Origin of the sequence: Pseudomonas paraveronii (assembly GCF_963681955.1) — a bacterium.
GTDB classification, from domain to species: Bacteria; Pseudomonadota; Gammaproteobacteria; order Pseudomonadales; family Pseudomonadaceae; genus Aquipseudomonas; species Aquipseudomonas paraveronii.
The window spans coordinates 6,369,729-6,412,151 of sequence record NZ_OY817130.1 but is presented as its reverse complement, the minus strand read 5'-3'; the positions used below and the strand labels follow the sequence as shown (position 1 = coordinate 6,412,151).

General features: G+C 59.3%; 37 protein-coding genes (1 of these 37 cut by a window edge). 28 read left to right on the top strand and 9 right to left on the bottom strand.

What is annotated here, in order from left to right; all coding sequences use genetic code 11:
• Positions 1-585 precede the first annotated feature (585 nt).
• The 21 genes from rpmH to glmS all read left to right on the top strand — a co-directional run bounded on the left by rpmH (position 586) and on the right by glmS (position 20,865).
• A complete protein-coding gene (gene rpmH / locus U5A08_RS29750; protein ID WP_003213577.1) occupies positions 586-720 on the top strand; it encodes a 50S ribosomal protein L34 in 135 nt (44 codons plus the stop codon).
• A 13-nt stretch (positions 721-733) separates the two neighbouring features.
• Entirely contained in the window at positions 734-1,141 is a 408-nt protein-coding gene (gene rnpA / locus U5A08_RS29745; protein ID WP_373423788.1) for a ribonuclease P protein component, read from the top strand.
• The gene (gene yidD, locus U5A08_RS29740; protein WP_003213574.1) at positions 1,134-1,379 is read left to right on the top strand and encodes a membrane protein insertion efficiency factor YidD; all 246 of its coding nucleotides are present in this window, start codon (positions 1,134-1,136) and stop codon (positions 1,377-1,379) included. Before rnpA ends, yidD begins: the two co-directional genes overlap by 8 nt.
• Positions 1,380-1,381: 2 nt before the next feature.
• A complete protein-coding gene (yidC, locus tag U5A08_RS29735) occupies positions 1,382-3,064 on the top strand; it encodes a membrane protein insertase YidC (protein WP_253400233.1) in 1,683 nt (560 codons plus the stop codon).
• A gap of 79 nt (positions 3,065-3,143) precedes the next feature.
• Positions 3,144-4,514 carry a tRNA uridine-5-carboxymethylaminomethyl(34) synthesis GTPase MnmE gene (gene mnmE / locus U5A08_RS29730; protein ID WP_321849676.1) on the top strand — a complete coding sequence of 457 codons (1,371 nt, stop codon included), beginning with the start codon at positions 3,144-3,146 and terminating at the stop codon, positions 4,512-4,514.
• A 540-nt stretch (positions 4,515-5,054) separates the two neighbouring features.
• Positions 5,055-6,947 carry a tRNA uridine-5-carboxymethylaminomethyl(34) synthesis enzyme MnmG gene (gene mnmG, locus U5A08_RS29725; protein WP_321849674.1) on the top strand — a complete coding sequence of 631 codons (1,893 nt, stop codon included), beginning with the start codon at positions 5,055-5,057 and terminating at the stop codon, positions 6,945-6,947.
• Positions 6,944-7,588: a 16S rRNA (guanine(527)-N(7))-methyltransferase RsmG gene (gene rsmG / locus U5A08_RS29720; RefSeq protein ID WP_253400232.1), complete on the top strand. Its 645-nt coding sequence runs from the start codon at positions 6,944-6,946 to the stop codon at positions 7,586-7,588. Before mnmG ends, rsmG begins: the two co-directional genes overlap by 4 nt.
• Positions 7,589-7,606: 18 nt before the next feature.
• Positions 7,607-8,404: a ParA family protein gene (locus U5A08_RS29715; RefSeq protein ID WP_247396734.1), complete on the top strand. Its 798-nt coding sequence runs from the start codon at positions 7,607-7,609 to the stop codon at positions 8,402-8,404.
• Positions 8,405-8,413: 9 nt separating this feature from the next.
• Entirely contained in the window at positions 8,414-9,286 is an 873-nt protein-coding gene (locus tag U5A08_RS29710) for a ParB/RepB/Spo0J family partition protein (RefSeq protein WP_253400231.1), read from the top strand.
• A 148-nt stretch (positions 9,287-9,434) separates the two neighbouring features.
• Positions 9,435-9,842 (top strand): F0F1 ATP synthase subunit I, encoded by a 408-nt coding sequence (locus U5A08_RS29705; RefSeq protein WP_321849672.1) that lies wholly within the window; start codon positions 9,435-9,437, stop codon positions 9,840-9,842.
• 16 nt (positions 9,843-9,858) lie between these two features.
• Positions 9,859-10,728 carry a F0F1 ATP synthase subunit A gene (gene atpB / locus U5A08_RS29700; RefSeq protein WP_053258795.1) on the top strand — a complete coding sequence of 290 codons (870 nt, stop codon included), beginning with the start codon at positions 9,859-9,861 and terminating at the stop codon, positions 10,726-10,728.
• 133 nt (positions 10,729-10,861) lie between these two features.
• Complete coding sequence (gene atpE, locus U5A08_RS29695) at positions 10,862-11,119, top strand: F0F1 ATP synthase subunit C (RefSeq protein WP_002555987.1); 258 nt, start codon at positions 10,862-10,864, stop codon at positions 11,117-11,119.
• A gap of 57 nt (positions 11,120-11,176) precedes the next feature.
• Positions 11,177-11,647 (top strand): F0F1 ATP synthase subunit B, encoded by a 471-nt coding sequence (locus U5A08_RS29690; RefSeq protein WP_015886647.1) that lies wholly within the window; start codon positions 11,177-11,179, stop codon positions 11,645-11,647.
• 12 nt (positions 11,648-11,659) lie between these two features.
• Positions 11,660-12,196 carry a F0F1 ATP synthase subunit delta gene (locus U5A08_RS29685; protein ID WP_247396723.1) on the top strand — a complete coding sequence of 179 codons (537 nt, stop codon included), beginning with the start codon at positions 11,660-11,662 and terminating at the stop codon, positions 12,194-12,196.
• Positions 12,197-12,217: 21 nt separating this feature from the next.
• Positions 12,218-13,762 carry a F0F1 ATP synthase subunit alpha gene (gene atpA, locus U5A08_RS29680; RefSeq protein WP_010565869.1) on the top strand — a complete coding sequence of 515 codons (1,545 nt, stop codon included), beginning with the start codon at positions 12,218-12,220 and terminating at the stop codon, positions 13,760-13,762.
• 50 nt (positions 13,763-13,812) lie between these two features.
• Entirely contained in the window at positions 13,813-14,673 is an 861-nt protein-coding gene (gene atpG / locus U5A08_RS29675; RefSeq protein WP_253400230.1) for a F0F1 ATP synthase subunit gamma, read from the top strand.
• A 27-nt stretch (positions 14,674-14,700) separates the two neighbouring features.
• Positions 14,701-16,080 carry a F0F1 ATP synthase subunit beta gene (gene atpD, locus U5A08_RS29670; protein ID WP_010565871.1) on the top strand — a complete coding sequence of 460 codons (1,380 nt, stop codon included), beginning with the start codon at positions 14,701-14,703 and terminating at the stop codon, positions 16,078-16,080.
• Positions 16,081-16,124: 44 nt separating this feature from the next.
• Positions 16,125-16,550 carry a F0F1 ATP synthase subunit epsilon gene (locus tag U5A08_RS29665; RefSeq protein ID WP_017848931.1) on the top strand — a complete coding sequence of 142 codons (426 nt, stop codon included), beginning with the start codon at positions 16,125-16,127 and terminating at the stop codon, positions 16,548-16,550.
• 115 nt (positions 16,551-16,665) lie between these two features.
• A complete protein-coding gene (gene glmU / locus U5A08_RS29660) occupies positions 16,666-18,033 on the top strand; it encodes a bifunctional UDP-N-acetylglucosamine diphosphorylase/glucosamine-1-phosphate N-acetyltransferase GlmU (protein ID WP_253400229.1) in 1,368 nt (455 codons plus the stop codon).
• Positions 18,034-18,254: 221 nt separating this feature from the next.
• Positions 18,255-19,022, top strand: a complete 768-nt coding sequence (locus tag U5A08_RS29655) for a DeoR/GlpR family DNA-binding transcription regulator (protein ID WP_253400228.1) — start codon at positions 18,255-18,257, stop codon at positions 19,020-19,022.
• Positions 19,023-19,032: 10 nt separating this feature from the next.
• Complete coding sequence (glmS, locus tag U5A08_RS29650) at positions 19,033-20,865, top strand: glutamine--fructose-6-phosphate transaminase (isomerizing) (protein ID WP_247408019.1); 1,833 nt, start codon at positions 19,033-19,035, stop codon at positions 20,863-20,865.
• Between the two features lie 414 nt (positions 20,866-21,279).
• On the opposite strand, the gene U5A08_RS29645 is transcribed toward glmS, so the two are convergent.
• The gene (locus U5A08_RS29645) at positions 21,280-21,777 is read right to left on the bottom strand and encodes a MarR family winged helix-turn-helix transcriptional regulator (RefSeq protein WP_253400227.1); all 498 of its coding nucleotides are present in this window, start codon (positions 21,775-21,777) and stop codon (positions 21,280-21,282) included.
• A gap of 196 nt (positions 21,778-21,973) precedes the next feature.
• Here U5A08_RS29645 and arsQ point away from each other — a divergent pair, with 196 nt between their 5' ends.
• The 7 genes from arsQ to U5A08_RS29610 all read left to right on the top strand — a co-directional run bounded on the left by arsQ (position 21,974) and on the right by U5A08_RS29610 (position 28,609).
• On the top strand, positions 21,974-23,179 hold the full coding sequence (arsQ, locus tag U5A08_RS29640; protein WP_321849667.1) for an arsinothricin export permease ArsQ: 1,206 nt from the start codon (positions 21,974-21,976) through the stop codon (positions 23,177-23,179).
• Positions 23,180-23,251: 72 nt separating this feature from the next.
• Positions 23,252-24,526, top strand: a complete 1,275-nt coding sequence (gene arsL, locus U5A08_RS29635; RefSeq protein ID WP_017129314.1) for an arsinothricin biosynthesis radical SAM protein ArsL — start codon at positions 23,252-23,254, stop codon at positions 24,524-24,526.
• Positions 24,527-24,537: 11 nt separating this feature from the next.
• Positions 24,538-25,413, top strand: a complete 876-nt coding sequence (locus U5A08_RS29630) for a DUF8838 domain-containing protein (protein WP_253400224.1) — start codon at positions 24,538-24,540, stop codon at positions 25,411-25,413.
• A 16-nt stretch (positions 25,414-25,429) separates the two neighbouring features.
• Positions 25,430-26,479, top strand: coding sequence for an arsinothricin biosynthesis methyltransferase ArsM (arsM, locus tag U5A08_RS29625; protein WP_321849665.1), 1,050 nt, complete (start codon positions 25,430-25,432; stop codon positions 26,477-26,479).
• A gap of 68 nt (positions 26,480-26,547) precedes the next feature.
• Entirely contained in the window at positions 26,548-27,258 is a 711-nt protein-coding gene (locus U5A08_RS29620; protein ID WP_321849663.1) for an aquaporin, read from the top strand.
• A 138-nt stretch (positions 27,259-27,396) separates the two neighbouring features.
• On the top strand, positions 27,397-27,942 hold the full coding sequence (locus U5A08_RS29615; RefSeq protein WP_321849662.1) for an arsinothricin resistance N-acetyltransferase ArsN1 family B: 546 nt from the start codon (positions 27,397-27,399) through the stop codon (positions 27,940-27,942).
• Positions 27,943-28,243: 301 nt separating this feature from the next.
• Positions 28,244-28,609, top strand: a complete 366-nt coding sequence (locus U5A08_RS29610; RefSeq protein ID WP_321849660.1) for an avidin-fold protein — start codon at positions 28,244-28,246, stop codon at positions 28,607-28,609.
• 21 nt (positions 28,610-28,630) lie between these two features.
• Here the strand turns inward: U5A08_RS29610 and pbpC are convergent, their stop codons facing one another.
• From pbpC to U5A08_RS29570, 8 genes are all read right to left on the bottom strand, one after another.
• A complete protein-coding gene (pbpC, locus tag U5A08_RS29605) occupies positions 28,631-30,928 on the bottom strand; it encodes a penicillin-binding protein 1C (RefSeq protein ID WP_321849659.1) in 2,298 nt (765 codons plus the stop codon).
• On the bottom strand, positions 30,909-36,710 hold the full coding sequence (locus tag U5A08_RS29600; RefSeq protein WP_321849658.1) for an MG2 domain-containing protein: 5,802 nt from the start codon (positions 36,708-36,710) through the stop codon (positions 30,909-30,911). Before U5A08_RS29600 ends, pbpC begins: the two co-directional genes overlap by 20 nt.
• Before the next feature lie 144 nt (positions 36,711-36,854).
• Complete coding sequence (locus tag U5A08_RS29595) at positions 36,855-37,787, bottom strand: phosphatidate cytidylyltransferase (protein ID WP_247408497.1); 933 nt, start codon at positions 37,785-37,787, stop codon at positions 36,855-36,857.
• A 1-nt stretch (position 37,788) separates the two neighbouring features.
• Positions 37,789-38,409, bottom strand: a complete 621-nt coding sequence (locus tag U5A08_RS29590; protein WP_253400217.1) for a lysophospholipid acyltransferase family protein — start codon at positions 38,407-38,409, stop codon at positions 37,789-37,791.
• Positions 38,410-38,418: 9 nt separating this feature from the next.
• Complete coding sequence (locus U5A08_RS29585) at positions 38,419-38,862, bottom strand: hypothetical protein (protein WP_276195550.1); 444 nt, start codon at positions 38,860-38,862, stop codon at positions 38,419-38,421.
• Positions 38,852-40,150 carry a phosphatase PAP2/dual specificity phosphatase family protein gene (locus tag U5A08_RS29580; protein WP_253400215.1) on the bottom strand — a complete coding sequence of 433 codons (1,299 nt, stop codon included), beginning with the start codon at positions 40,148-40,150 and terminating at the stop codon, positions 38,852-38,854. Before U5A08_RS29580 ends, U5A08_RS29585 begins: the two co-directional genes overlap by 11 nt.
• 2 nt (positions 40,151-40,152) lie before the next feature.
• Positions 40,153-41,907: a bifunctional alpha/beta hydrolase/class I SAM-dependent methyltransferase gene (locus tag U5A08_RS29575; protein WP_321849657.1), complete on the bottom strand. Its 1,755-nt coding sequence runs from the start codon at positions 41,905-41,907 to the stop codon at positions 40,153-40,155.
• A 10-nt stretch (positions 41,908-41,917) separates the two neighbouring features.
• Positions 41,918-42,423: the 3' portion of a CDP-alcohol phosphatidyltransferase family protein gene (locus tag U5A08_RS29570; protein ID WP_253400213.1), read on the bottom strand. Its footprint extends 118 nt past the window's final position; 506 of the gene's 624 nt are visible here — the last part of the coding sequence; its start codon lies beyond the right edge, outside the window; its stop codon occupies positions 41,918-41,920.

Sequence of the window (42,423 nt, the reverse complement as noted above, 5' to 3'; positions counted from 1 at the left end):
GGATATCCCCTAAGTTGAAAGCCGGTGAGGCAAAAACAGCCGCCATTGTAGCGGTCAGCCGTCCACTTATCCACATGTAGGTTGCGCACAGGCCAGCCAAAATCAACGCCTTAACGTGAATAAAGGCGACCAATGGTCTGTGCATAAGCTCTGTGGATAAGCGCCCCTGAGCTCGTTGTACAAGTGGGGTCGAAAGTCTGTGGGTAACTGGCCTGTGGATAACAACCCATTCCACCCACAGCTTATCCGACAGCGCAGCACAGGCAGAGCACCGTTTCTCCCCCGTGTTGTCATTCTCTGTACATCACGTAGAATATGGCCTTGAGGTAGTTATCCACAGAAGATTGCCTGCCTAGCTTTTATAAGCTTTACAGAAAAGCTTTAAATAACTTCCTTCTTTATTTTTATATCTATGCCATTGCCTCTGGACGGCGATCGGACAGAAAAGCGCTGATGCCCTGCAAAGAACTAATTCAAGGAAAAGCTGGTTGGAAATTGACCTAGAGGCTTGCTTTCTCTAGAATCGCCGGTCTCTTAAAACGGGGGCCATTCCGGCCCGTTGTGGACGAACCAGGTAACAACGCCATGAAACGTACTTTCCAACCAAGCACCATCAAACGCGCCCGTACTCACGGCTTCCGTGCTCGCATGGCTACCAAGAACGGCCGTGCAGTCCTGTCGCGTCGCCGCGCCAAAGGTCGTGCGCGTCTGGCAGTTTGATAATCCGGTACTGGTGGTGAGTCAGGACTTCAGTCGGGAAAAGCGTCTGCTAACCCCCCGGCACTTCAAGGCAGTCTTTGACTCCCCCACCGGCAAGGTTCCGGGGAAAAATCTCCTGCTCCTTGCGCGTAACAACGATCTGGATCACCCCCGTCTCGGGCTGGTGATCGGCAAGAAGAGCGTAAAGCTCTCCGTTGAGCGCAATCGCCTCAAGCGTCTGATGCGCGAATCGTTTCGCCTCCACCAGGACACTCTGGTTGGTTGGGATATTGTTATCGTCGCGCGCAAAGGCTTGGGGGACGTAGAAAACCCCGAATTGATTCAGCATTTCGGCAAGCTCTGGAAACGTTTGGCGCGTACCCACACGCCAGCACCAGTAGTCAGCACCGAAACTGTAGGGGTAGACAGCACCGATGCGTAAACTGGCCCTCGTTCCGATCCAGTTTTACCGCTATGCCATTAGTCCTCTGATGGCCAACCACTGTCGTTTCTACCCCAGTTGTTCCTGCTACGCGTTAGAGGCCATAGAAAATCATGGTCTTCTGCGCGGTGGCTGGCTGACCTTTCGTCGTTTAGGTCGCTGTCATCCGTGGAATCCCGGTGGTTATGACCCGGTTCCACCTATCCCTACCTCCCGTTCTTCTTCGATGGCCGAGTAATCATGGATATTAAACGCACGATCCTGATCGTCGCCCTGGCAATCGTGTCCTACGTCATGGTTCTTAAGTGGAACCAGGATTATGGCCAAGCTGCCCTGCCGACTCAGAATGTTGCTGCCAATCAGGCTGCGCCGGCTATTCCGGACACCCCGCTGGGTAACAATGCGTCCGCGAGTGCCGATGTTCCCAGCGCGAATGGCGAGACAAGCGCCCCTGTAGAAACGCCAGTTGTCACCAATAAAGACCTCATCCATGTGAAAACGGATGTGCTCGACCTGGCTATCGATCCACAAGGTGGTGATATCGCGCAGCTGAAACTGCCGCTGTATCCACGTCGCCAAGACCATCCGGATGTTCCGTTCCAGCTGTTCGATAACGGCGGCGAACGTGTTTATCTGGCCCAAAGCGGCCTGACCGGCACCAACGGTCCTGATGCACGTGCTACCGGTCGTCCGGTTTATTCGACCGAACAGAAGACTTATCAACTGGCAGACGGCCAGAACCAGTTGAACGTCGACCTGAAATTCAGCCTCGACGGCGTCAATTACATCAAACGCTTCAGTTTCACCCGTGGTTTGTACGACTTGAAGGTCACTTACCTGATCGACAACGAAAGCAACAAACCGTGGAGCGGCAACCTGTTTGCCCAGCTCAAGCGTGATGGCAGCTCGGATCCTTCTTCCAGCACCGCCACCGGCACCGCGACTTACCTGGGCGCCGCCCTGTGGACAAGTAACGAGCCGTACAAAAAAGTGTCGATGAAAGATATCGACAAGGGCGCGCTGAAAGAAACCGTCCAAGGTGGTTGGGTTGCCTGGTTGCAACACTACTTTGTGACCGCCTGGATTCCGAACAGGGGTGAAGCCAATCTGGTTCAAACCCGCAAAGACAGCCAGGGCAACTACATCATTGGCTTTACTGGCCCGGCGTTGACCGTCGCACCAGGTGCCAAGGCTGAAACCAGCGCGACCCTGTACGCCGGCCCGAAAAGCCAGGCTGTGCTCAAAGAGTTATCCCCAGGTCTGGAACTGACTGTGGATTACGGCATCCTGTGGTTCATTGCCCAGCCGATCTTCTGGCTGCTGCAACATATCCACAGCATCGTCGGCAACTGGGGCTTCTCGATCATCTTCCTGACGATGCTGATCAAGGGGATCTTCTTCCCACTGTCGGCCGCCAGCTACAAATCGATGGCGCGCATGCGTGCCGTGGCCCCGAAACTGGCCGCACTGAAAGAACAACATGGCGATGACCGGCAGAAAATGTCGCAGGCCATGATGGAGCTGTACAAGAAAGAGAAGATCAACCCGCTGGGTGGATGCTTGCCGATTCTGGTACAGATGCCGGTGTTCCTGTCGCTGTACTGGGTACTCCTGGAAAGCGTGGAAATGCGCCAGGCGCCGTTCATGCTGTGGATAACTGACCTGTCGATCAAAGACCCGTTCTTTATCCTGCCGATCATCATGGGCGCGACCATGTTCATCCAGCAGCGCCTGAACCCGACGCCGCCGGACCCGATGCAGGCCAAGGTGATGAAAATGATGCCAATCATCTTCACCTTCTTCTTCCTGTGGTTCCCGGCTGGTCTGGTGCTGTACTGGGTGGTCAACAACGTGTTGTCGATCTCTCAACAGTGGTACATCACACGTAAGATCGAAGCGGCTACCAAAAAAGCCGAGGCGTAACTTACTCTGTGGATAACCACTCAAGACGCCCCCTAGTGGGGCGTTTTGCTTTCCGTCACTTTTGTTCTGGAACCTGCTGATGAGCGCTCCTCGTGAAACCATCGCTGCTGTCGCGACCGCACAAGGTCGCGGCGGTGTCGGTATCGTTCGAATTTCCGGGCCGCTCGCCGGCATGGCCGCCAAGGCCATCAGCGGTCGTGAATTGAAGCCGCGCTATGCCCATTACGGCGCGTTTCTGGATGCCGACAACCAGGTGCTGGACGAAGGCCTGGCCCTCTATTTCCCGGGCCCAAATTCCTTTACCGGTGAAGATGTCCTTGAACTGCAGGGCCACGGCGGCCCCGTCGTACTGGATATGTTGCTGCAGCGCTGCCTGCAACTGGGCTGTCGCCTGGCCCGGCCGGGAGAATTCAGCGAGCGTGCATTCCTCAACGACAAACTCGACCTGGCCCAGGCCGAAGCCATTGCCGATTTGATCGAGGCCAGTTCTGCACAGGCGGCGCGCAATGCCTTGCGCTCGCTGCAGGGGGCATTTTCCCTGCGTGTGCATAACCTGACCGAGCAACTGATCAGCCTGCGCATCTATGTGGAAGCGGCGATTGATTTTCCGGAAGAAGAAATCGACTTCCTTGCCGATGGCCATGTGTTGGCGATGCTGGATAAAGTCCGCGACGAGTTATCCACAGTGCTGCGCGAAGCCGGGCAGGGCGCGTTGTTGCGTGACGGCATGACCGTGGTGATTGCCGGGCGCCCCAACGCCGGCAAATCCAGCCTGCTCAATGCCCTCGCGGGCCGTGAGGCGGCGATCGTTACCGAGATTGCCGGCACCACCCGGGATATCCTGCGCGAACATATCCACATCGACGGCATGCCGCTGCACGTCGTCGACACCGCCGGCCTGCGTGACACCGACGACCAAGTGGAAAAGATCGGCGTGGAACGCGCCCTCAAGGCCATCGGCGAAGCCGACCGCGTGCTGCTGGTGGTAGACGCCACCGCGCCCGAGGCGGTGGACCCGTTCGCCCTGTGGCCGGAATTCCTCGAGCAACGGCCCGACCCGGCCAAAGTCACCTTGATCCGCAACAAGGCCGACCTGACCGGCGAAGCCATTGCCATGGAAACCAGCGCGGATGGCCACGTTACTATCAGCCTGAGCGCCAAGTCGGCCGGGGATGGTCTGGAGTTGCTGCGTGAACACCTCAAAGCCTGCATGGGCTATGAGCAGACGTCGGAAAGTAGCTTCAGTGCCCGTCGCAGGCACCTGGAGGCGCTGCGCCATGCCAGCACGGCGCTGGAGCACGGTCGGGCACAGCTGACCTTGGCGGGCGCCGGTGAGCTGCTGGCTGAGGATTTACGCCAGGCGCAGCAACTGTTGGGCGAGATCACCGGTGCGTTCAGCTCGGATGATCTGCTGGGAAGGATCTTTTCCAGCTTCTGTATCGGTAAATAATCCTTCGTTGTCCACAGACAGGCCATTCGTGCCTGTCTGTTTCCGTTATTTCAACCGCTTCCCTCCCATGACCAAGCCATTGGCGGCTTTGCCGTGGGCGCAATTTGCGTTGGTGCGTCTATTTCTGTGGATTAAGCCCTGTGAATAACCGCCCTTGTGCTCGGTTGATAACAGGCCTTGAAACCTGAGCAAAAACCCCTCTGTGGATAACCACCTGTTTAATCCACAGGCTTAGAGCACTTATCCACGCCGCTCATGGGCACATGACCACAGACTTTTGAATCGCTGTACACAACGTAAATTAAGGGCTGTAGAGATCTATCCACAGAAAGTAGGCTCAGTAAAAATAAACATAAAAACAAAGATTTAATATATTTCTCTCTTTTAATTTCTATTGTCTGTGATTCATCCACAGCTGGTTAAATTTTGTGCAAAGGGTTCTTTAGGAAGGGCTAAGTCCCTATACTTGCCGCCAAAGCTCTAAAACCAGCTCAACCAATCAATTCCTAATTACCTACATAAGCAGGCACGAGGTGCGTGGTGGATTTCCCTTCCCGTTTTGAAGTGATCGTCATCGGCGGCGGTCATGCCGGTACCGAGGCAGCACTGGCCTCAGCACGCATGGGCGTAAAAACCCTGTTGCTGACGCACAACGTGGAAACCCTTGGTGCCATGAGTTGCAACCCTGCCATTGGCGGCATCGGCAAAAGCCATCTGGTCAAGGAAATCGACGCCCTTGGCGGTGTCATGGCCATGGCCACCGACAAAGGTGGTATCCAATTTCGTGTGCTGAACAGCCGCAAAGGCCCCGCCGTGCGTGCTACTCGGGCACAAGCCGACCGCATCCTGTACAAGGCGGCGGTACGCGAAACCCTGGAAAACCAGGCGAATCTGTGGATATTTCAACAAGCCGCCGATGACCTGATCGTCGAACAGGACCAGGTACGCGGTGTTGTCACCCAGATGGGCCTGCGTTTCTTCGCAGAATCCGTGGTGTTGACCACCGGTACCTTCCTCGGCGGACTTATCCACATCGGCATGCAGAACTATTCCGGTGGCCGAGCCGGCGATCCGCCGTCGATTGCCCTGGCACAACGTCTGCGCGAACTGCCGCTGCGGGTCGGTCGCCTGAAAACCGGTACGCCGCCGCGAATCGATGGCCGTTCCGTAGATTTCTCGGTGATGACCGAGCAGGCCGGCGATACCCCGATTCCAGTGATGTCGTTCATGGGCTCGAAAGAACAGCACCCGAAACAGGTGAGCTGCTGGATTACCCACACCAACGCCCGTACCCACGAAATCATCGCGGCGAACCTCGACCGTTCGCCGATGTATTCCGGGGTGATCGAAGGTATCGGGCCACGTTATTGCCCGTCGATCGAAGACAAGATCCACCGCTTTGCCGACAAGGAAAGCCACCAGGTCTTCATCGAGCCCGAAGGCTTGACCACTCACGAGCTGTACCCGAACGGGATTTCCACGTCCCTGCCGTTCGACGTGCAAATCCAGATCGTGCAATCGATTCGCGGCATGGAAAACGCGCACATCGTGCGTCCCGGCTACGCCATCGAGTACGACTACTTCGACCCGCGTGACCTGAAATACAGCCTGGAAACCAAGGTGATCGGCGGTCTGTTCTTCGCCGGGCAAATCAACGGCACCACCGGTTACGAAGAAGCCGGCGCCCAAGGTTTGCTGGCCGGGACCAACGCCGCGTTGCGCGCACAGGGCAAAGACAGCTGGTGTCCGCGTCGCGATGAAGCGTACATCGGCGTGTTGGTTGACGACCTGATCACCCTGGGCACCCAGGAACCATACCGAATGTTCACATCGCGGGCGGAATACCGTCTGATCCTGCGTGAAGACAACGCCGACCTGCGCCTGACCGAAAAAGGCCGCGAGTTGGGCTTGGTGGATGACGCGCGTTGGGCGGCTTTCTGCAAAAAACGCGAAAGCATCGACCTGGAAGAGCAACGCCTGAAAAGCACCTGGGTTCGCCCGGGCACCGAGCAAGGCGACGCGATCGCCGAAAAATTCGGCACGCCGCTGACCCACGAGTACAACCTGCTGAACCTGCTGTCCCGTCCGGAAATCGATTACGCCGGCCTGATTGAAGTGACCGGCGGCGGTGCAGACGATCCACAGGTCGCCGAACAGGTCGAAATCAAAACCAAGTACGCCGGTTACATTGATCGCCAGCAGGATGAGATCGCTCGTCTGCGCGCCAGTGAAGACATCAAGCTGCCTGTGGATATCGATTACACCGGGATTTCCGGGCTGTCGAAAGAAATCCAAAGCAAGCTGGGGATAACTCGGCCGGAAACCTTGGGCCAGGCTTCACGTATTCCCGGCGTCACCCCGGCAGCCATTTCGCTGTTGATGATTCATTTGAAAAAACGCGGCGCGGGCCGTCAGTTGGAGCAAAGCGCTTGAGTTCGTTGGTCACCTCGCAACACGCCGAAGAGTTATCCACAGGTGCACGCCAGTTGGGCGTCGACCTGAGCGCCGCGCAGCATGAGTTGCTGCTGGGCTACCTGGCCCTGTTGATCAAATGGAACAAGGCTTACAACCTCACGGCAGTGCGCGATCCCGACGAAATGGTCTCGCGCCACCTGCTCGACAGCCTGAGCGTGATGCCGTTCATCGAAAACGGCCGCTGGCTCGACGTCGGCAGCGGCGGCGGCATGCCCGGCATTCCCCTGGCCATCCTGTTTCCCGAGTCGCAAGTGACGTGCCTGGACAGTAACGGCAAGAAGACCCGCTTCCTGACTCAGGTCAAACTCGAGCTGAAGCTGGACAACCTGCAAGTTATCCACAGTCGCGTTGAAGCCTTCACGCCGCCGCAGCCTTTCAACGGAATTGTTTCCCGGGCTTTCAGCAGCATGGAGAACTTCAGCAACTGGACCCGCCACTTAGGCGACCGTGACACCCGTTGGCTGGCAATGAAGGGCGTTCATCCAAGCGACGAGCTGCTAGCATTGCCGGCAGACTTCCACCTCGATAGCGAACACGCCTTGGCCGTACCCGGTTGCCAAGGCCAACGCCATCTGCTGATACTGCGCCGCACGGCATGATTGGGAACACAAGCAAGAATGGCTAAGGTATTCGCGATAGCGAACCAGAAAGGTGGCGTGGGTAAAACCACCACCTGCATCAACCTCGCAGCATCCCTGGTCGCGACCAAGCGCCGGGTGCTGTTGATTGATCTCGATCCACAGGGCAACGCCACCATGGGTAGCGGTGTGGATAAACACGGCCTGGAAAACTCGGTCTACGACTTGCTGATTGGCGAGTGCGACCTGGCCCAGGCCATGCACTATTCCGAACACGGCGGTTATCAACTGCTGCCGGCCAACCGCGATTTGACGGCGGCGGAAGTGGTTCTGCTGGAAATGCAGATGAAAGAAAGCCGTCTGCGCAGCGCCTTGGCGCCGATTCGCGAGAATTACGATTACATCTTGATCGACTGCCCGCCGTCGTTGTCGATGCTGACGCTCAATGCACTGGTGGCCGCCGATGGCGTGATCATTCCGATGCAGTGCGAGTATTTCGCCCTCGAAGGCTTGAGCGACCTTGTGGATAACATCAAGCGCATTGCCGAACTGCTCAACCCGAACCTGAAAGTCGAAGGGCTGCTGCGGACCATGTATGACCCGCGCCTGAGCCTGATGAACGATGTGTCGGCGCAGCTCAAGGAACACTTCGGCGATCAGCTTTACGACACCGTGATCCCACGCAACATCCGCCTGGCCGAAGCGCCAAGCTATGGCATGCCCGCGCTGGCTTACGACAAGTCCTCTCGTGGTGCCATTGCCTACTTGGCATTGGCCGGCGAGATGGTTCGTCGTCAACGCCGCAACTCCCGTACCACTGCAGCCCAGCCAACTTAAGGAAACCCCATGGCCGTCAAGAAACGAGGTCTCGGACGTGGACTGGATGCACTGCTGAGTGGTCCGACTGTCACGACCCTTGAAGAACAAGCGGTACAGGCCGACGAGCGCGAGCTGCAGCATCTGCCGCTGGACCTGATCCAGCGCGGCAAATACCAGCCCCGCCGGGACATGGACCCCCAGGCGCTGGAAGAACTGGCCAATTCGATCAAGGCCCAGGGTGTGATGCAGCCGATCGTGGTACGCCCGATTGGCGGCGGCCGCTTTGAAATCATCGCCGGCGAACGTCGCTGGCGCGCGAGCCAACAGGCTGGCAAGGAAACCATCCCGGCGATGGTGCGCGATGTGTCGGATGAAACCGCCATCGCCATGGCGTTGATCGAGAACATTCAGCGCGAAGACCTCAATCCGATCGAAGAAGCGATCGCCTTGCAGCGTTTGCAGCAGGAATTCCAGCTGACCCAGCAACAAGTGGCCGATGCGGTGGGTAAATCCCGCGTGACCGTGTCTAACCTGCTGCGCCTGATCGCACTGCCGGAAGTCATCAAGACGATGCTTTCCCATGGCGACCTGGAAATGGGGCATGCGCGTGCTTTGCTCGGTTTACCGGAAAATCAACAGGTTGAAGGGGCGCGACACGTTGTCGCACGAGGCCTCACCGTTCGTCAGACCGAGGCCCTGGTTCGGCAGTGGCTCAGTGGCAAACCTGCACCGGTCGAAACGGCCAAACCTGATCCGGATATCGCCCGTCTCGAACAGCGCCTGGCCGAGCGCCTTGGCTCTGCGGTGCAGATTCGGCATGGTAAGAAAGGCAAAGGCCAATTGGTCATCGGCTATAACTCGCTCGATGAGCTTCAGGGCGTGCTTGCCCACATCCGCTGAAACATTTGCTTATGTAGCGCGTGATCGGAAATCACTACCTACCAGTTGAATAGGGGCAGAACCGCCCCTATACTCTGCGCGCATTTTGTCGGCACAAATTATGCCAAGTTATTGATTTCCGGCAGCCGACCATTGAGGAGCAAGAGTGGTGGAAACCCGCACGCCAAACACGTCGTCGTTCCATCGCTTGGCGGTTTTCCCGGTGTTAATGGCGCAATTTGTCATTTTGCTGATCGCCGCACTGGCGCTTTGGTATTGGCATGGCGTCGTAGCCGGGTACTCTGGACTCTGCGGAGGCCTGATAGCTTTGCTGCCCAATATGTATTTTGCTCATAGGGCCTTTCGGTTTTCCGGCGCCCGAGCAGCCCAGGCTATCGTCCGGTCCTTTTATGCCGGCGAGGCGGGGAAATTGATTTTGACGGCAGTGCTGTTTGCGCTGACCTTTGCAGGTGTGAAGCCATTGGCGCCGCTGGCTGTATTCGGCGTCTTCGTGTTGACCCAACTGGTCAGCTGGTTCGCTCCCCTGCTAATGAAAACAAGACTTTCGAAACCTTAGGGCGTTTGAGGCAACCATGGCAGAAACAACCGCTTCGGGCTATATCCAGCACCACTTGCAGAACCTGACCTTCGGTCAGCTTCCCAACGGCGGCTGGGGCTTCGCCCACACCGCAGCAGAAGCCAAAGAAATGGGCTTCTGGGCTTTCCACCTGGATACTCTGGGCTGGTCGGTCGCATTGGGTCTGATCTTCGTCCTGATTTTCCGCATGGCGGCAAAGAAGGCGACTTCCGGTCAACCAGGTGCCCTGCAGAACTTCGTTGAAGTATTGGTCGAATTCGTCGATGGCAGCGTGAAAGACAGCTTCCATGGCCGTAGCCCGGTGATTGCGCCGCTGGCACTGACCATCTTCGTCTGGGTGTTCCTGATGAACGCCGTCGACCTGATTCCGGTCGACTGGATTCCTCAGTTGGCCATCCTGATCACTGGCGATCACCACATTCCATTCCGTGCGGTGTCCACCACTGACCCTAACGCCACCCTGGGCATGGCCCTGTCGGTGTTCGCGTTGATCATTTTCTACAGCATCAAGGTCAAGGGCATCGGCGGCTTCATCGGCGAACTGACCCTGCACCCGTTCGGCAGCAAGAACATCTTCGTTCAAGCCCTGCTGATCCCGGTGAACTTCCTGCTGGAATTCGTGACCCTGGTTGCCAAGCCGATCTCCCTGGCCTTGCGACTGTTCGGCAACATGTATGCCGGCGAGCTGGTGTTCATTCTGATCGCTGTGATGTTCGGCAGCGGTCTGCTCTGGCTTAGCGGCCTGGGCATTGTTCTGCAGTGGGCGTGGGCTGTGTTCCACATCCTGATCATCACCCTGCAGGCGTTTATCTTCATGATGCTGACCATCGTCTACCTGTCGATGGCGCACGAAGAGAACCATTAAGACCAGTCTCGACTAGTCTGATGTCCTTCCCGGTAAAACGGGAAGGTGGCCTGAAAGGGCTATGAAACGATTTGTTTTACCGCTTTAAAATCTAAAAAACCTAAACCATACGACGTAAAAGTCGGGAGGAAAGATGGAAACTGTAGTTGGTCTAACCGCTATCGCTGTTGCACTGTTGATCGGCCTGGGCGCCCTGGGTACTGCCATTGGTTTCGGCCTGCTTGGCGGCAAATTCCTGGAAGGCGCAGCGCGTCAGCCAGAAATGGTCCCAATGCTGCAAGTTAAAATGTTCATCGTCGCCGGTCTGCTCGACGCCGTGACCATGATCGGCGTTGGTATCGCTCTGTTCTTCACCTTCGCGAACCCCTTCGTTGGTCAACTCGCTGGCTAATCACTCGAATTTTCGAGTTGATTGGGGTGATGGACAACGAATGAGCGAGGTGTTGGCGTGAACATTAATGCAACCCTGATTGGCCAATCCGTTGCGTTCTTCATTTTTGTAGTGTTTTGCATGAAGTTCGTGTGGCCTCCGGTCATCGCGGCTTTGCACGAACGTCAGAAGAAGATCGCGGATGGTTTGGACGCTGCCAGCCGTGCAGCTCGCGACCTGGAGTTGGCCCAAGAGAAAGTGGGTCATCAACTGCGCGATGCTAAAGCACAGGCAGCTGAAATCATTGAGCAAGCCAAGAAGCGCGGCAACCAGATCGTCGAAGAGGCTGTTGAAAAAGCCCGCGTCGAAGCTGACCGTGTGAAGGCTTCGGCTCATGCCGAGATCGAACAGGAACTGAACGGCGTCAAAGACGCGCTGCGTGCCCAATTGGGTGCTCTGGCGGTCGGCGGTGCCGAGAAGATCCTCGGTGCCACAATCGATCAAAACGCGCACGCGGAGCTGGTTAATAAACTGGCTGCTGAAATTTAAGCGAGGGCGATCATGGCAGAACTGACCACGTTGGCCCGACCTTACGCTAAGGCAGCCTTCGAGCACGCCCAGGCCCACCAGCAGCTGGCCTCTTGGTCAGCCATGCTCGGCCTGGCTGCAGCAGTGTCACAAGACGACACCATGCAGCGCGTGCTCAAGGCCCCGCGCCTGACGAGCGCAGACAAGGCCGCCACGTTTATTGACGTGTGCGGCGACAAGTTCGATGTGAAAGTGCAGAACTTCATCCACGTCGTTGCCGAAAACGACCGTCTCCCGCTTCTGCCGGAGATTGCCGCTCTGTTCGACCTGTACAAGGCCGAGCAAGAGAAGTCGGTAGACGTTGAAGTGACCAGTGCTTTTGCATTGAACCAAGAACAGCAAGACAAACTCGCCAAGGTTCTCAGTGCACGACTCGACCGGGAAGTGCGCCTGCAAGTTGCGGAAGACAAATCCCTCATTGGGGGCATTGTCATTCGCGCCGGCGACCTGGTTATCGATGGCTCGGTTCGCGGCAAACTCGCGAGCCTTGCCGAAGCATTGAAATCTTGAGTTTGAAGGGGCAGCAGAGCAATGCAGCAACTCAATCCTTCCGAAATAAGTGAAATTATCAAGGGCCGCATCGACAAGCTCGATGTGACCTCCCAAGCCCGTAACGAAGGCACTGTCGTCAGCGTATCTGACGGCATCGTGCGGATTCACGGTCTGGCCGACGTCATGTACGGCGAGATGATCGAGTTTCCGGGCGGCGTCTACGGTATGGCCCTCAACCTGGAGCAAGACTCCGTAGGTGCCGTTGTATTGGGCGCGTACACCAGTCTGGCTGAAGGCATGAGCGCCAAGTGCACCGGCCGCATCCTGGAGGTTCCGGTTGGTAAGGAACTGCTGGGTCGCGTAGTCGACGCACTGGGTAACCCAGTTGACGGCAAAGGTCCGCTGAACAACACCGAGACCGATGCGGTCGAGAAAGTTGCTCCAGGCGTGATCTGGCGTAAGTCGGTAGACCAGCCTGTACAGACTGGCTACAAGGCTGTCGATGCCATGATCCCAGTCGGCCGTGGCCAGCGTGAGCTGATCATCGGTGACCGTCAGATCGGTAAAACCGCTCTGGCGATCGACGCGATCATCAACCAGAAGAACAGCGGCATTTACTGCGTCTATGTAGCGATCGGTCAGAAACAATCGACCATCGCCAACGTGGTTCGCAAACTGGAAGAAAACGGCGCCCTGGCCAACACGATCATCGTGGCTGCCAGTGCTTCGGAATCTCCTGCGCTGCAATTCCTGGCACCGTACTCCGGTTGCACCATGGGTGAATTCTTCCGCGACCGCGGTGAAGACGCGCTGATCGTTTATGACGATCTGTCCAAGCAAGCAGTGGCTTACCGCCAGATTTCCCTGCTGCTGCGCCGTCCACCAGGCCGTGAAGCCTACCCAGGCGACGTGTTCTATCTCCACTCCCGTCTGCTGGAACGCGCATCCCGCGTTTCGGAAGAATACGTAGAGAAGTTCACCAACGGCGCAGTGACCGGCAAAACCGGTTCCCTGACCGCACTGCCGATCATCGAAACCCAGGCTGGCGACGTTTCCGCGTTCGTTCCGACCAACGTGATTTCCATCACCGACGGTCAGATCTTCCTGGAATCGGCCATGTTCAACTCGGGCATCCGCCCTGCAGTGAACGCCGGTGTTTCGGTATCCCGTGTGGGTGGTGCCGCTCAGACCAAGATCATCAAGAAGCTCTCCGGTGGTATCCGTACCGCTCTGGCTCAGTACCGTGAACTGGCGGCATTCGCCCAGTTCGCTTCTGACCTGGACGAAGCGACCCGTAAGCAACTTGAGCATGGTCAGCGCGTTACCGAGCTGATGAAGCAGAAGCAATACGCCCCAATGTCGATCGCTGACATGGCGTTGTCGCTGTATGCCGCTGAGCGTGGGTTCCTGACCGACGTTGAAATCGCCAAGGTCGGCAGCTTTGAACAAGCGCTGATTGCTTACTTCAACCGCGATCACGCCGAATTGATGGCGAAGATCAACGTGAAGGGTGACTTCAATGACGATATCGACGCTGGCATGAAAGCCGGTATCGAGAAGTTCAAGGCCACCCAAACCTGGTAAGCCGCAGCGGGAGCCGCAAGGCTCCCGCTTGCTAACCTGATAGGTGTTACATGGCAGGCGCAAAAGAGATTCGCAGTAAGATTGCGAGCATCAAAAGCACGCAAAAAATTACCAGCGCCATGGAAAAAGTGGCGGTCAGCAAAATGCGCAAGGCACAAATGCGCATGTCGGCTAGCCGTCCTTATGCGGAGCGTATCCGCCAGGTAATTGGGCATCTGGCCAACGCCAACCCGGAATACCGCCACCCGTTCATGATCGACCGCGAAGTTAAGCGTGTGGGTTATGTGGTTGTGAGCAGTGACCGTGGTTTGTGCGGTGGTTTGAATACCAACCTGTTCAAGGCCCTGGTCAAGGACATGGCGGTAAACCGCGAAAACGGCGTCGAGATCGATCTGTGTGTAGTTGGTAGCAAGGGTGCGGCCTTTTTCCGCAGCTTCGGCGGTAACGTCGTTGCAGCTATCAGCCACCTGGGTGAAGAGCCGTCGATCAATGATTTGATCGGCAGTGTGAAGGTGATGCTGGATGCGTACCTGGAAGGTCGGATTGATCGACTGTCCGTGGTATCCAACAAGTTCATCAACACCATGACCCAGCAGCCAACCGTGGAGCAATTGATTCCACTGGTGGCGACTCCGGATCAGGAACTCAAGCACCACTGGGACTACCTCTACGAACCAGACGCCAAAGAGCTGCTTGACGGCTTGATGGTGCGCTACGTGGAGTCGCAGGTGTACCAGGCGGTGGTCGAGAACAACGCAGCTGAACAAGCGGCGCGGATGATCGCGATGAAAAACGCTACCGATAACGCCGGTGATCTGATCAGCGATTTGCAGCTGATCTACAACAAGGCGCGTCAGGCTGCGATCACCCAAGAGATCTCGGAAATCGTCGGCGGCGCTGCCGCGGTTTAACGGTTCAAATATTCAGAGGATCCAGCTATGAGTAGCGGACGTATCGTTCAAATCATCGGCGCCGTTATCGACGTGGAATTTCCACGCGACAGCGTACCGAGCATCTACAACGCTTTGAAAGTACAAAGCGATGCAGGCACCACTCTGGAAGTTCAGCAGCAGCTGGGCGACGGCGTGGTTCGTACCATTGCAATGGGTTCCACCGAGGGCTTGAAGCGCGGTCTGGGTGTTCTGGACACTGGCGCTGCCATCTCCGTACCGGTCGGTAAAGCGACCCTGGGCCGGATCATGGACGTTCTGGGTAACCCGATTGACGAAGCTGGCCCGATCGACACCGAAGAGCGCTGGGGCATTCACCGTCCAGCACCTTCGTTCGCGGAACAAGCTGGCGGCAACGACCTGCTGGAAACCGGCATCAAGGTTATCGACCTGGTTTGCCCGTTCGCCAAGGGCGGTAAAGTCGGTCTGTTCGGTGGTGCCGGTGTAGGCAAGACCGTAAACATGATGGAACTGATCCGTAACATCGCCATCGAGCACAGCGGTTATTCCGTGTTCGCCGGTGTGGGTGAGCGTACTCGTGAGGGTAACGACTTCTACCACGAGATGAAGGACTCCAACGTTCTGGACAAAGTGGCACTGGTTTACGGTCAGATGAACGAGCCGCCGGGAAACCGTCTGCGCGTAGCTCTGACTGGCCTGACCATGGCCGAGAAGTTCCGTGACGAAGGTAACGACGTTCTGCTGTTCGTCGACAACATCTATCGTTACACCCTGGCCGGTACTGAAGTATCCGCACTGCTGGGCCGTATGCCTTCGGCAGTAGGTTACCAGCCGACCCTGGCTGAAGAGATGGGCGTTCTGCAAGAACGTATCACTTCGACCAAGGAAGGTTCGATCACTTCGATCCAAGCGGTATACGTACCTGCGGATGACTTGACCGACCCGTCGCCAGCGACCACCTTCGCCCACTTGGACGCCACCGTCGTTCTGTCCCGTGACATCGCTTCCCTGGGTATCTACCCAGCGGTCGATCCACTCGACTCGACTTCGCGTCAACTGGACCCGAACGTGATCGGCCAGGAGCACTACGACACCGCTCGCGGCGTTCAGTACGTGCTGCAGCGTTACAAAGAACTGAAGGACATCATTGCGATCCTGGGTATGGACGAGCTGTCGGAAACCGACAAGCAGTTGGTATCCCGCGCTCGTAAGATCCAGCGCTTCTTGTCGCAGCCGTTCTTCGTGGCTGAAGTCTTCACCGGTGCCTCGGGTAAATACGTTTCCCTGAAAGACACCATTGCTGGCTTCAAAGGCATCCTCAACGGTGACTACGACCACCTGCCAGAACAAGCGTTCTACATGGTCGGCGGCATCGAAGAAGCGATCGAGAAAGCCAAGAAACTGTAATCCCGGCGCCCGGCAACGGGCGCTCATCAGGTTGAGGCAATCAGATGGCTATGACAGTCCATTGCGATATCGTCAGCGCGGAAGGGCAAATCTTCTCCGGTCTGGTAGAAATGGTGATTGCACACGGCGAACTCGGTGACCTGGGTATTGCCATGGGCCACGCGCCGTTGATCACCAGTTTGAAGCCAGGTCCGATCACTCTGACCAAGCAAGGCGGGGACCGGGAGGTGTTTTACATCTCCGGTGGTTACCTCGAGGTTCAGCCGAACATGGTCAAGGTACTTGCCGACACCGTGCAACGTGCTGCTGACCTGGATGAAGCCTCCGCTCAGGCAGCCGTCAAGGCCGCCGAGAAGGCCCTGAACGAAAAAGGCGCAGATTTCGACTACGGTTCTGCTGCCGCTCGTCTGGCCGAGGCCGCAGCTCAGCTGCGTACCGTCCAGCAGATCCGCAAGAAGTTTGGCGGCTAAGCCGTTAAGCCTCATGCGTGATTGATTAAAAAGGGTAGCCTCGGCTACCCTTTTTCTTTTTTTGCAAAACACTTCTCTGGTCTGAAGCCGGACCGCCCAGGATTGGTAGCCATTCATGTCTCTAGAAATCGTCATTCTCGCCGCAGGCCAGGGCACCCGCATGCGCTCGGCCTTGCCCAAGGTGCTGCATCCGGTGGCCGGTAACTCTATGCTTGGCCATGTTATCCACAGCGCCCGGCAACTGGCCCCGCAACGCATCCACGTCGTCATCGGCCACGGTGCCGATGTGGTGCGTGAGCGCTTGGCTGCGGAAGACCTGAATTTCGTATTGCAAGACAAGCAACTGGGCACCGGCCACGCAACCGCCCAAGCCGTGCCGTTCATCAAAGCCGACACGGTGCTGATCCTCTACGGCGACGTGCCCCTGATCGAAGTGGAAACCCTGCAACGCCTGCTCAAGCACGTCGTGCCTGGCCAGATGGGCCTGCTCACCGTCGAACTCGATGACCCTACCGGCTACGGCCGCATCGTGCGCGACGCCGACGGCAAGGTCGCGGCCATCGTCGAGCACAAAGATGCCAGCGACGCCCTGCGCGCCATCACCGAAGGCAACACCGGGATTCTTGCGGTACCGGCCAACCGCCTGGCGGACTGGATGAGCCGTCTGTCCAACAACAACGCCCAGGGCGAGTACTACCTGACCGACGTGATCGAAATGGCCGTCAACGATGGCTTGCTGGTCGCCACCGAACAGCCCCACGACCCGATGGAAGTGCAGGGCGCCAACGACCGCAAACAATTGGCCGAACTGGAGCGCCACTACCAATTGCGCGAAGGCCGCCGCCTGATGGCCCAGGGCGTGACCCTGCGCGACCCGGCGCGCTTTGATGTACGTGGTGAAGTCACCGTGGGCCGGGATGTGCTGATCGACATCAACGTGATTCTTGAAGGTCGCGTGATCATTGAAGACGACGTGGTGATTGGCCCGAACTGCGTGATCAAGGACAGCACCTTGCGCAAGGGTGTGGTGATCAAGGCCAACAGCCATCTCGACGGTGCGGTGATGGGTGAGGGCAGCGATGCCGGTCCGTTTGCACGGTTGCGTCCGGGCAGCGTGTTGGAAGCCAAGGCCCATGTGGGTAACTTTGTCGAATTGAAAAATGCCCATCTGGGCGAAGGCGCCAAGGCCGGCCACCTGACGTACCTGGGCGATGCGGTGATCGGCGCGCGGACCAACGTCGGCGCCGGCACCATCACCTGCAACTACGATGGTGCCAACAAATACCAGACCACTATTGGTGAAGACGTATTCATCGGCTCCAACAATTCGCTGATTGCCCCCGTGACTATTGGCGATGGCTCGAACACCGCTGCCGGCTCAACCATCAATCAGGATGTGGATAAGTCCCAACTAGCCGTAGCCCGCGCCCGCCAGCGCAACATCGACGGTTGGAAACGCCCGGTCAAAATCAAAAAGAGCTGAGTTATCCACAGCCTCACTGACAGCAAAACTCCAATGTGGGAGGGGGCTTGCCCCCGATGGCGACGGTCCAGTCAAAGCACTTAATGACTGACACACTGCTATCGGGGGCAAGCCCCCTCCCACATTCGGTGTGCGTTGTTTGAAAAAATGCTGCTTGACGAACTTTCGCCTATAGGTTTCTATTGCCTTCGTTATCTTTCGAAACGAAACTTATAATCACCATGTCGAAACGAAATACACCCCAAAGACGCCACAACATCCTGACCTTGCTCAATGAACGGGGCGAAGTCAGCGTGGACGAATTGGCCAAGCGTTTCGAAACCTCGGAAGTCACCATCCGCAAGGACCTGGCCGCCCTCGAAAGCAACGGCCTGTTGTTACGCCGTTACGGTGGCGCGATCACCATGCCCCAGGAACTCGTCGGCGACCCCGCCCAGCCCATCTCGGCCTACAAGCGCGCCATCGCGCGTGCCGCCGTGATGCGCCTGCGCGAGCACGCCCGCATCATCATCGACAGCGGCAGCACCACCGCCGCCATGATCCCCGAACTGGGCCACCAGCCCGGCCTGGTGGTGATGACCAACTCCCTGCACGTGGCCCGCGCCTTGAGCGAGCTGGAACACGAGCCGGTGCTGCTGATGACCGGTGGCACCTGGGACCCGCATTCGGACTCGTTCCAGGGCCAGGTTGCCGAGCAGGTGCTGCGTTCCTACGACTTTGATCAACTGTTCATCGGCGCCGACGGCATCGATCTGCAGCGCGGCACCACCACGTTCAACGAACTGCTGGGCCTGAGCCGCGTGATGGCCGAGGTCGCCCGTGAAGTGGTGGTGATGGTCGAATCCGACAAGATCGGCCGCAAGATTCCCAACCTGGAACTGCCCTGGAGCAGCGTCCATACCCTGATCACCGATGATCGCCTGCCGCATGAGGCCCGCGACCAGATCCAAGCCCGCGGCATTACGCTGATATGCGCGGCAATCATCTAGGAGAAACACCATGTGTGGCATTGTTGGCGCAGTCGCTGAACGTAACATCACCCCCATCCTGATCGAAGGCCTCAAACGCCTGGAATACCGCGGCTATGACAGCGCCGGTGTGGCGGTCTTCACCAACGCCGGCAAGCTGGAGCGCCTGCGTCGGCCGGGCAAGGTCAGCGAGTTGGACCAAGCCCTGGCCGGCGAACCGCTGGTCGGTCGCCTGGGCATCGCCCACACCCGTTGGGCCACCCACGGTGCGCCGTGCGAACGTAACGCCCACCCGCACTTCTCCGGCGACGTGGCCGTGGTACACAACGGCATCATCGAAAACCACGAAGTGCTGCGTGAACAGTTGAAGGGCCTGGGTTATGTGTTCACCTCGGACACCGACACCGAAGTCATCGCCCACCTGCTCAACCACAAGCTCAAGGACTACAGCGACCTGACCACCGCCCTCAAGGCCACGGTCAAGGAACTGCACGGCGCCTACGGCCTGGCCGTGATCTGCGCGAGCCAACCCGACCGTGTCGTTGCCGCACGCAGTGGCAGCCCGCTGGTGATCGGCCTGGGCCTGGGGGAAAACTTCCTCGCTTCCGACCAACTGGCCCTGCGCCAGGTCACCGACCGCTTCATGTACCTGGAAGAAGGCGATATTGCCGACATCCGCCGTGACAGCGTGGCGATCTGGGACGTAAACGGCAATTCCGTCGAGCGCGAAGCCGTGCAATACCGCGACGGCGCCGAAGCGGCCGACAAGGGCGCGTTCCGCCACTTCATGCTCAAGGAAATCCACGAGCAACCGGCCGTGGTGCAACGCACCCTGGAAGGTCGCCTTGGCGACAAGCAAGTACTGGTCAACGCCTTCGGTCCGCAAGCCGCTGAGCTGTTCGCCAAGGTGCGCAACGTCCAGATCGTGGCCTGCGGCACCAGCTACCACGCCGGGATGGTTGCGCGTTACTGGCTGGAAGAACTGGCCGGTATTCCGTGCCAGGTCGAAGTCGCCAGCGAGTTCCGTTACCGCAAGGTGGTGGTGCAGCCCGACAGCCTATTCGTGACCATCTCCCAGTCCGGTGAAACTGCCGACACCCTGGCCGCCCTGCGCAACGCCAAAGAGCTCGGCTTCCTCGCCAGCCTGGCGATCTGCAACGTCAGCATCAGCTCCCTGGTGCGTGAGTCCGACCTGACCCTGCTGACCCAGGCCGGTCGCGAAATCGGTGTCGCCTCTACCAAAGCCTTCACCACCCAACTGGTCGGCCTGCTGCTGCTGACCCTGTCCCTGGGCCAAGTGCGCGGCACCCTGGCCCCCGGCGTCGAAGCCACCCTGGTGGAAGAACTGCGCCGCCTGCCGACCCGCCTCGGCGAAGCGCTGGCGATGGACAGCACCGTAGAAAAAGTCGCCGAGCTGTTCGCCGACAAGAACCACACCCTGTTCCTCGGCCGTGGCGCGCAATACCCGGTGGCGATGGAAGGCGCCCTCAAGCTCAAGGAAATTTCGTACATCCACGCCGAAGCCTACCCGGCCGGCGAACTGAAACACGGCCCATTGGCCCTGGTGGATGACGACATGCCAGTGGTCACCGTCGCGCCGAACAACGAACTGCTGGAGAAGCTCAAGTCCAACCTGCAGGAAGTGCGCGCCCGTGGCGGCCAATTGATCGTCTTCGCCGACGAGAAAGCCGGCATGGTCAACGGCGAAGGCACCTACGTCATCAACATGCCGCACATCCACGACACCCTGTCGCCGATCCTCTACACCCTCCCGCTGCAATTGCTGTCGTACTACGTCGCCGTGCTCAAAGGCACCGACGTTGACCAGCCGCGCAACCTGGCGAAGTCGGTGACGGTGGAGTAATACGGCAAGCGCCTGGAGGCCCGCTTGGTTTTAGAGAATTAAAGCTGTCGCAGGAGCCGGTGAGACCTCACATAACGGCTCTTGCTAAGCGTTCCATCACCCATAAGCTCCCACGTTTGTTGGCGCTGCCCCTGGATTGACCCAGCTGCCGACGCAAGACTGCACCATCTCCAAACCTGCAAAATCCAGCACAGACAATGATTCACGAGGAGTCAGGCTGGGGCAGTGAAATCTCGGCAACTGGGTCACCTCGGCATCGGCGCCGACACACATGGACCTCTTCACGAGTTTTCGCGATTCTTGCGGTCGCACGCCCGTTGTCTTCCCGTACACAGAAGATCGGTGATTTGGCTCTGAAACGTTTTCGACCGAGAGTCGGTGAAAACGTCAGAGAGAGGAGCACAGCCTACTAATTCAACAGCATTTGCTTGGCAAATACTCGTCACGGCTAGGGTCTTTCAGACCGCAGCGTTGTTCGGTTGCTTTGGCGAAACGACGAAGCATTTCGATCGCCCCGTAACGTGCTTCTTTCGACAAATCGCAGGCCAGGTTGCGAGCTTCACTCACCAAATCCGAGCGAATACTCTCATAGAGGGTCGCGCCTTCTGGCGTCACGGTGATCGCCAAGGCGCGGCCGTCAGTTGCGTCGGGTACACGGCGAACGAGCCCTTGTTTGGCAAGTGAATCAACCAGCCGGCTGGCGTTGCTCTTATCGAGAAAAAGCTCGCTGGCCAGCGATTGAACGCGAACAGGCCCAGCCTTTATCACATGCTCAAGCGCGTAGCATTGAGTGACGGATAGACCTTCGCAGCAGCTGCGATCTCTGTCTCGAAACTGGTACACGCGAACCAAATGACTCAGCGCTTCATAGAGCTGTTCGGCATCCTGGTCGATCTGATCGTTCTTTGGCATAGCACTCGGCTCGCAATTCCGGGAAAACGCTAATACCACCTTAGCAGTCGTAGCGACACATATTTTTGGGCATAACGGCCCGAAAAATTGTTCCAAAATATTGGTTGCGATGCGCAACGTATTTTGCGATTGTGAATTAGAGACAAGGTTCACGGACCTTTCAGAGGCGGTTTCGGTAATGCTTGGAGGTACATGGATGTTGGTAGAAGCGCTTAGGACGAAAACTGGCTCCCGGTTACGGAACCTATGGAGCAGCGTTTCCATTCCTCTCCCTGTCGCGATGCTACTGGGTGCAATACTGATCCCCCTTCTTGCCGGCACAAGCAGCGGTGACGTATTCCAATCGCTGAGCAAAGGATTCGGAAACAATCTCGGCTATTTCGCTATCGTGATCCTGAGCGCGTTTTTCATTGCTGGCTGGATCTCGACGCAGGGAAGCGCTTCCTTCGGAAAATTCGGTATCTCTCTGTCACCCCTGCTGGGTGCTGGGATGGTATGCCCCGATACAGCTTATGCCTCTCTTGCTCCCATTGCGGGGCAACACAGGAAGTACATTGCGATCGGCTGCTACTCGGGGTTCAAGCTTCTGATGCCCGCAGGCCCGCTGATCATTGGGATCGGGTTGGGGGCCAATACTCATGATCCGAAATTTCTGTATTTAGGGCTGCTGCTTACAGTCGTTACCTGGGTGGCCGGGACGATCTGGACTTACTGGACGACACGCTCAGACTTTTCATCCCCAAGCGATTTTACTGACTCAGCCGCGCCTCAGGACTCCGTTATCAGAGTCATTCTCCCTCTGGCTGTATTTTTCGTGCTCCTGATCACCGGCTACGTCATTCCCAAAAACCAGCACTCCGTAATCGAGTTCTTCACTACTCCCGCAGGGGCGCTGATCGCCACATCGCTGTTGATCGCAGTTAGCTGCAAACCTGGTGAGGTTCAAGATCTGCTGTCCAAAGCGATGCGTAGAACCAGCTCGCTATTGTTTACGATCGGCTGTGCGTCTGCGTTGGGCCAAGCCCTCGGTCTGGTGCTTCCCAAGGACCTGATTCAGCAGGCATTCAGCGCATCGGGTAGCACCACACACATTTTGGTTGGGGTATTCCTACTGGCAGCGGTATTCAAAACTCTGAATGGTTCTTCGCTTGCGACCTTTGCTGCCATCCCTCCTGTTCTTTCTCCGATCCTGGCGTCCAGCGGAGTGGATTTGATGAGCGTCACGTTCGCCGTGTGCCTGGGATCCTTCGTCGCCATTCTCCCTAACGACAGCTATTACTGGCTGGTCAAATCGGACGCTTTCCCCGAATACAGTACCGGCAGGTATATGCGCTTGGTGACTGCCGGTTCAGTTCTACAAGCATTGATAGGTCTGGCAGTTCTTCTGCTGATCTCGCTTTAACTTCGAACTCCTACAAAACCATCAGTGACTCCAGTCACCGAATCGTCGTGCCTGAGCTCAAGGAGAAAGAGAATGAAGTACCTGGTCGCAAGTACATTCGAAGGGGGGTATCAACCGCTCAACGCGATATCTGCTACAACAGCTCTACTCGATGCAGATATCGACGCGCAGCTGATCGATATCTACGTTGAGGGGCTTTCCCTAGAGAGATTCAGCGATGCAGATTTGGTCTTCATCTGCGTACCGCTTTTTGACTCTCTGACTGCGGGAACGCAGTTGGCCAAGCAGCTTAAAGAGGCGAAGCCCTCCCAGAAAATTTGCTTCTTCGGTCAATACGCGACCATCAATGCAAAAAGCCTGGCCTCCAAATACGGTGACTATGCGATCGCCGGCGAGTGGGAAAAACCCATTGTCAGCTTGGCTAAACACCTGAGTGGCGAACAGGAACAAGATCTGCGCGGAGTGATCGATCGGACTCGCGGCCTTTCCAGTGAGATTGTGGTGCCTCAGTTGATCCGTGACGGGTTCCGCCTGCCGCGCAGGGACTTGGCACCGCCTCTACACAAATACCCGCAACCTCAGCTGGAGAAGCTGCTCGGCGAAAAGAAAGTTGTGGGTGGAGTCGAAGGGTCACGCGGATGTCACCACAAGTGTTCCTACTGTTCCGTGTATGCAGCCTACGACGGCAAGGTGCTTTTGGTCTCCGACGATCTTGTAGAGCGCGACGTGGCGAACCTCGTCGCACAGGGAATGACTCACCTCACCTTCACGGATGCCGATTTTTTTAATGCCAAGAAGCACGGTTTGAAAATCATCCGGACTCTGCATTCGCAATTCCCCGACCTCACGTACGACTTCACCACTCGCGTGGATCATATTCTGGAGAACAAAGACGCCATCAAGGAAATGGGGCAGCTCGGGCTTGCTTTCATCACCACCGCGTTGGAGTTCCCCAAGCAGGAAGTTCTCGATCAGGTCTTCAAGGAAATGAACGTGCCCATGATCGAGGAGGCGTTGGCGTTCCTGAAGGAGGCCGGCGTCAAGGTTAATCCGACCTTCATCACGTTCAACCCTTGGGTGAGCCTTGAGGACATGGCCGAGCTGCACGATTTCATTGCTCGCAACGAGTTGGAGAACATCGTCGACCCCATCCAGTTTGAGACTCGGCTGCATCTCTATAAAGGCTCACCGTTGCTTAACAACGACACGGTGAAGGAGTTGCAGTTGGAGGAGCACGAATTTCACTTCGACTGGCAGCATTCGGACTCTCGCCTGGACAAGCTCTTCATGGACTCGGTCACACCGCCGGAAGAGGGTGTGTTCAAACGCTGCTGCCTGAAATGCTGAGGAGATAAAAGATGTCGTCACTTACTTTGTTGCAGGCAGCTCTCAGGCTGGCCAACCAAACTGATGGTCTCCAGGTGCCGGGCTATATTGCATGGCGTGCGCATAACGAGTCATTAAACCGAACGCTGAAGGATCGCAAGAACACGCTTTTCATTTGCTCTGCGAACCGAAATGAAGAACTCGCCACCCAGTTAGGGCAGGGTCAGGGCAAAGTGTTCAGCCCGAACATGCATGATGCCGACGCGACCTTGTTCGCGAACATTTATTGGGAAGGCTTCAACGCTGAGCCCGAGTTTGGCCGAATCGCGCAATCGCTCTATGAGCGACTGCAACGTCATGGCCGACTGTTATTTCCGGCGATTCTGTCTGATGAGGAAGCCGTTTCTCTCCGTACCTTTACTGTGGAAGGTTTGGAGTGCAAGCACTCGCTAACTGAGTCTGCTATTGCCGAGCAGCTCTGCGAGGCGGGCTTCCATGGAATCACCTATGAGCTCGCTTCCGAAGTGCCTGTCTCCATTCAGGATGGCATTGAGTTCCGACTGTTCACCGTGAGCGCGTACAAGGGTAAGGCCGGCGTGTGCCTCGACCAGGGGCATGCCGTTATCTACAAAGGCCCCTGGAAACATACCGTCGACGACGACGGCCATACCTACCAGCGCGGCGTCCGTACAGCGGTGTGCGAAAAGACCTTCAATCTGCTGATGTCCGCGCCTTACCAAGGCCAATTCATCCCAGTGCGTTGCTATGTCGAGCCAGCCTTGGACAAGAGCGGCTTCTTCGACTGCAACACGCCTTCAGTTCGAGATCCCAAGGTCACCAAAGGGCTTGTACCTATCGCAGGCTCTGCCGAGGAATCGTGCTGCGCTGATGGTACTTCGTGCTGCTAATCCGGAGATGTGAGTAATGACTTCTGCAATTGAAAACACAATCATCGCCGACTACAACGAGGCGTTGAGCAACGGCAACGTTGTCCTTGAATCGCAACTCACTGAGAGCTGCTGCAGCGACGCTTATGGTGCCCAGTACCTGAAAAACATTCCGAAGCGAATCATCGAGGCCAACTTCGGGTGCGGTAACCCGACCAAGTATGTGCGTGAGGGTGATGTCGTCCTGGACTTGGGGTCAGGGGCTGGCCTGAATTGTTACGTAGCTGCCCAAATCGCCGGCAGTAAGGGTGCTGTCTTTGGTATCGACATCAACCCAAGCATGTTGCTGATCGCTCGTGAAGAAGCGAATGCCTTTCAGAAGGCAACGGATAGCGCACCATTGCGTTTCTACAAGGCATCCGCGAGCAACCTGAAAGTCGATCAGGAGCTCGCCGAAGAGCGTCTGCGTTCGGAACCTTGTGCTGACTGGGCATCGTGGAAAAACTTTGAACAGTTCATCAGCGATAGCTCCGAGTCCAAGCCTCTTATCGACAGCCAGTCTGTCGATCTGGTGATCTCTAACTGCGTGATCAATCTGGTTGGCGAGACTGAAAAGCAGAATGTTTTCGCCGAAATTTTTCGGGTACTGAAACCAGGCGGACGCTTTGCAATTTCTGACAACGTTTCAGATATCGCCATTCCTGATGAGTTGAAACGAGACACTAAGCTGTGGTCGGCCTGCTACTCCGGCGTGCTTCAAGAACAGGACTTCTACAAGCAGCTTCAAGAAGTCGGTCTGACGGGAATAAAGATTGAGGCGAGGAACGACGCCTCAACCAAGCGAATAGGCTCTGTCCGGTTCTACTCCGTCACTGTTACTGGTACCAAGCCTGAAGTTCAGAGCGGGAAGACTGTGACGGTGATCTACCGAGGGCCTGGGCTTGAACTCACCGGTGATAGCGGCAGGGTTTACAAGCGCGGTGTGCTCACGGAGTTGGCCTCAGAAGATGCCTACCTGTCCGCAGACGATGCGCTGTATGTAGTAGAAGGAAGTCTGCCCGTTAAGCCCAAGTCTTGCTGCTCGTAACAGCGTCTGCGGCTACGAGCCAGCTCAGTAGCCGCTACCCCTCAAATCTCTCCTCATAGGCCTATCCAATGAGTACTTCACGGAAGATCTTGGCTGAGTTTCTCGGCACAGCAGTGCTGCTTTGCACCGTGATCGGTTCTGGAATCATGGCTCAGCGCCTGGCGAACGGTAACGATGCGCTAGCGCTTCTTGCCAATGCGCTGGCAACTGGCGCGAGCTTGTATGTACTGATCGTGTGCTTCTCCACTTTTTCCGGTGCGCACTTCAACCCGGTGGTCTCTGTAATCGATTATTTGCGCGGAGGACTGAGCAGTAAGCAACTTGGCCCCTACGTGGCGGCTCAAACAACGGGTGCAATCTTCGGGGTATTCGCTGCGCATTTCATGTTCGAGCTGCCTGTGGTCGAGTTCTCCCATCATGTTCGCACAGGGCCATCGCAATGGTTCAGTGAGTACCTGGCAACGTCGGGATTGGTGCTGACAATTCTGCTGTGCGATAAATATCACAAAGCAAAAGTGCCTCAGGTGGTTGCCGCGTATGTTGTCGCAGCCTACTGGTTCACGTCCTCCACGAGCTTTGCGAATCCGGCGGTGACGATTGCTCGCGGATTCACCGATACATTCTCGGGGATACGGATATCAGACGTACCGCCATTCATCATTGCGCAGTTTTTCGGTGGGCTAACGGCGCTGTTCCTGGCGAAGGTTCTCGGTGGTAAAGAGGTCGTAGTGGATATCCCGCAGCCTGGTCTCCACGAGCAGAAGCTACCAATTCAGTGAACGGTGCTCTCTGCGGTTCGTGGATGTGGTGAGCCCGTCTGAGGCAAAGTTCACGGTTCTATCGCGACATTCTGAAGGGCTGGGCCTAGGTGGTTCAGCCCTTCAAACGCGGTTCTTTAAGGGGCAGCAAGGAAAGACATGAATTATAAAGTGAGGATTGCTACACCCGCTGATGCCTCTGACATCCAGGCTATCTATGCGCCGATGGTTTTGGACACGGTCATTTCGTTTGAGCTGACGCCACCGACTGTCGATGAGATGGCAGCACGAATAGCCGCAACACTGCCAACGTATCCCTATCTGGTAGCAGAGATGGACGGCAAGGTCGTTGGATACGCTTATGCCAGCCAGCATCGAGCCAGGGAAGCCTATCGTTGGTCGGTGGATGTCACCGTGTATGTCGACCCGTCAGTGCACCGAAAAGGGGTTGGTCGTGCCCTTTATCAGCAGCTTCTACCAGTCCTAGAGAAACAGGGGTTTCATGCAGCCTATGCCGGCATCGCCTTACCCAATGCGGGAAGCATAGGTATTCATGAAGCGCTAGGCTTCACCCACATCGGCACCTACCCTGAGGTTGGGTACAAATACGGCCAATGGCATAGCGTGGGTTACTGGCGCAAACCACTTGGTACGGTGACGCCGCCAACAGAAATCATTCCCTTCAGCGACTTAAAGGGAGAGTAGAAACGCAGGTTCAACTCTCTGCCTCAGCGCCTTCCTCGTCGATGACTCTTGGTCCGGCGGCTGACCAGCCGTCGGTGCTGACAAAACTACGTGAAAGCCGCGTCGTTACTGGCTGAGACAGTTTTAATTCTCTATCGTATCCGTCCGGATTGGCATTTTAGGTGGTTGCGACAGTTTTGCGATTCCTCTCAACGAGTCTGCAGGCCGCAAAAACCGTGATGCTCCCGCGACAGTTTTAATTCTCTAAATTCACCGCTGGGTCTCCAGACTCGACCCAGCCCCACGAACGGACGCGACATCGATGGACACTCCCTTCTCCCCAATCCACGCCCGTTTGAACAATCGCCACTTTACGGTCGCGAACAACGCCCACGGGCTATCCGGTGCCGGCACGGTGTTACATTACCTTGTCGAAAGCGATGCCATTTCCGGCACTTACCAAGGCGGTCGAATCCGCATGGGCACGCAGGTCGGGCGCGTGACAGGCGCCGATACCATCGAGTTGCTGTATCAATGCCTGACGCTTGAGGGCGAGCTGCTGGCCGGTTGGTCGCGTGGCACGGTAGGCGTGGATCAGGCCGGGCGTGCCACTTTGAGCTTCGTGTGGGGATGGTTGTCGGGCGCGACGGGCGGTGGGGAGTCGAGCTACGTGGAGACTAGTGCTTAGCGGTTAAGCGCGTTTGCCCGATCACGGCACAAACTCCACCCTCAGCCCCCGGCTCGCACTGCGCCCCTGATCATCACTGACCCGCAATCGATACTCCCCCGACTTGCCCGGTCGCCAATTCAGTGTGGATTGCGGCGGGCCTTGGCCGATCAGGGTCTGGTCGGCAAACCAGTACAACGTCGTCGCGTCGCTGGCCGCGTTGGCATTCAGTGCAATGCTCTCCTGCGGCTGGGACAGGCGCAGTTGGTAGCTCACCTGGGTCAGCGGCGAGCGGATCTGCGGGGCTTCGCTCTGGTCGCTGATGCGGTTGGGCTGGCAGTTTTTCATCACGCTGGGCGGCGTGCGTCGAGCCAGGCCGGCGGCGCGGTACAGGCGTTGTACGTCGCTGGGCCAGAACTCGAAGACCTCTTCGCGGGTGTACTGCGGGTCGAACGGCGGGCAGGCGGCTTTGCCGGTGCGGGTGTCGATCAGCACCGGGCGGTGCAGGTTGGACACGCGAATCGGTGAGACGCCGGGGATGTACCAGGTCTTGCGGGTTTGCGGGCACCAGCGGTTGGGCAACTCGCCGGAGGCTGCGCAGACGTCGATGCGGATCAGCCCGGGCGGCGGCTTGTCGGGTTTGATCTGCACGTTGGGCAAGGCCAGGGGCAGGGCGTCGGCGATGCGGAAGAACAGCGGCGCGGCGGTTTTGGCGCCGATGAACGCGGGGTTTGGTCGCCCGTCGAAGTTACCTACCCACACCACCAGCACGTAGGGGCCGACCAGGCCGGCGCTCCATGCATCGTGAAAGCCCCAGGAGGTGCCGGTTTTCCAGGCGGTGCGCCAATGTCGGCCGGGCAGGCCATCCGGGCGCGGGTTGCGGCGCAGCATGTCGCGCACCATGAAGGCGGCTTGAGGCGTCAGCAGCGCTGGGCCACTGGCCTGGGGCTGTTCCTGCACATAGCGTAAGGGCCGCAGGTGCCCGTCGCCGGCCAGCATCAGATACAGCCGCGCCAGCTCTTCGGGCGTCATCTCGCCGCCGCCGAGGGCCAGGGCCAGGCCGTAATGGCTTTCACCGCGCAGGCCCTTGATGCCGGCGCGTTGCAACAAGCCGTATAACGAAGGCGCCTTCACCTGGCTGGCGAGCCACACGGCGGGGATATTGCGGCTACGGATCAACGCATCGCGCGCCGTCAGTGGCCCGACAAAACTGCCGTCGAAATTCTCCGGTTGGAAGTAGCCGAAGTTACTGGGTAAATCCTTGAGGATGCTCATGGGGTGGATCACCCCCTGGTCCAGCGCCAATCCGTAGAGGAACGGTTTGAGCGTCGACCCCGGCGAACGCCGCGCCAGCACGCCATTGACCTGGCCATGGATGCCTGTGGATAAGTAATCCGCCGAGCCCACCAGTGCTTTGACGCTCTGGTCGCGGCTGTCGATCAGGATCGCCGTGGCGTTTTCCACCCCGGTACCGCGCCGTTCGGCGATAAAGCCGCTGATCAGGCGTTCGAGCAATTGTTGCAAGGGCAGGTTGAGGGTGCTGTTCAACTCGTTACCCGCTTGGGACGCGAGCAACTGTTCGCTCAAGTGCGGCGCCAGAAACGCGATCTGCTGGCGGTTGCGCGCCTCGATGGGCAAATCCAGCAGGCTGTCGTTGCGCGGGTCCTGTGGATAAGTAGCGCGCCAGTCGTTCATCAAGCGCAGCCGTGCGTTTTGCAGCGATGGCCCGAAGCGTGCGCGCCGCCCGGGCTGCTGGGGGATCACCGCGAGTGCCAGCGCTTCGGACAACGACAACTGCGCCGCCGACTTGCCGAAGTAGATGCGACTCGCCGCCTCGGCGCCTTCGATATTGCCGCCCATGGGCGCCAGGTTCAGGTAGGCCTCAAGGATGTCGTGCTTGCTGTAGCGCGCTTCCAGCCACAAGGCCAAGGCCATCTGTTGCAGCTTGCCCGGCACTTGGCGGGTGTTGAGGTCCCACAGGCGCCGCGCCAGTTGCATGCTCAGCGTCGAGCCGCCCTGGCGCTGGCCGCCGCTGTAAGTGGCCATGGCCGCCCGCAGCAACGCCGGGGGATTGATCCCCGGGTGCCAGTAGAAATTACGGTCTTCCTTGAGCAGCAAGGCCTCGATCAATGACGGAGAAAACCGCTCCAGCGGTAGCCATAAGCGATATTGCCCGTCATCCGCCAAGGTCATGCGCAACAGCGAGCCATCGTCGGCCAGCACCACCCTCGACGATGTCACCGCCTGTTCCAGCGGGGCATGCGGCCACAGCCGCAGCCCCGCCAGCAGTACCGCCGCTGCCAGCAGCGGCGTCAGGCGCTTAAGGCTTGGTAATTTCAAGCTGGCCTACTTTGCCGCGCCCTTGCAGGGTGGTTTCGTACATGCCTTCGGCGTAGGCCGGTGGCGTATTGAAGGTGCCTGCGTTGGTGGCGCGCACGCGGTACACGAAAGTGCCTACGTCACGCAGCGCGGTGCCGTACAACACCACCCGATCATCGCGCACGTCCACGTAGTCCGGCTGCCAGTTGCTCAGTTCGGCTTCGCCGATCGGCGCTTGCCAGGCGTCAGACGGTTCGCTGTCTTCTACGTATTCAGCTTCCTCGCCTTCACTGTCCTCGGTGCTGGCGGCTTCCGGCTCCGGCGGCAAGTTATACACAGGCTCGACGCCACCGGGCAGCAGGTCGACCACCGCCACTTGCTGCACTTGATCGCGGTCGGTCGCTCTCAGGCGCAGGCGCACCAGGAACTCATCGCCCACCGCGACTTTGCTCACCGGCTCGCCGTTGAGGTCGAGGTACTCGTGGATGATTTCCAGGCCATTGTTGATCGGCTTGAGCTTGGCGCCTTTATCAAAGCCGGCTTCGCTGAGCATGTAGAACGCTGCCGGGCCGTCGGATTTTTCCAGCAGCAACTTTTGCGTGGCGCCAGGCACGGCGGCACGCGGCGGCTGGCCGGCCATCTCCAGCAGTTGTTGCTGCTTGTCGCCCAGCCACGCGCTGGCTTTGAGGGTCATGTCGCTTTGCGCACGCTGGCCATAGTTGTCCAGGGCGCGCAGTAACAGCGCCGCCGACAGCGAGTTGTAACGTTGCTCGTTAAGGCGCTTGCCGAGTTTATCCAGCAGCGCTGTCGGCACATCGTCCAGCAACTCGGGGAAGTGCCGCGCCAGCAGGTGCAGGTGTTCGGCGTCATGCACCAATGGGTCGTAATACAGGCCGTCGCTGTTCCACTTATCCACAAGCGAACGCCATGGGATCTTACGGAACAGCGTATCGGCTTGGCGATCCTGCTTGAGCAGCTTGTAGCTGGCGGCCAGGTAGGCGGCGCCCAGGTCATTCTGCCAAGTGTCCTTGAAGTAGCTCTCGTAGCGCTCACGGATGTCGCTCAAGGCGCCGCTCACCAGAATCCCCTGACGGCTCAGCAGGTAACTGGCGTAGGCGCGGTTGCGCAATTCCGACAGGCCTTCGCTCGGGCCGTTGGCCAGGTCCGTCAGATAAGTATTGGCCCGTACTAGCAGATCTTCCGGCACCGGCAGCCCGCGTTCCTTGGCTTCGATCAGGAAGTCGGTGGCGTACAGGCTGGCATACGGGGCCACGTCCGGGTTGGCTGCCCACAAGCCGAAACCGCCGGCCTGGTTCTGGCGCTGGCGCAACATCCGCACCGCGCCGGCGAAGGCTTGTTCGGCCTCGGGCGCGTTGCCACCCCAGATCAACGCCGGCATGGCCTTGGACACCAACTGCTCGGTGCAGGCGTAGCCGTAGTCATCCAGGTAATGCTTGAGGCCGTTGGCCCACACCAGCGGCGACGCTGCCATACCCAATTGCACATCGCGCAGTTGGCTGAACAGTTCGCGGGTGGGCTTGAGCTCTTTGCTGGCGCTGTCGAAACGGCCCAGGCTCAAGGCCACGCGATGTTCGCTCAGGGGGCGGATCGAGGTGGTTTCTGCCACCTGAATGCGCTTGCCATTCGGCAACACGGCGATAAAGCGCAGATCTGCCGAGCCGAGGGTGTCGCCGACCTTGATCTTGAACTCGGCGGTGCCTTCCTTGCGCGGTTGCAGTGACAAGGTGCTGCCTTTGTCGCCCTGCACGTTGAGGCCGTCGCTGGTCTGCACTTCAAACTTCACATCCGCCGCCGCATCGAGGTTGCTGAACACCCCGGCGCTCACGTTGAACACATCCCCCGGCGCCACGAAAGCCGGTACGTTTGGCGTGATCACGAGCGGTCCGCGCACCTCGGTTGTGGCCTCGCTGACGCCCACGCTGTCGGCATCCACCGCCACCGCGAACAGGTGCAGCTTGCCGTTGAAACTGTCGGGCACCTGGTAATGCAGCACGGTGTCGCCGGCCGGCAAGTCCACCAGCCCGGACCACCAGGCCACGGGCGGCTGATGTTTACGCTTGAACGGGTTGAGGTGATTGGCCAGCGCGCCTTCGGTATCGCCACCGGGCGCGGCCCCACTGAGCAGACGGCTGAGTTCCGGCAGGATCAGGTCAAGAATCTGACTGGTGCCGACTTCCAGCGCACGCTTCTGGAAGAAGAAGCCCAACGGGTCCGGCGTCTGGTAGCGCGCCACTTGCAGGATGCCTTCGTCCACCGCATACACCACCGCACGGCCCGGGCGGTCGGCGTTGACCTTGATATCCAGGGTCTGCCCCGGTTCGATCTGCGCCGGGCCGTCAACCTTCAATGGCATGCGCCGCGCATCCAGGTTGATGCTGAACGGCACCACGCCATAGGACAGCGGGCTCATGTAAACCTCGGACGAACCGATGTCGCGCACGAACTGCACGTTGACGTAGGCATTGCCCTCAAGCCCTGCGGGCACGCGGATATGTTGCACGCTGTTGGTGCTGTCGGCCTTGAACCACTGCTGGGTGTAGACCTTGTCGCGCTCGATGGTGATCAGGCCCGCCCCGGTGTACGGCGCGCGGACACTGATTGCGATCTCATCTCCCGTCGCGTAACTGCGTTTATCCAGGCGCAGTTGCAGCTCGGCGTTGCGCTCCAGGGAGCGCGAGGTGTTGCCACGCCCGGCCACGCTGTAGTCGATCTGGTTCAGCAGCTTGCCGTTGGCGTCTTTGAGTTGCAGGGTGAAATCGCCTGGGGTGGCAGTGTTCAGGGTTTGCTTGGCGCCGTCCTTGGTCATCACCAGCGGCGAGGCCGGCTGGCTGATGTTTTTGATCCGCGATTCATATTTGTAGGTGCCGTTGGACTGTTTCACCAGCACCGAGACGTAGCGGTGCTCGACCACTTCGCTGGTCAGGCCGTCCACCGCCAGCGGTGTGAGATCCGGCGCGACGGCCAACCATTGCACCTGGCGTGGGGCGTCCTTGGCGACATACGACAGCGAGTCCTGACTTTTCACACCCACCAGGTAGGGCGCAGACGACACCAGCAACGCACTTTGCGCTGCCACATTGCGCCCGCCTTCGGCCTCGAACACCTGGGTCATCACCTGCAGGCGGTAAGTGCTGTTGGCGAAGCGCTGCAGGTTGAGGTCGAGCACGGCTTGGCCGTTGTCATCGACGGTGCTCTCGGCGAGGTCTTCGGTGCTGGCCTCTTCCAGCGTGTCGTTGAGGCGGAAGCGGTAATCGGGGTAACGCTCAAATGCCGCGAGCGTCGGGCTCAGGGACATCTTCGCCGTCACGCGCCGGCCGGACGCCGGGGCGCCGAACAGGTGCATTGCGGTGACCTTGGCCAGCACCTGGTCCGGTGCAATCCAGCCCGGCACCGGCGTGTCGTGCAGGCTCAGGCTGACCTTCATGCGGTCCGGCTCGAAGTCGCGGACCTTGAAGCTGACACTGCCCAGGTCGGTGCGGGTCTGTTTTTCGCCGAGCAGTTGCAAGGTCGCGGTGTAATCCCCGGCGGGGGCCACTTCGCTGCTGGGGAAATCAAAGGTTTCAAAACCGCTGGCGGACAGCTTCAGCGGCTGGCGAATCACTTCCAGGCCGCGCGGGTCGGTGATTTGCAGCTCCACCGGCAGGCCTTGCAGGGCGCCTTTCCAGTTGCCGCTGCGCACGATCATGCCCAGGTGCGCGGTTTCGCCGGGCCGGTACAGGCCACGGTCGGTGAACAGGTAGGCGCTGAGGCGATCGATCGCACCGTCTTCTTGCAAACCACCTACATCAAAGCGCGACAAATCCAGCTGCTGGGACTGACGGGCAATCGGCAGGAAAGATTGGTCATTGCCGCGACTGACCACATACATCAGCGGCGTTTTCTCACGGCGCAGTTCATCGAGTTTGGCGAAATGCGCGTGGCCTTCGGCGTCGGTGTGGCCGCTGGCGACCGGCAAACCGTTACGGCCGATGATGTCGACTTGCGCGTCGGCCACCGGCGAACCATTGCCGATGGACTGCACATACACGTCATGGCTGCCGTCGCTGGAGCGCTTGGCGATGATCCCGAGGTCCGTCACCACGATAAAGCGCAGGTCGCTGGTGCTGCTGCGGGAGTAGTCGAATGTGCGCTCGGCCGGGTCATCCTGTGGGCTGAGCTTGAGTACGAAAATACCGCGCCGGCCGCCGTTGGCGCTCAGGTAGCGGCTGAGATCGACGTTGTCGTAGACGGTTTTCGCCGGGTCGTTGGACGACAGCGGAATATCCAGTGACTGACGCTCGACCATGCGGTCGAAGTACTCATTGCCGAAGTTCGGCCGCGCAAAGCTGCCGCTGCTCTGGTCCACCAAATGTTGCAACTGGTTGGGCAGCAGGCGAGCGATTTCCACATGGGCGCCGGGCACGCCACGGGCCATGAAGCCCAGGCGTTTTTCGCCGGTGAGGCTGAGCAAGGCGCCGTCAGACAGGAACTGCAGCGTGCGCGGATAGGCCGGCATGCTGATCAGCGACGCCGTAGGGTTTTTCGCCAGGTAGCCGCCAATGGCTTCCAGGTTCGCGGGCACGCGCACATACAGCGCACGACCGGCCGGGGCCTTGAACTTGAACGCGTGCAGGGTGTTGAGCGGTTCGACGCTGGGCACGTGGGTCAGGTTGATCTTGGTGCTACGGGCCAGCAGCGCGTCGTCGATGTCGTTGCTGTTATAGGGGCGCGTGTCGTCCTCAGCTTTTTCCGGCAACAGCCACGCCTGGACCTTACCGGCGATGGTGTCATCGGCCACGGCACTGGAGCTGCTGAACATCAACACCGGCTCGGGTTCGCCGCGTTCGTTGTCGACAAAGCTCACTTCGGCAGCGGTAAACGTCAGGCGGTAGCGGCCGGGCACGGTGACTTCGGCCACCAATGGCGCGTTGCTGGCGTTGCCACCGTCACGGGCTTTGATGCCTTCGTCGAGCTTGGCGCTGACGGGCGTGCTTTCCAGTGGGGTGGCCAGGGCGGCGGAGCGTACATAGGCGTTGAGCTGGGTCTCGTCGAAGGTGATTTCCGGGCGATTGGGTAACTGGGCGTCGCGGTAGGCGAGGCCTTTGCCGAGAATGATCGAAACCCGCTTGCGCAGGCTTTCTTCGTCGACCGGGTGGGAAAAGCGGAAAGTCGCCACCAGTTGTTTCAGCGTCGGGTTGGACGGGTCCTGATACAACTCGTTCTGCGAAAGGCTCGCGCGAAACGGCTGGGTGGAGAACTGGCCGCTGTACTCGCTGAGCAACACGCCGTCGGCGAGCAGGTTTTTCTTCGCCAAATCGAAGGTGTAATGGGCGTCGATGGGCCAGTCTTTTTCCGGTGTGAACAGCAACGTGTGGTCATCGGACCAGCGCCAGGCACCGGCCACAGCGGGTTTAAGGGTAATGCCTGCGGTGACCGGCTTGCCTATCGCCGCCAAGGGGGCGACGGACTCGGCAAAACGCACCTGCAGGTTATCCACAACGGCGGGTTGCTGGGTGTAGTCAGTCAGGTTGGGTTTGTGCAGCGAATAACCCACGGTGTGCGGCTGCGGCAGGTTGGAGTACCAATGCCAGCCATAGAACCCGGCGGCGGCCAGCAGCACCAGGCCCAACACCCCGGCACCGGCCTGGCGCGGATAAGCACGGGCCTTGCTCGCCAGGTTCAGCCCGCCACGGCCGATGGCACGCAGCCAGAACGGCGGCCGCCATTGGCCGAACAGGGCACCCACCACAGTCATTAACGCACCGAACAAGCGGCGACAGATCGTTTTTAACGCGTCAAACATGGTGAGCATCCCTGGCTAAGTGCGACGTATCTTACACGCGTCTTTAAGACAAACGATGAGGTCGATACGTCGCATCGTGGGGGGATGTTTATGGGGGGCTGGGATTCACATGTTGATCTTCGTCAGGCTTGAGGGCGCTGTTTGTCAGGTCCACCAATAGCGCACCAGATGAAAGAAAATCGGCGCCGCAAAGCACACCGAATCCAGCCGATCGAGCATTCCGCCGTGCCCCTCGATCATATGCCCCCAGTCCTTCACGCCACGGTCGCGTTTGATCGCCGACATCACAATGCCGCCGGCAAACCCCAGCAGGTTGATCAGCAGCGCAATCAAGAACGACTGCCACGGGTTGAACGGCGTGGTCCACCACAGCGCGGCGCCGATCAGGGAGGAGAGCAGGATGCCGCCGACAAAGCCTTCGACGGTTTTCGACGGTGACAGGTTGGGCGCGATCTTGTGTTTGCCGAACAGCTTGCCGCACACGTACTGCAGCACGTCCGACAGTTGCACCACGATCACCAGGTAGGCGATCAGCAGCAGGTTGCGGCCTTCATAACCGGGGATGTCGAGGGTGAGCAGGGCGGGCACGAAGGACACGCAGAACACCGCGATCATCAGGCCCCATTGCACCTTCGAGGCGCGCTCCAGGAAGTGTGTGCTGTCGCCGCCGAGGGAGGCGAGGATCGGCAGCAGCAGGAACACGTACACCGGGATGAAGATCGAGAACAGCCCGTACCAGTCGGCGTAGATCAGCAGGTATTGCAGCGGCAGCGCCAGGTAGAACGCGGCCACCAGGGCCGGGTAGTCGCTGCGCCGGGTGGGGGTGAGGGTGAGGAATTCGCGCAGGGCGTAGAACGAGACGGCGTAGAACAGCAGGATCACTGCGCCGGTGCCGAGCCAGAAGGCGATGCCGATCACCACCACCATCACCCACCAGGCGTTGATGCGGGCATTGAGGTTGTCGATCACCGCATTCGGCGTGCCACGGGTGCGCAGCTTGAGGATCAGGCCGATCAGCGAGGCGAGTACCAGGATCGCGCCGATCCCGCCGAACAGCATCAGGGTTTGGCTATCCATGTCAGAAATGCTCCGGTGCGAGGGCGAGCAGGGCGTCGCGGGTGCGGGCAAGGAAGGCCGCTTTGTCTTCGCCGTCTTCCAATTGCAGTGGGGCGCCGAAGCTGGTGGTACACAGCAAAGGCAGCGGCAGGACGCGGCCCTTGGGCATGACCCGGTTGAGGTTGGCAATCCACACCGGGATCAATTCGGCCTGTGGGTAACTTTTTGCCAGGTGATACAGGCCGCTTTTAAACGGCAGCAAGCCATCCTCCAGATTGCGTGTGCCTTCGGGAAAGATGATCAGCGAGTCGCCGCCTTCCAGCGCGGCGAGCATGGGCTGCAAGGGGTTATCCACAGGGTCTTTGCGTTCACGGTCGATCAACACGCCGTTGAATACGCGGCGGATGATGTAGCGGCGCAGCGCACTTTTATTCCAGTAGTCACTGCCGGCCACCGGGCGCGTGAATTTGCGCAGGTTCTGCGGCAGCGATGCCCACAGCAACACAAAGTCGCCGTGGCTGCTGTGGTTGGCGAAATAGATGCGTTGCACCGGCAACGGCGCGCATCCCAGCCACAGGCTGCGGGCGCCGGTGACGGTGCGGGCCATCGAGGTAATCAGGGTGGCAACCACGGGTTCGAACATGAGGATTCCTTATCCGGCGAAAGGTAGCCAAGGGCTGGCGAGGATCACGCCCAGGGTCAGCAGCACTTGCGCGCCGAGCAGCCAGGCTTGCTTGCGCAGCAATTTGAGGGCGCCGCGACGGCGTTCGGTCCAGGGCCGGCCGGCGCGTTTGGGCGACTGCAGGCCGAGGGTTTGCAGGGCCTGGTCGAGGTCCGGGGTGCGTTCGGTGTCGCGGGCGAGCAGGGTGAACAGGTCGGCGTCGAAGGCCACGCGCAGTGCCCAGTACTTCTGCAGCAGGCCGAGGATAATCATCCACAGGCTGAGCAGTAGGCAGATCGGCGCGACGCTGGCCATCAACAGTTGCGCCAGGCCGAATAACACGCCCAGCAGCGTCAGGCCTGTGGATAACTGATCCAGTGAGCGGCCACGGCGCAGCAGGCTGGCGACGACCTGAAGTTCCATATCAGCAGGCATGGGGCAAGGCCTCCAAGGCATGGCGATGAGCGGGATGCAGGACCACCTGGGTCCGTGCTGTACGAATAATAGCCAGTGCTTGATCCACCGTGGCGGCGCGCCCGCTGTGCAGCAGCCAGGCGGCGACGGCGGTAGCGCTGCGCGAATAGCCGAGGGCGCAGCACACCAGCACGGCGCCGCTGGCGCGCAGACGTTCGATGGCTTGCGCCGCTTGCAGGCATTCGGCGGGGGTCGGCGCGATCAGGTCGAGTACGGGGACGCATTGATAGGCGCGGCCCTGTGGATTAATCGGCAATTCCGCGCACAAATCGACGATGGCCGTGAATGAACCTTGCTCTCGCGCGGTAGGCAGCCGCCCGAGCCAGACGTTATCCACAATCAGGTCGGGTTGTGGATGCGTGCGTGTCCACCACCGCGAATTGAGCCACGCCGCGGCCAGATACGGTGCATACAGCCAACGCGCGGCGGGGGTCAGTTGACCGTCGGCACGTTTCTGGAAACCTGGCGCGCCGAGGACGACGTAATTCGCCTTGATCAGCCCCAGGGACAGCGCCGGCCACAGCAGCCACAGCCACCCGCCGCCGAGGGTAAACGCGAGGATGATCAGCGCCAGCGCGCCCAGGCCATAGCGCAGCCCCAGCCGCCAGCGCGTGGAATCGCGGGTCAGCCGCGCATTCAACAGCGGGCTCGGGTGTTCCAGCGGCCACAGCCACACGCACAGCCAACCCGCCAGGGCGCCTGTGGGTAAGTCAATAAAGTGGTGTTGATAAGTGGTCAGCACCGAAACCCCGATCAGCGCGAACCAGCCGTGTACCAGCCAACGCCAGGCGCCCTGGGTGTGACGTTGGTACATGATCCACAGGATCACCAGCAGCGCGATATGCAACGACGGCGCCTGGTTGAACGGTTTATCGAAACCGGCCAGCACGGCAAACAGCCAGCCGAACACGCCGTCCAGCTCCGGTCGTTCGAAGGTGAAGCGCAGCGGCCAGATCAGGAAGCAGCTCACGGCGATGAGCTGCGCACTCAGCAGGCGCAGCGCATGTTGCTTCAGTTCATGGCGGCTGTTGGGCAGCAGCAGGGAGAAACCGTAGAGCAGGTCGATGGTCCAGTAGGGCACGATGGTCCAGGCCCAGAACGGCATGTGGGTTTCCCAATCGAACACCAGCGTGCCGACGTCGCTGCGCTGGCTGGTGACCCATGTGGCAAAGCCATAGGTGCTGAAAAACAGCGGCGCTAACAGCAACAGCCACAGGAACGCGGGCTTTAACAGGCCGGGCTCGCGCATGTTCAGATCTTCTGCGCCAGGGACACGGTAAAGATGCCCCACTCATCCACCCGCTGGGTGATCTTGCGGAAACCGGCGGCTTGCACCAGTTGATCCATTTCTGCCTGGCTGCGCCGGCGCATCACCCAGGCCTGGCCCTGGCGATGGCTGGTCAACGCGCGGGCGATCAGTTCCAACTGCGGGTGCCACGGCTGGCCGGTGTAGACCAGATAACCGCCGGGCTCCACGGCTTCGGCCAAGCCCGCCAGCGAACCGCCGACCATGGCGTTGTCGGCAAACAATTCATACAGCCCGGAGACCACCGCCAACGTCGGCTTGGGCGCCAGCGCCGCCAGGTCCGCGCGGTCGAACGCGTCGCCTTTGACGAATTGCGCGATATCCCCCAGGCCTTTTTCGCGAATCAGTGCGCCACCGTCGCGCACGTTGATGTCGCTGTAGTCGCGCAGCAGGATCGATTCCGGCAGCGGCGAAACGCCCTGCAAGGCTTCGAGAATGTAGCGACCGTGGCCGGCGGCGATATCGACGATGCGCACTTCGCGGTCCGCTGTGCGCAACTGGGTCATGGCCAGGCGCAGCAGCTCTTCGACGTTCAGCTTGCGCTGGCGAATGCCGCGCCAGCCGATGGAGTTGAGGTAGTTGCTGTCGATCATCCGGCCCAGCCGGCCTTTGCCGGTGGGCGTGTTGCGGTACACGTAGTCCAGGGTGCTGCCGGAGTCGAAACCGGTGTCGAAGCCCAGCTTCACGCCGTCTGACAGCGTTTTGCCCAGGCCCATGCTGGCGCGGGTCATACGCCAGTACAGGTCGCGCAGGGAATTGCGCGGCAGCGGCGCAGCGAGGGATTCGGATTCGGCGCAGGTGGCGCCCAGCTTGTCGGCATCGAGCAGCGAGGCGCGGTCCAGCGGGTGCGTGAAGTTTTGCAGGATAAAACGCCGGGCGCTGCTCACGGCCACGGCGCGGTCGCGCTCGCCGAGGGTGTCGTGGAAGAAGCCGGGGAGGATATGCAGTTCTTTTTTCAGGCTGCCGAGGCGGTCGAAAAACTGTTGTTGGGGTTTGCGATGCACCACGAAGTCGGAGCCAGAGATCAGCAGTTGGGTCGGCACCTGGATCGCCTGGGCATCGGCGACAACCCGGTCGGCCGCTTCGTACAGGCCGAGCAGCACATTCACCGAAATCGCCTTGGTGATCAGCGGGTCGCTGTCGTAGGACGCAACGCGTTCCGGGTCGTGGCTGAGGAACTTGGCCTTGACGTAACTGTTGACGAAAAAGTTGCCGCGAAACTTGCGCATCAGCGCCAGGCCCGGCCGGGCGAAGGGCACGTACAGTTTGACTTTGAATGCCGGGGAGGCGAGCACGAGCGCGCGGATTTTCGGCGCGTAGTCGTGGACCCAGGTGGCTGCGATCACCGCGCCGACGCTTTGGGCGATGACTGCAGTATTTTCGGCCTCGACGCCGTAAGTGGTGCCGATGTGGTCGCAGAACGTCTGCACGTCGCGGGCGCTGGTGGCGAAGCTGGGGCTGTCGCCGCGCTCGCCGGGAGATTGGCCGTGGCCACGGGCGTCCCAGGCGAAGAAGTCGAAATGCGGCAGGTTCAGTTCATCGACCAGGTGGGCGATGCGCCCCGAATGCTCATGGCCGCGATGGAACAGCAGGATCGCCTTGCGCGGCTCGCCGTCCGCTGGGGCGGTAGCCGGCCAGTGCCGGTAGAAAAGCTCGACGCTATCATGGGTACTGAAGGTGTGTTCTTGCTGTTCGCGCATCGCAAAATCCTTATGCAGAAGGGGAAATGTGTTGTTCTTCTTTGAGGCCCTGACGCACCCGGTTGACCAGGGTGTAGGCGAGCAGGGCGGCGACCAGCCACATCACCGTGTCGACCCAACCGGCGCCGAGCCAGCCCAACGCCACACCGGTGGCCAGCACGCCGAGGACGAATGCCCGATCACTTTTGCCCATCGGCCCGTCGTAGCGCCGTGACGCGCCGACCATCGGCCCGAGCACCCCGGCGTATTCGCTGAACACCGCCAGCAAGGTCACCAGCAGCACCGGCGCCAGGCTGACGCCGGGGATCAGCGCAAAGGGCAGGATCAGCGCGCTGTCGGCGATCACGTCGCACAGTTCATTAAGGTAGGCGCCCAGGCGCGACTGCTGGCCGAATTCCCGGGCGAGCATGCCGTCGATGGCGTTCAGGGCCATGCGCACGATCATCCACAGCGGGATCAGCGCAAACACCCAGAGGTGTTGGGCAAAGCCGGCGATCAGCAGGCCGACCAGCAGGG

What these genes read in the sequence shown, in the direction of transcription:
- rpmH (WP_003213577.1), top strand. Translation starts at nt 586, where the DNA reads ATGAAACGTACTTTCCAACCAAGCACCATCAAACGCGCCCGTACTCAC.
- yidD (WP_003213574.1), top strand. Translation starts at nt 1,134, where the DNA reads ATGCGTAAACTGGCCCTCGTTCCGATCCAGTTTTACCGCTATGCCATT.
- yidC (WP_253400233.1), top strand. Translation starts at nt 1,382, where the DNA reads ATGGATATTAAACGCACGATCCTGATCGTCGCCCTGGCAATCGTGTCC.
- mnmE (WP_321849676.1), top strand. Translation starts at nt 3,144, where the DNA reads ATGAGCGCTCCTCGTGAAACCATCGCTGCTGTCGCGACCGCACAAGGT.
- U5A08_RS29715 (WP_247396734.1), top strand. Translation starts at nt 7,607, where the DNA reads ATGGCTAAGGTATTCGCGATAGCGAACCAGAAAGGTGGCGTGGGTAAA.
- U5A08_RS29710 (WP_253400231.1), top strand. Translation starts at nt 8,414, where the DNA reads ATGGCCGTCAAGAAACGAGGTCTCGGACGTGGACTGGATGCACTGCTG.
- atpB (WP_053258795.1), top strand. Translation starts at nt 9,859, where the DNA reads ATGGCAGAAACAACCGCTTCGGGCTATATCCAGCACCACTTGCAGAAC.
- atpE (WP_002555987.1), top strand. Translation starts at nt 10,862, where the DNA reads ATGGAAACTGTAGTTGGTCTAACCGCTATCGCTGTTGCACTGTTGATC.
- U5A08_RS29685 (WP_247396723.1), top strand. Translation starts at nt 11,660, where the DNA reads ATGGCAGAACTGACCACGTTGGCCCGACCTTACGCTAAGGCAGCCTTC.
- atpA (WP_010565869.1), top strand. Translation starts at nt 12,218, where the DNA reads ATGCAGCAACTCAATCCTTCCGAAATAAGTGAAATTATCAAGGGCCGC.
- atpG (WP_253400230.1), top strand. Translation starts at nt 13,813, where the DNA reads ATGGCAGGCGCAAAAGAGATTCGCAGTAAGATTGCGAGCATCAAAAGC.
- atpD (WP_010565871.1), top strand. Translation starts at nt 14,701, where the DNA reads ATGAGTAGCGGACGTATCGTTCAAATCATCGGCGCCGTTATCGACGTG.
- U5A08_RS29665 (WP_017848931.1), top strand. Translation starts at nt 16,125, where the DNA reads ATGGCTATGACAGTCCATTGCGATATCGTCAGCGCGGAAGGGCAAATC.
- glmU (WP_253400229.1), top strand. Translation starts at nt 16,666, where the DNA reads ATGTCTCTAGAAATCGTCATTCTCGCCGCAGGCCAGGGCACCCGCATG.
- U5A08_RS29655 (WP_253400228.1), top strand. Translation starts at nt 18,255, where the DNA reads ATGTCGAAACGAAATACACCCCAAAGACGCCACAACATCCTGACCTTG.
- glmS (WP_247408019.1), top strand. Translation starts at nt 19,033, where the DNA reads ATGTGTGGCATTGTTGGCGCAGTCGCTGAACGTAACATCACCCCCATC.
- U5A08_RS29645 (WP_253400227.1), bottom strand. Translation starts at nt 21,777, where the DNA reads ATGCCAAAGAACGATCAGATCGACCAGGATGCCGAACAGCTCTATGAA.
- arsQ (WP_321849667.1), top strand. Translation starts at nt 21,974, where the DNA reads ATGTTGGTAGAAGCGCTTAGGACGAAAACTGGCTCCCGGTTACGGAAC.
- arsL (WP_017129314.1), top strand. Translation starts at nt 23,252, where the DNA reads ATGAAGTACCTGGTCGCAAGTACATTCGAAGGGGGGTATCAACCGCTC.
- U5A08_RS29630 (WP_253400224.1), top strand. Translation starts at nt 24,538, where the DNA reads ATGTCGTCACTTACTTTGTTGCAGGCAGCTCTCAGGCTGGCCAACCAA.
- arsM (WP_321849665.1), top strand. Translation starts at nt 25,430, where the DNA reads ATGACTTCTGCAATTGAAAACACAATCATCGCCGACTACAACGAGGCG.
- U5A08_RS29620 (WP_321849663.1), top strand. Translation starts at nt 26,548, where the DNA reads ATGAGTACTTCACGGAAGATCTTGGCTGAGTTTCTCGGCACAGCAGTG.
- U5A08_RS29615 (WP_321849662.1), top strand. Translation starts at nt 27,397, where the DNA reads ATGAATTATAAAGTGAGGATTGCTACACCCGCTGATGCCTCTGACATC.
- U5A08_RS29610 (WP_321849660.1), top strand. Translation starts at nt 28,244, where the DNA reads ATGGACACTCCCTTCTCCCCAATCCACGCCCGTTTGAACAATCGCCAC.
- U5A08_RS29600 (WP_321849658.1), bottom strand. Translation starts at nt 36,710, where the DNA reads ATGTTTGACGCGTTAAAAACGATCTGTCGCCGCTTGTTCGGTGCGTTA.
- U5A08_RS29595 (WP_247408497.1), bottom strand. Translation starts at nt 37,787, where the DNA reads ATGGATAGCCAAACCCTGATGCTGTTCGGCGGGATCGGCGCGATCCTG.
- U5A08_RS29590 (WP_253400217.1), bottom strand. Translation starts at nt 38,409, where the DNA reads ATGTTCGAACCCGTGGTTGCCACCCTGATTACCTCGATGGCCCGCACC.
- U5A08_RS29585 (WP_276195550.1), bottom strand. Translation starts at nt 38,862, where the DNA reads ATGCCTGCTGATATGGAACTTCAGGTCGTCGCCAGCCTGCTGCGCCGT.
- U5A08_RS29580 (WP_253400215.1), bottom strand. Translation starts at nt 40,150, where the DNA reads ATGCGCGAGCCCGGCCTGTTAAAGCCCGCGTTCCTGTGGCTGTTGCTG.
- U5A08_RS29575 (WP_321849657.1), bottom strand. Translation starts at nt 41,907, where the DNA reads ATGCGCGAACAGCAAGAACACACCTTCAGTACCCATGATAGCGTCGAG.